We start from the raw sequence: 57,671 nt of genomic DNA on the forward strand, positions 1-57,671 counted from the left end.
GCCCTCGTCGCGATAGGCGTCCGCCTTCATCTCCACGGTTGCGCGCTGGGCCTGCCAGAATTGTTCGGAACTGGCGAAATAGCTGTCCTCGCCGAACAGGTCAGAGACGATCCCGCCGGTATAGGCATCGAGCGGGAACAGGGCGACGCTGGTGGGGATGGACGCCCCGCCAAAGAGCCATTCCTTGAGCCTGTGGCCGACCGGCGCATAGGCGTCTTCATCATCGAGCAGCTTGAGCCAGTCGCGCTGCTGCGCCTTTGACGCAAGGGTCAGATGGCGCACTGTGGTGACGTCGATATGGCCGCCCTTGTAGAGGGTACGAATGCGGGGCATCAGATTGCCGAGCGCAAGCGTCCGCTTCACCTGCAAGGCGGTGAGGCCAAAGGTGTTGGAGATATCCTCCGGCGTCCGCCCTTCCTTGACCAGCCGGGTGAAATTCTCCCACCGCGTCACCTCGTCCATCGCTTAGGTCATGTGTCAACTGTCCTTCGAAGCATTTTTTGGCAGATATCCGTCAGTTTCTGGTCTTGTTGTCGGGTGACACTGTCCTTCGAGCTTTGGTGGTCGCTGGCACGGCGCGGAGCGCCGTGTCACGCTCGGCGATCAGCCGAGCGTTGTGACGTTGGTGGCGGTGCGCTTCCGCTTCGGCTGTGAGGGCGCGCTGCAACAGCAGCGCGTTCTCGCTAACCAGGCGACGCTGCTCTTGCTTCATGGTGCGGATGAGGCCGTGCAGTTCGTCGAGCTTGTCCTGCCAGGTCGTCACCGGCTTGATGGGATCGCCGAGGATGGCGTGAAGGTCGTCGATGATATCACGATGGTTGGTGTAGATCGTGTTGCGCGCGACCCCGGATTCGCGCGCGAGGGTCGCGACGGTGAGCGTATAGCCGCGCTGATGCAGCGGGTGGACCGGGCATCCTTTGCGCAGCCGTTCGAACGCAGCGTTGAGCCGGACCTGGGTCTGCTGGCGACGCTGTTCATGACGATCGGGTTTCCTGGGCATTGGATCATCCCTCATCGAGCTGGGTGAGGATACGGTCGCATTCGGCGACCCTGGCCTCAGCAAGCGCACGACTGCCGGCATCGAGCACCGGCTGTTCGAGCAGTTTCAGATTGCGGGCACGGCGCATTTCCCACACGGACCGATGTCGGGGCGTGACCGCGAAGTTGGCGCAGGTCGAGCAAGTGGTCTCGGTCCTGAGCACCGGATTGGGGCCGGCCTCGCCGCCGAAGCACGCCGAGGTTTCGGGGCGATAGACGCAGTAACCCCAGTCGCACACGCCGAGCCGCAGGTCGGTTTCCGCCATGAGGAAGTCCACATATGCCTGCACGTCGCCATTCCGGGTGCAGCCGCGGAACCGGGATCGTGCCGCAATGACGCGCCCGGCCTTGCCGCCGAGCGCGGTTGCGGTCAGCATCTCCTCCAGCGCCGCTCGCGTTTCCTCTTGGGCATGACGGTCGATCAACTCGTCGAGCTGGAAGTCGGTGCCGACGTAGCCGCTGTCGGTCATCGCGCGCGTCACATGGCCAAGATGTGCCTGGAGCGCGGCGAGCCCGGTGCGGTCGCGCTTGCCGACGAACCGCGCGAACGTCTTGCGGCCCTGATGGGTGTTGAGGTGCCAGGGCTTGCCCTCGTGGAGCGGCAGGCCGATGAACGGTGCGAACAGCAGATTGAGACGACGGATGATCGTATAAGTGGCCGGCAGGTCGATCTCGACGGCAGGACCGATGAGGCCGGTGCTCGATGTGATCAGGAACAACTCCTCGCGTCGCGACCGGCGCCGCAGCCCATCGGTCAGCTTCTCCATCACTGCGACCGCACGCACGACCGGCTCGGGCGCGATCCAGCGGTGGACGTCACCATGATAGCCGCGTGAGGTCTTGAAGATGCGGCCCGTAAGATAGGCGAACCGCTCGTCACCCGTAGCGGAAGGGTGACGTTCGATGCATCCGGCTTCCAGCCCAAGGATCTCCGAGAGACGGGCGCCGACCAGCCAGGCGATCGTCACGAAGCAGGCATCGTAGAGCCGGTCGGCAAGGTAGCGCACGGTCTTGGTGCTCGTCACCGGCGCCCGATGCCAGGGGGCCTCCTCGCCAGGCAGCACCTGGAACCGGAACGGCGCGATCGCGTCGATGACGCGGAAGCCGGCCTTGGTGGGAGAGAGCCCGGATGCGAGCGCCGCATCATAGGCCGCCTGCGCCTCGCCTTGCAGGGCGAGGATATCATCGGCCGCCGGTCCGATCAGCCGCAGCGCCGACGACAGTAACGGCACCGCGATCGCGTCGGGGGTATAAGGCAGCCAACCTCGATCACTCCTTTTGAACATGCCTGTCGTGCCCGGGAACGGATCACCGATGGCGACCGTCGAGTAGCGCGCGCCTTGGAGATAGATCAGGATGAGCAGGCTGCGATAATGATGGAGTGTGCCCGTCTTGAGCAGTTCGCCCTTCGGGTTTCGGCGCTCGGCCATCGCCGCCATGAACCGCTCGCTTGCGCCGCGATCAAGGTCGGCGAACCGGCGATAGCCCTGATCTGCCATCCAGCGGATGAGGAGGCGAAGCCCCTTGAACAGTCTCATGAGCGTGCCATCATGAACGTGCCTTCGCCCCGGCGGGGGATCGACCTTCGCGCTCCACAACAGGGTCTTTGCCGCCGCCAGCCAGAGCAGTAGCTCAGGATCGGTGAACCGCCCTGTTGCGACCGTAAAACCCCAGTCGAGCGAGTAGTCGCCCCGACTACAACCGGGCCGGATGCCGTCCAGGTGCCATATGTCGTCGCTGAAGCGCGAGCGCGACGATATCGCGATGTCGGGCGCGAACGCCGCCGCCTGGGCGAGCAACAGGGTCATTCCAGCACCGGCAAGGCAGGCAGCCCCGCCATGATCGCCCGCGCGGCATCGTGCAACTCGCCGGGGAAGTCGGGGAGGATATCGCCCGTGAGGATGCGATGGCTCTCGGCGTAGATCAGTGCCCAGCGCGTCGGATCGATCCGTGTCCGTGCTTCCTCCAGTACTGCGATCGCCTGGAGGATGCGCGCCAGATGCTCGGCATCCAGCGGGATCACCAGGCCCGGACAGCGCAGACACGCCCCGAGCCGAGAACAGGGCCTGCCCTGCCTGTCGCCACCGAGCAGATTGAGGCAGTCATGCCCGAACGGCACGCTCGCGGGCATTGCCGCCGGCGGCGCTTGAGAGACGGTATTTTCCCCCATCACCCATCCGATCATCAGCGCCTGCGCGCGGGCGATCGTCTCAGCCTGGATGCGCGCCGCCTCCGGCCCACGCACATAGCGTTCGGTCGTGTCGATGCGCGCATGGTTGAGTAGCGCCTGCGCCGCGATCAGATCGCCTTGGCTCGCGGTATAGACCTGGGTCGCCGCGCTGCCGCGCAGGAACGCCGCCGCAAAGTCGGGAAGCGGTTCGCGCCATCGTTCGGGTGCGGCCCGGTTCCAGATCGCGATCCGGTCATTGGCGCGGTCGATAAACTTCTTGATGCCTTTGCCCAGCGTGCTCATCGATACGAGGCGCACCGTGCCGAGCTTCTCGCTCTTCATCAGGAACAACAAGTCACGCTCCTGCACGCGGGCCTGGCTTGCAAGCGTCGCGGTCATGGCGATCAGCCGATCGATCAGATTGGGCGCCGCATAGGGTCGCCGACGGTCGAACGAACGGCGCTGCGCCCGCTTCACCTTCGCACCAGCACGCGGCTTGCCCCAGTCGATCATCACCCGATGCTCGTCGAGCGGATGCGAGCTCTGGCAGTCGCGTCGCAGACGCCGCAATGGGTCGGGATTACCGGCGGTCTGAACCGCGAGCCCGAGGAAGAAGGCCGGAAGATACTCCAGTGTCAGATGGAGATAACCGGACAGATGCCGCAGCCCGCCACGCGTGCTCAGCGTGGAGACGCCATAGGGGACCTTGCTCGCTGCCGTCACCACGCCATTGCCGACGCGCGCTATTGTGCGCACGAACCGGCACGTTCGCGCATCAACACCGGGCACCGCGCCGCGCGTGGCGAGGATGCGTTGCCCGGTCTCGAACCGGTCCCAGGCTTCGTCGATCTCCTCATAAGCTGCCTGAAGGATGCTTTTGAGCACCGCCTCGCTGAGCTTGGGTCGCGGCGTCGGCGACCGATTGGGCCAGGGATTGTAAGGGAAGTCGATCCGGCTCGGCAGACGATCAGGCGCGTGCCGCTTGGTCCAGTCGACCAGATAGCGCAGCACCGCCAGCGCATTGGCTTTCGAAGGTGCGGTCCAGCCCTTGCCATCCGGGCCTGGCTGTCGGTTGAGCCAGTCCATATAGCGCCCGACCAGTGTGGAGGTGAGGTCGGCCGCGCCAGCCACCGCATCCTCCTCTCGCGCGAACGTCGCGAACAGGCGCAGCGCACGATAGCAGCCGCGCTGCGTATCCGGGCTCGATCCAGCGTGATGCCCCCGGAACGCTTCGGCCAGCAGCACCGTCACATCACCCGGAAGCCCGAGCCTTCCCAGATCGAACCGCTTGTCCACCTCGCCCCAGGCGTCGCGGAACAGGACGATGGTATCACTCGCCTCCCGCGTCACCATGCGCCGGTTGATCGGTGCCCGCCTAGCCATCGTCGATCAGCGCGCCGTAAAGCCAGGCGATGCTCTCCTCCAGTTCGGCACCATGCATTTCCACGCAGCGCAGATAGATGGCAGTGCTGGCGATCGACCTGTGTCCGAGCAGCACCTGGACCACCTTGAGCGGGTTGATTTCCGGTGTCATGCGCGCCTGCCGCTGGAGCTGCGCCAGCATCGTCATCGCATAGCAGTGCCGCAGCCAATGGCCGGTCCCGACCACGCCGGCCGCCTTGAACGCCGCGCTCATCGCAGCCGTGAACCGGACTGGACTGACCGGCTTGCCCCGGCTCGTCAGGAAAAGCGCCGAAGGTGCATGCCATGATGGATCAGCGCGGCGCAGCCGCCGGATCAGCGGGCCGCGCACCTCATCGATGTAGCGATGCGTGGCGTCGAGCAACCGGATCGGCGGATAGACCGTGCGCGGATAGCCGCCCTTGGTGATGCTGAGCCCGATCCCGACCAGCGGATGCTCATCGGCATCCAGGTGGGCGATCTCCGGCACCTGGAACAGCTCCAGCGCGCAAAGCTCCTTGCGGCGCATTCCCGTCACCAGCGCCCAGCTTGCCATCAGATCGTAAGGCGACGCCAGCGCACTGAACAGCCGGCGAAGCTGATCGGCGCGCAGGGCGCGCGGCAGCCGCTCGGCCTCCGGGACGGTCAGCACATTGGCCGCGACGATGCCGGGACGCGCATCGAGATGCGCGAGCATCGACTGCCGCCGATGCGACACACGCACGTCGATGTAATGGAACGGCAGCTCCACGATCCAGCTCCGCTGATGCGCCCAGCCATAAAAGCGGCAGACTGTGCGGACCCGATCGTTGATCGTCGAGCGCCCATAGGGCCGCTTCGTGTGCGGGCTCGGGCGTTCCAGCATCCGGTTGCGCCACGCCGCTATCTCGCGTTCGCCAACCGCGTCCCAGGCGATCCGGGATTGCTCCAGGCTATCGAGCCAGTCGTGTAGATGTTCGCTATAGGTGCGGATCGTCTCGGCCGCGTGGCTGCGGCCCGGGATGGTCGCCAGTTCGTGCAGATACGCGAACGCAGGCTCGATAATCGCCATCCCATCATCGACGATGACCGGGAAGTGCGCCGGGATGTCGCCATAGCCCGGCAACGCTCTGATGATACGCGCCATCTGTCCTCCGTGGCGCGTCGTGCGCGCCCGATAGCAGGACAGCCTATTGCCGTTCAGAGCCCATGATTACGCTCAAAAGGACAGTTTCTGCCCCATGCTTAAATGTGCGGCGCGCTCAGGCGCGCCGATAAACCCAAGGGCGTCCGTGTGACGGACTCGTCGCCCCCGATCGCAAGCGGGACAATACCACAACCGCCGCGCAAGTGCTTGTTCCAGGCCGCCCTCCGCCAGCTCTTCGGGTAAGCGCTGCGGGCGGCCTGGAACAAGCACACCATTCTCTTATTCTTTCTATCGAAGGACAATCTGGACACATGACCTAAGGGATCGAGCCGAGCGATATTCTCGATGATCGAGGCTTCGAGCGCTGCGGCGTCATCCCCTGCGGCCATGACCGCACAGGGCAGCGGATCGCTGATCCCGCCATTTTCTTCCGCGACGATGAGCGCGGCATGATAGCGCCGCTTGCCCGCGATGATCTCATAGGTTTCGGGCGAGCCCCCTTCGGCAGGCTCAGGACAGGATTCTCGCCGGACGATAAGCGGGACCAGCACCCCACGCGCCCGGACGGACGGCAGGATATTGGTGAGGTCGGGCGCCTTCTTCACGCCTCGCATATTGGTGGCGGAGACGGCGAGGTTGGCGATGTCGATATGCTTGAGTTCCATGTCTTCATTCCTTCTCTCTAACGCCACCGGCCCCGGCGAAAGCGGGGTGGGCGGCAAGAGCGAACCGGCAGGCCCGGCACCTGAGGCGGGCCGCATCCGAAGGACCGCAATGCCAATGGAGGAGCCGGCTTGCCGGCTTGCAGCCCGCCGCGACGGGCCTAAAGGGTAGCGACGCCCACACCGCTTTGGCCGCGGCCGCTTCAAACTGACGCCATCGCGCGCGAGCGCGATGCCCGATGCCGCATCAGGGATCGTCGCCCGAAGGGGCGAGACGGCCCTGAGGCCGGCTCGACGGAGCGGCACGCGAAGCAGAGCCCGGCCCCGCAAGGGGGACGCCCTGCCCGCGCTCACACCTTGGCTAAGCATGTGGAATTGCCCAGGATCGGGACATCGCTTTCTTACGACCCTTGTTGCGCGCAGGCTCTTCGACTTCTAGCCTCTCCCTTCCGATCGACCGACCTGGATATGGCTTTCGACATGACCGACGCGCCGCTGATATTCCTGAGCTATACGACCGCCGACCGTCCGCGCGTCGCGCCCTGGTATGAATTTCTCAAGCGGCAAGGGCATAATGCCTGGATCGACAAGGAGCATCTGATTGGCGGTCAGCAGTGGGACTATGAGATACGAAAGGCACTCAATGCCGCAGCCCTGATCGTCATCTTCGTCTCGAACAATTCGGTCAACCGGCGCGGCTATGTGCAGCGCGAAATCCGGCTTGCTTTGACCAAACTCGAAGAAAAGCTGGCGAGCGACATCTATATCGTTCCGGTCCTTCTCGACGCCGATGCGGCGCGACCCGACCTGCTTTCGGGCCTCCAGTTTCTTGACGCGACCGACGACGCATTCGGCGAACAGCTCATTCGATCCATTCAGCATCAGCTGACCGCCACGGAGCATCAAAGCGATCTCATCCTCGATGAATCCGGCATCGGCTGGAGCAAATCCGTCATCACAGAGGAGCATATCGGGACGCCGGGCTATGCGTTCACAGCGCAAATTCCGCATCTCACCTCTACCGACTACCGAAATCTGGGAGACTGCACGGACATCATCAAGGGGTGGGTAAAGTCGCGCCTATGCGACTATCGCTCGGGCCTTCTTTCGCAGGACAGCTGGTTCAGCTTCGGCCAGAGCCGGTCCCAACGGACCAATATCTGGGACGCATCCTGCGCGGATCCGATGGTCCATGGGCAGACAGTGAGCATTCGTTACAGCCTATACTGGTATGGCGCTGGCGCTGCCCACGGCAATGTGGGCTTCCAGACGTTCGCCTTCTTTCTCGAGCCTTTCTTCCAGATCGAAACGCTCCAGTCGATTTTCGAGAATGAAACGGATGCGCTGGCTGCAATGCAGGCGTGCATTCTCGAAGAACTTTCCGCCATTAAATGGCCGAAGAACGAGGATGACGAAGAGGAGCAACCTCTCCTGGACCCTGACGCCATTCGTGAGGGTACGAAGGATTGGGACGCGCTTGCGAACTTCGTCTTCACTGGCGCTGGCATAGAAATCGCCTTCGGCAGCTACCAGGTCGGCCCCTATGTGGTCGGCGCGCATGTCGCGACCGTTCCGTACCGCCGCATCGCAGCTTTCCTCAAACCAGTCTATCGTCAGGCACTGCGGGCTGACTTCGTCGACTTTGAGGTTCCCCACTTTGGCGAGGACGCGTTGACATCGGCCTCCGGGCATGAAGCCGCAAACGACCAGGCCATCACACCAGCAGCTTGAAAGGCTCTGTCGTCAGGAGCCGTTGTAGCTGGCCCAGCCAGCATCTGGAGGTGACGGCAGCAGGGAGCGTGAAGCGTCCTGCGCCCCCTCGACATTTTCCTACCGCGCAAATTCATTCGCCCTTTCAGGCGAAGCATTTTTCGAGCAGGACAAAAAGTGGCCGGATCGTCCGGAATTAAGCGGGAAGACAGGGGCTATGAGATCGATGTTCGCGCGCGCCGGAAGCCTGCTCGGCACGCCGATTGAAAGCGCATCCCGCCTGTCGGGCGGTGATTTGAGTTCCGTGACAAGGCTCGTCCTCCAGGGCGGCCAGACCATTATCGCAAAGCGCGGTCCCCTGGTTGAAGAGGAAGCGGCCATGCTGGCCGCCATCCGGGAAACCGGCACGCCCGCCCCGCACATATTGGCAGTGGAAAAAGGCCTTCTTCTGCTGGAAGATCTCCCTGCAACCGGCAGGATCACAAGATCCTGGGGCCATCTCGCCGAGATCCTCGATCATCTTCATGCACCGACGAAGCAAAGCTATGGTTGGGATCGGGACTATGGCTTTGGCCCGATCCCAATCGCCAATGCCCGATCCGACGACTGGGCCAGTTTCTGGGCGAATAATCGGCTGCGATGCCACCTCTCCCAGATCGAGCCGCATTTGGCGCATCGCGTCGAAAGGCTGGCCGACCACATTTCCGACCTCCTCCCCACCAGCCCCTCATCTACGCTGCTCCATGGCGATCTGTGGGGTGGCAATATCCTCATCGAGAAGGATCATGTGTCAGGGCTTATCGATCCGGCCTGCTATTATGGCGACCGCGAAGTCGATCTTGCGATGCTGAGCCTGTTCGACCAGCCGCCTGATGCTTTCTATGATGCCTGTGGCCTTGCCCAGGGCTGGCAGGAGAGGCAGCCGGTTTACCGGCTATGGCCCCTTCTTGTTCATGTCCGGCTTTTCGGCGGCGCCTATTTCCAGCAGGCGGGCGCCTGCCTGGATATGCTCGGCTATTAGCGCGACCGCCGTTCAGCATAAGCAAAGAGGCATCCCATCTGTCGCGACGCGGCGGGCACCGACCCGATAACCAACGGCGCACCAGTCTCTACCACTGGTACAAACACTGGTGGTTGCACCGATGGCATGTCCAAATATCCGGCGGCAAAGAACCGGGCCGTAGATGGCAGATGCGCCTATCCAAGGCTGCACTCTCCCACGCGGTGGGCTGAACAGGCTCACGATCAGTTCGCCCAAGACCCGCAACGGCGTCGAGAAAACTCCTTGTTCCGACGGCCAAATTGAGGAGGATCAGGGCGTGAAGGCCGGAAGATCGTCCACCATATGTTGTTCGCAGCCTGGCGATGGTATCGCGGTTCGTTCCGGCGCTGCGCAAAGGCCGGTGCAGCGCATAGGGAGGTGAAGATAGTCGATCGTCCGGAACCCCAGGCCGTAATGGCAAGTACGCCTGTCACCCCTCGGGCAAACGGCAACAGCACCCCGCCGCCGTCCGAGTTTCTGATCGAGCGCCTCGAAAATCTGCTGGCCGATGTCGAAACGCCCGACATCGCGCCCCTCATCGAGGCGCTGATGCGCCGCCGTGCCGCCATAGACGAGCAAAGGTCGAAGCCGCCCCTGGCGGATCCCTCCCTTTATCTCTTGCATCAATGGGGCATACTCTCCCTGCGCTGCTTCAACAGCCTGCGCCACATCTGCGGCCATGACCCGGAGGCCGATCTTCTCGATTACCCGAAGCTCAGCGACGCCGCACGGGTTCCGATCAGGAAACTCCTCGACTCCCCCAATTTCCACCGAGCCTCCCTGATGGAGCTTGCTTTGGCTGCCGATGATTATGGGCATGTCCTGCGGGAGCGCGGCGGCTTGTTCGAACCTTCCGCCAAAGACATGGAGGCAGCGCGCGACGCGCGGGCCGCCAGACTTCACAAAGATCAGCAACGCTGGCACATGCTTTCCCTCCTGCTACATGAGCGCGATGGCGAAAGACTGAGTTGGACAGAGCTGGCGCTGAGGCATGGCAGGTCGGCACGACCGCTACGAATCGCCCTCCAGGAACATCAGAAGCTGATGCTATTTCAAGCCAGTAACGCGCTACCTCCCGGCAGGTCGCGCGGATAGCCGCACAGACCGCGACGCAGCAGCATCAGGTCGCGGACACCGGCTTAAACCGCCGGCGGACCGCCGTTCAAGATGATCAGCGCCGATCGCAGATAGTGGGCGAGTTCCTCGTCATTCTCCATCAGCCGTTCGGCAAAATCCTTCATGTCGGCCAGATCAGAACCGGATCGAAACGGCCCTTCGGGTTGCCGCTCGATCACATGGATGCTCAGACATAGCGCCTTCTTCATCAGATGGAGATCGCGCAAGTCGAGTGTCGGCATGAGTCTGCTCCGCTACGAGAACGGCGCATTATGCGGCAGGTCCCCGACGCACGCTACCGCCTGGTAGAAGGCACAACGGCATGAAAGCATCCAACTCGGAGCCGTAACAACTCGCGGCAATCCTGCGCAGAGGTTACACCGAATCGAATGCGCTCGTCAGCGGGAGGATCAGATGCCCTATTATGCAGGTCTCAGAGGCAAGGATGAGGCAACGCGCGTCCGCATCGCGCAGGGGCTGACCCGTCTTCGGGCCGCGATCGCCGCGCAGAATATTCCGACCAAGACGATCGATGGCGATGTCCTGATCGCGAGCTGGAACATCCGCGAGTTCGAGAGCGCGAAGCTGGGCGGGCGCCTGGACGACGCCTATTATTATATCGCCGAGATCCTGAGCCACTTCGACATCATCGCCATCCAGGAAGTGCGTGACGACCTGAGCGCGCTCAAACGCGTGCAGGGACTGCTTGGTGGGTGGTGGAAATATATCGTGACCGACGTGACCGAAGGCCGGCCCGGAAATTATGAGCGGATGGCGTTCCTCTACGACAGCCGCAAGGTCACCTTCGGCGGCCTCGCCGGCGAAATCGTGCTACCTCGGCAGGTAGACAAAGAGGTTCTCCAGTTCGCCCGGACGCCCTTCGTATGCGGTTTCAAGGCTGGCTGGGCCAAGATCGATCTTTGCACGGTCCATATCTATTATGGGAAGCAGAAGGCGCTGGACGAGAAGCGCCTCGCCGAGATCAGGAACCTCGCGGATTTCCTGGCCAAACGGGCGAAGAAGGCCGCCCAGCCCCTCCCGGCAACGCCGGGCGAAGCGAAGGCCCGCCAGCCCGAACCGGACACGCTGGTGTTGCTTGGTGACTTCAACATCTTCGACCCCAAGGATGCGACGCTCACGGCAATCACGGATGCCGGGTTCAAAATTCCCGACGTCCTCACCAGGCGCGCCAGCGACGCCAAGGGCGGCTCCAATGTCGCGAAGGACAAATTTTACGATCAGATAGCCATCTGGCGCGGCAAGCGCTTCGACGAGACGCCCAGAGGCGGCGTTCTCGATTTCTTCGAGGCCGTCTACCGCATGGAGGACGAAGCGCTTTACGCGCCCGAGATAAAGCCCGGCAAGAAAGGTAATCTTCCCACCTACAAGGAATGGCGGACCTATCAGATGTCCGACCATCTGCTTCTCTGGTCCGCCTTCAAGGTCGACTTTGCGTCCGACTATCTGGAGGATCTGGCAAAGCCGCCATCCTGACCTTGAAGGCGCACGCAGGGCTAGGGCCATATCAGCACGTTCACCTGCCCTGCATCGGTCAAGCAAACAGGCGGTGAAGGCCCCAGCCAGATCCACTGTCGCATGTGGTTGCTCAAATCCCATTCTAACAGTGCCATCTTGCTATCCAGCGCCGATCTGGCAATCTCCTCTCCGGCGGGCAGACCCATGAAGGACCATGGATCATGCCAAAACTGACCGAACGTGAGCGCCTGGCCGAGCTTGAAGTGCGGCAGCGCAAACTGCTCGACGAAATCGATGCTGCACGTCTTTCCCTCCGATCACGCTACGCCGCCGCCATCCAGGAGCTACCGGTCGAAACACTGACGGAGCGGGAACTGCGCGACGTCGTGCAGCTCTCGATCCAGCTCGGCGGCGCGACCGCCATCGCCGCGCTCAAACCCTTGCTTCCGGCACATGCACCCGGGAGAAAGACGGCAACGTCGCGATAGCCGGCGTGCCCCCTCTCGACGGATCATCGCCAACTTGGCATCTGACCCGCCCGAATCATCAAATGGAAGAATTCCTATGACGCTGACCGATATCATCGCCTCGATCGCCGCTGACGAGGGCCTCGCAAAGACCGACGTCAAGAAGGTGGTGGACGCCCTGTTCGCGCAGGTTGCAGCAGCAGCCGAGAAGGATGAGGAAGTTTCCATCCCCGGCTTCGGTGAGTTCAAGGTGAAGCACATCGCCGCACGCGACGGCCGTAATCCTTCGACGGGTGAGGCGATCAGCATCGCCGCGTCCAAGAAACTCGGCTTCACGCCTGCCAAAGCGCTGAAGGACAAGCTGAACGGCTGATAATAACTCTGGTCCTCGGCTCACCGGTGGAGGACCATCAAAGTTCTCAAGGTCGCCACTAACCTGCCTCGGCCAAACCCTCCGCACGCGCAAGACATTCGTCCGCACGGTAAGAGGCTGTTGCGCGTCCGGCCATCCGCTCTGATCATGACAATTGCAGTCAGAGACATGGTCAACGCCCATTAACCAGGAAATGGGCTGGGCAGATGGATGTGAGCCGTTAAGTTGTCTGCGACGGGATTACGCCCCCCGAGCCCGTCGCCCTGCGGCCTCGCCATCTCTGGCGGGGCCGTTTCATTTCAGAACAAGCTCCAATCCGATGCTGTTGCATCAGTGCCACAGCCTTCATGACAAATTTGTGTAAACTCATTTCGGTTGCAAACCGACTTGGCGAGGCACGCGTGGCTGCTACGCTTTCGACATCCCGCTGAGCAACATGACCCCGACCCTCCTCATTGGACCGGGACAAGGCGACGGCCAGGCAGTGAGCGGGCCTAAGCGCGGCGTCCGAAATCCGGCGCCGACGGCACGCGACCTGGTCGCGGCGTCACTTTGGAGAGGTCGCCCAAAGGCCGGCCCTTATGAGGAGAACGGACATGTATATCTCACCGCGACTCGGCAAATTCGTGAACAGCTGCGGAGAAGTGCAGGACGAATTCGCACTCAAGGAATTGCTGGCCGAGGTCACGCCCTCGCTCGGCTTCGATCAGTTCGCGCTTGTCAGCCATGTGGATCTTGTCGGGCCGCCTCGCGATGCGATGGTGATCACCAGCTATCATGAAGGCTGGATCGAACGGTCGCTCCTTCGAAACTATTATGCGGATGACCCGGTCCATGCCGCCAGCACGAAGACGGTCACGGCTTTCCTGTGGAGCGTGATCCCGGCCATGATCCGGATGACGAAGAGGCAGCAGCAAATTCTGGAAGAGGCAAAGCCCTTTGGCCTGCGAGAAGGCCTCACCATCCCGGTGCAAGCGCCCGGTGAATATAGGGGCACATGTTCGTTCGGCGGGAAGAATTCCGTGACCCTCGACGCCGATCTACGTGGCGCCGCCCAACTCGTCGGCATGTTCGCCTTTGAAGCGGCGCGGAGGCTTCAGCGCGCACGTTGGGCGCCGGGCACACAGGTCCCGGAAATTCCGACGCTCAGCCAGCGGGAGCTGGACTGCATAGCGCTTGTCGCCTGTGGGAAGGGCAATTCCGAGATTGGCGGCATCCTCAAAATCTCGCCCAACACCGTGCGGCAATATATCGACGAAGCCATGCGGAAATATGATGTCTACAAGCGCACCGAACTGGTCGTCCGCGCGCTGTTTGACGGCCAGATTTGCTATCGGGCGCTGAACATCGACTGATGACCCCGCTCACGCCGCACGCCTCGGCGTGCGGCAGCATCGCGGCTGATCCTTCGCTCTGCCATCCCTCTTTTTAGAGGAATTGTTCGTCCCTCCCTGCTGCGCGACCCTCAAGGCGCAACAACACAGGGAGCCGACATGACGCAGGTCGTTCGAGGCGGAAGCCTTCAAGAAGACATTGTTCTTCGATCGATGTACGAGGCGCGAAAGCGCGTCTTCGTCGACCTTCTTGGCTGGGACGTCCCGGTCCTCGCCGGGCGGTACGAGATGGACCAGTTCGATGGCCCCTCGACCATCTATCTGATTGCCGCCGAACCGGATGGCACCCACCTCGGTTCAATGCGGCTGCTGCCGACGAGCGGCCCCTATCTTCTCGGCAACGTCTTCCCCGAACTTTGCGATCAGCCCATGCCCGCTACCGACAGCGTCTGGGAAATCTCGCGCTTCTGCCTGTCCCGCGATCTGCGAGCGGCCGAGCGCCGGCAGGTGCGCGACTATCTCGTCACCATGGCCGCCAGCTACGCGCTTACAAATGGCATCGAAGCCTATTGCTGCGTCGCCGACATGCCCTGGTTCAGCCAGATCCTATCCTTCGGCTGGGAATGCCGCCCGCTTGGCCTGCCCCGGACGCTCGCCTGCGGGATGTTGGGCGCGATGCAGATCATCATCACGGAAGACACGCCCGCGTTGATGCAGGCCGCCGGCGTCTGGCGCCCCTCCCCCGTCCAATTCGCCGCGGCTGCCGCCGCATAGGAGAAACGACCATGGCACATTTACCCGACGTTCCATGTGCAGATTTTTACGCCGATCAGCTGCTCGCTCAAGGCTATTACATCATTCCTAAAGCCATCGCGTCTGACGAGGTCGAGGCGCTAACCAGCGATCTGGCAGAGGATTTCGACGCCACCCACCTCTCGTCAGGGCCATTTTATGGCAACGACACCAGGAGGTTTGGCAGCCTGCTCAGCCGGTCCGATCGGACCAAGGCGTTCGTCCAGCATCCGACGATCCTCGCCATCATGCAGAAGATACTTGGCCCCTGGTGCGATCATTTCTCGCTGAACCTCACGCAGGCCATCGAGCTGATGCCCGGATCGATAGAACAGGTGCCGCATCGCGATCAGGATATGTGGCCATGCAGCCGGTTCGTGGATTCAGCGCTTCAGGTCGAATTTCTCGTCAATGTGATGTGGCCATTCACGCCCTATACGAAGGAAAATGGCGCGACCCAGGTATGGCCGGGCAGCCATCGGCGGCTGGACGAGATGCTGATAGACCCAACGCAAGCGATCGTCGCCGAAATCGAGCCCGGCTCGGCGCTCCTGTTCCTTGGATCGACCCTCCATGCCGGCGGCGCCAACCGTTCGGCCCTGCCACGGCGCGGCATGATCATCAGCTACACGCTGGGTTGGCTCAAACCCTATGAGCTTCAGTGGCTGGCTTATCCGCCCGAGGTCGCCCGTACCTTCGACGCGGATCTGACCGATCTGCTGGGATACCGCATCCATCGTCCGAACCTCGGAAATTATGAAGGGCGATGCCCGTCTCATCTGCTTCGCGAAACGGAGAGAAAGTCCGGCGCGATCGACATGCTGGCGCCTGAGCACCACGCGCTGATCGAAACCTTTCGGGCGGGCGGATTGCCCGAACCCGTGACCGGCTGATCGGACGAACACCATCATTCGCATGGATCGACAGGGGATGAAATGCGAGACGACAAAAACCAGGAAGACGCCGCTACCGAGCGGCGTCGCCACCGCCTCGGCACATGTCGGGCACTGATCGAGGAGCGAAGGCTCGTCGAGAAAAATCTGGGCGTCCAGCTATGCGCCAATCCCAACTGGGACATGCTCCTCCACCTTTACCAGGCCGAACTGAAAGGCTTCGCTGTCTACCAGTCCGCGCTTTGCACCGTCGCCAACATTCCTTCTTCCAGCGCCCATCGCTGGACCGCCAAGCTTGCCGTGCGGAAGATATTGACGCGCCGTCTCGACCCGCGCGACAAGCGCAGGATAACGGTCAGGCTTGCACCGCCTATCAGGGAGGCGCTGGATCACATCATGGACGGTGCATCCATCGCAGCGACCGAATTTGTCCGTCGTTGCGCCAGCGATCCAGATGGCATATGATGCGTGATGCTCAATGCTTGAGGATGATGCGATGCGGACGACCCTGGTGATCGATGATGATGTGATGGCGGCGGCGCGCGCGATCGCCGATCATCAGCACAGCTCGATTGGCCGTGTCCTCTCGGATCTGGCCCGCAAGGCGCTGCATGCGCCGGAAGCGGCTCGCACGCGCAACGGCATCAGCTTACTTCCGACCAAGCCGGGTGTGGTAGTGACGCAGGACATCGTCAATGCCCTTCGCGATGAGGCGCCATGACCTATCTTCTTGACGTCAATGTCCTGGTCGCGCTGATCGACCCCAATCATGTCGGGCATGAGGCGGCGCATCACTGGTTCGAGACCGAAGGCGGCAAGGCCTGGGCGACCTGCCCCATCACCGAGAATGGCGTGATCCGGATCGTCGGCAATGTCCGCTACCCTTCGACACCCGGCTCGCCGGCTGAGGTCGCGTCGATCATGGCGCAAATGTGCAAGCTTCCGGGTCACCGCTTCTGGGCCGAGGATATCAGCCTGCTGTCTGCCGAGCATGTCGACGCCAGCCATATCCTCACTTCCGCGCAGGTGACCGACACCTATCTCCTCGCCCTGGCCGTCGCTAATAAGGGCAAGCTTGCGACTTTCGACCGGCGGCTCACCCCAAAGGGGGTGACCGGCGGCAAGGACGCGATCCACCTCATCGGAAATCATTGATGCGTACCGATCTCGACCACCTTCCTGCGGCCAAGCAGCGCGAGCTTGAAGAGGTCGTCCGCATTCTGTTCGCCGAATTCCGTGAAGCGACCGAGAATGCGGCCGGCCGCAAGAAATCGGCTCGCATCCTCAAGATCATCCTGTTCGGATCATACGCCAGGGGCGACTGGGTCGACGCGCCCTTCGACGCCAACCAGTATAAGTCCGACATGGATATCCTCGTCATCGTCAACCAGAAGGAACTGGCTGACGTGGCGGCCTACTGGTCAGTGGCCGAGCAGCGGCTGATCGACGCCTATCTCATCGAGAAGCGCATTAACACGCCGGTGCATTTTATCGTCCATTCGCTCCAGCAGGTGAACCAGGGCCTAAGCCACGGCCGGGTCTTCTTCATGGAGATCGCTGAACAGGGCATCGCCCTCTATGAGGCAGACGATCGCGAACTCGCGAAGCCCAAACCCAAGACGCCGTCAGAGGCAGCGGCTGCTGCACAAGACTATTTCGACGAGTATTTCCCCGATGCCATGCGGCGCTTTGAAGGGGCGAAGTTTCACATTGAAAAGGGCCACACCAAGCAAGCGGCGTTCGACCTGCACCAGACAGCCGAGGGGCTATATCAAGCGATTCTGCTGACGCTCACATTTTATACCCCTTACGATCACAACATCGCCTTTCTGCGGCTTCAGGCTGAAGGCCGCGACGCGACGTTGTTTGATATATGGCCCCGTGGATCGCGCAAGGAGCGCGCGATGTTCCAAAAGCTCAAGGATGCCTACGTGAAGGCTCGCTATTCCAAGCATTATCACATCGACCTGGAAGAGCTCAATTGGCTGGCAGAACGGGTCGAAGCGCTGGGACGGGCGACACATACCATATGCACTGCCCACATAGCGAAGCTTGCAGAAAAGGCTCGCCACTGACTGCCTGAGCCGTCAATTCAAACGGCAGCCGCATGTCTTACAGTGGGACATTGTACTCGGTCCGCTTCGGAGCGATGACACCAGGATAGCGGACATCGCAGGCTTTGGGAGCCGACGTCGTTGCCGCCGACATTCCGGACGTTCAAGCTTCAGATCAACGTGACCGATTCCTGCCGTTCATTCATCAGGATATTGGAATAGCAGGAAGACTTGGTCTGGGACAAAACCGTCATTCCTAATTGCCAGAATGAACGGCGCTTTCGGGGAGGTCGGCCGCCCAAAGAGGCTTGTGCGGCCCTAAAATGATCATCAAATGATTTGCCGTGGACGAAAGGCGAAGAGATTTTGAACCGCAGGGCTGAAGAATTACTCAAGAGCGTGGTCTATTCGATTGCGCTTGAAAAGACGTGGCTCAAACCAGCCGAAAAGATTTACGCGCTGCAAAGTGCGGGATTGTGGGAAGCGGCACGAAGTCGGGACCAGGTTGACCTGATGATGGCAGCGGGCTGCTATGAAGAGGCAATTCCACTCTATGCAGCGTTTTCCCATTGGCGGAAGGTTGGCGATGCGCTCTTTGCTTTGGGACGCCTCGACGAGGCCAAATGCGAATATGAGAAAGGTCCCAACGAGACCGGCGGAGACTACAAGGCATTCCGCAATGGTCCCGATCGAGATCGCCTGATCGCGCTCGCCGCTGCACGAGGCGATTGGACTGAAGCGCTGAACCAAGTCAGGGCGGGTTCGCCAGAACCCGTCTTTGGCAAAGACGTCGTCTTCGGTGGATCGAGCAGGGCCAAAGCCCCCCTCATGAAACTCTTTGCACATGCTGCGGCCAAAGCCGGCGCTCAATCCGCAAGAAAAGAAATGCAGAAATTCTTTGGCCTTGCTCCGGACGAGGCGGACTTGTTTCTCGATCACGCCCGTGCAGATGCCTACGCCAAAGACGCTGCAAAGCTGGCCAAGCCTCCGCTGACGCGCATTCCAGTTCGATCATTGAACACGATGCTTGAGGACGGAAATACGGAGCGGTCGCGCGAAGCCGTCCTGCTTCTTTCAGATTTGGATGCCGAGTTAGCATCAGCAATTGTCGACATGAGCCGTTGGAAGTCAACGCGCTCGTCAGAAGCCCTTGATCGCATCGTGTACTGGCTGACGCGATCAGGGTCATACGAGATTTTCAAGAGCTGCCTGTTCGCGTTGCAATGCGAACATCCGACCCACGGCAGAGCAGAGGAATGGGAGGTTGAGTTTTACACCGCGCATCCGTGGCTGACTCGGGGTGGCATGCGCGAGTTGCTGAAGGCGCTAGTGGACTCCGATTCGTCGCCCAGCCCGCATGTCCTATTGTGTTGTGCTTTTCAGCATTCACATTCTCCGTTTGATTTCAGTAATATCGATGTGGAGTACACCGATCCACTTACCCAAATCCGCGCTCAGCCTGCCTGGGCGGAAGCGGTGATCGGCAAATGGCAGCTTGGTACGGACTTCTGGCAACAGTGGTCTGACTTCAGGGACGCGGGTCTCTCAGTCGGATACGGCGACTTGCGGCAAACCGCTCCATTCAAGACGATGGCATTATCGATGTCGGCTGCGCTACAGGCCGCTTGGAAACAGGATTTCGAGCAAATTCGGTGGAAGACTGAGCACGGCGCATTCCTCGCGCTCAATGCGTTGTTGCCTGATGTCAAGATTGTTCAGCACGCCAGCCCCATTTGGCTCGCACCACAGCACCTGGACATCTACCTGCCGAATCACAAGCTGGCGATCGAGTATCAAGGGGAACAGCATTACCGCCCGATCGAAATTTTCGGCGGCCCTGAGGCATTCGAAGCGACCGTCCGGAGAGATGAAACAAAGCGGCGACTGTGCGCTCTTGCCGGCGTGCGGCTCGAGTATATCCATTTCGAGGAAGATTTGGATGCTCGATTGCGGCAGATCGCCGAGGCCGTTGCGGCAAATGGCGGCTGACAGATGCGCGCTGTAGGGAACAAGGCCGCATGACTGGCAAGGTCTACATCGCTAATTTCGGCGAAGGCAACGCGCTGTGGCCGATAGCGAAGGCCAATCAAACGGTCATCACCATCGACAACGTGGCCGTGCATGGATTCTGGCAGGCGGGGGACCGCGATGGCTTCATTGAGGCTGCGCTGGAACACACTTTGACAGCGCTGGGGAACCGCCCAAGCAGACCGACTGCGGGGCGCTGGTACAATCTCGTCACCGAGATGCAGGAAACGGAAGGCGATATCTGGATCAGCCGACAGGGCGATGCGATCTGGTGGACGATATCGGAAGCGGGCGAACTGCGTCAGCAAATTCGGCCATCCACCAATCCCAACCGCGATGGCCCGGAAATCTGGCATATCGAGAAGCCTTGCCAGCCCTGGTCGGATCGAGATCGGCAAGGGCGTCCACTCCGGTGGGAGGGATTGCACGCCAAGGCGCGGGATTTCCTATCCACGGAGGCCACCTTCCAAACCATCGCTAATGATCGCGGCTATGCCGACTATGCCCGCGCGCTGGTGAATGGCGAACAGCTCGATCCGTGGCACTCCACCAACCCGTTCCGCGACAAGGCAGCGGTCTCCAGCAAGTCGCCAGTCAGAACCTTCTCACCACGCGAAATCGCGGCGGTGGACATGGCAAATGGAATTCTCAGCACGGTTTCCCAAGCCAACGGCCAGATGGCCGAACGCCGGGTGAAGAAAAAGAATACCGATCTGTCGCGTGTGGAACTGGAAGCCCTGTTGTTGCGCTTGATGGGTGAACAGGAAGATCGCTGCGCGCTTACCGGTTTGCCGCTCGGCTATGCTGGCGACTGTGACGACCCGCAAATGCGCGCCTCGCCCGACCGGATTGATAGCAGGGGCCATTACACGGCGGATAACATTCAACTCGTCTGCTGGTTCATCAATCGCTGGAAGGGAGCGGACGATAACCAATTGGTGCTGCGACTGATTGGAGCTCTGCGTCAGACGGGGTGATTGCATTGAAATGGCGCGACCAGAGATTCGAACGGCTGCTGTTGAATGGCATAAATCGCCGACATAGCGGTCTTTCTGTAAGATAGTGTTGAACCCCCAAAGCTGTCGGCTATTCATATGGCCAAAGTTTCAACTTAAATTGCCATCTAGCGTTGCCAGCTAGCTATCAAGCGGGGAACACGTGTGACGTACTTGGACGGACTGACCATCGCCGCGAACTGGGCGACATTCTCACTGCTGTGATTGCAACAATGGCGTTTGGGCGCTTTCTACGCGGGCAAAATGATAGACGGAAAGCGCTTGAGACGTATCTGCGGGAAGAGAAGCTGAGAGATCGCGATGAGGGCAGGCGAAGCGTCATCCACCTCATGGCGAACTTGGCGATGACTGAAGCTGAGATCCTTGCGGCAGCATTTCAGAGCAAACTCATCACGGCCATCCCTGGAATTGATGGAAACGGAAAGGCTAGTAGATTGCTCTTCGAATATGAGGGCGATGACATTCCGGCACCTCGAAAATTCTAGCCACCTGAGTGCGGGTTCGCCAACATAGCGGCCGTTCGGCGGTCGATTGCTACACCCTGCTAGCGGTCATCGGTTTATCGAAGCGCTGGGCCAATATCCGCCGTAAACTGTAGGAAGCATAGGCGGCGATCGCGTTGAGGCGGATGAGCGAGATCGGAGTCATCGCAGGTCAATCGGCCCAGGGCAGCACGGTCGTCTTCAGAAAGTCCTGGCGCTGCTCGATTAGGTCGGCGGACAAGGCCGCGAGGGGATCGACCACATCGGCGAGGAAGCTTTCTAAGGCCTGCTGCCGCACGAACGTCACCATGAATGATCCTGACAGTTTGCCGGATTTGAGCTCGCGCTGGAACGAGACGTGGTCGACACCGACCGGGGAGGGCTGATCGGCCGTGGCATCGATGAGGAACAGATCGCCCGAGGTCACGACTAGCGGGAAAAATAGCCAAGTGTAGCGCCACTCGTCCGGGCGCGAAGCCTTCGGCACCTCCTTGCGCCGCGCATTTAGCGCCTTTGCCATCGGATAGAAGATTGCATCGTAGAGGCCGCCATGATTGGCGTGCCAGCCACTGCCCTTGCGGTCGATCCGGCAGAACTGCACCGCCTTCCAGGGGCGAACGTGCGCTTTGAACACTTGATCGAAGCCGAGATGGTGGAAGGCTTTGACCTGCCGGGTCATGCCTTTGCCGGGCCCGAGATCTTTCTTCATCTCGTAGCGGTAGGGAAATAGGAACTCCTCGGGGGAATGGTGGCGGTCCGATGGGTTCTTGGGCCGGGCGATGAACACGAAGGGGTTCGCGCTGTTCTTGCACTCGACCAGGAGCTCGACATAGGCGGAAAGCTTGGCCGCCTCGTCGAAGGAGGTGCGCTTCACTGCGACGACGTCGATTTCGCGCGACTTGCTCTCGTCAGGGTCCTCGAAGGCGACATTGGTGCGCACGTGGAATCCGCGCTGCTCGAGCCGGGTCGCCACCTCCTGCTCCATGAGATAGCCGGACTCGTTGATCGCAGCCATGATTTCGTCGTTGCTTGGTCCCGCGGCCATGCCATCCCTTTGCCCTAATCGCCCGCGCTCGGCGGCAAGGCATCGTTCTGCCATGAGATCGCGCCCGCGTCATTCATCGATCGCACCGCTAATCACCATTGTCATAGCCGGCTCCAGCCGCCAACCGATCGGACATAATAGTGCGCAATTCGGCTTGTCGGAAGCGCTCGACCGTTCAGCATGCAATTCGGGCCAAAACTCAGGTTAGCCTGGGCCGCCTCCTCGCAGTCTGGTTCCAGGCGCAGCGCGCGCCCTCCTTGATCCCACAAGTAGCCTAAAAACTAATTTGCGATTGCGTCAGGATCGGGCGTCATGATCGGCCACGGCTTACCTGACGCAAGATCGGGGTGACGCGGTTCTGACATCGGAACGCCGCGTTCATCTCGGATGAGGTCAATAGCGGTCAGGCATCGCGCGGCGGCATCCGCAGAGCCGCCATCGACCGTCCGCGCGAGCAGCGCTTGCCGCAATTCGGCGGCGGGAACAGGCACGACGTTGTATGTATTGCTCCAGTTCTCGACGGGGACGTGTTTGGTGACAACGGCTTCAATCGTGCGCCAATTCAGCATGGGCCGCTTCTGTTTGCTCTCGATATCAACCAAGAGCAGTATCCCCTCGTCATCGGGATTCTCGGAGACGGCCCTTGCAAGTAGCATGAGGGCGGGGGAAGACGCGCCATCTTTCAGCAAGTCATAAACCTGTCTGCGCACTTCCGGGAACTTCTCGATCAGTGCGCCGATTTCGCGTGACGACCGCCAGTCATCGCCCGATTTGGGGTTAAACACGCCATTCGCTGTCAGTTCAATGAGACGGTGTGCGGATGACATTGTACCCCGTTTGAGTACCGCCGCTCGCCATTGATGATTCTTGTAAAATCGCGAGTCTTGTTCGGCAAGATCGAACATGGTTTCTTCCGCGCCCGACGAGGGCGTTACGGCGAATGCGTCAATCATTCCCTCCAGAAAGCGCGGCTCCCGTTGCGCATCCGGCATGCTGCGCACAACGTCGAGCGTCGCAGCGGGTTGATTAGTGAAAGGCAACAATCTCAGCCAGTCGCGCAGCTCATAGGCGTTGCTATCCATGAGTATCCATGGTTCTTTTTTTGCCGCCTCAAAAGTTTCGGCGATGCCCTCGGTAACGAGCTTGCTGTCGATTTCCGCGCCGGAGAGAGCCAAATTGAACAGCAATTTGGAACGCGCGCGCCGGGGTGTCAGAGAGATTAACTTCTCAATGGTGGCTTCGCGCTGGCCGTGTGGCAAACGTACAGCAACGATACCAAGTTCGGCCGCGAGCCGCATCTGGTCGACTGTTGCGCCATCCGTGACAAGCGTTTCGATCACAGAGAAAATGGCTTCCGCCGCGTCCGAGGTCGCGGCGGGATCGGCGGCGCGCGCCGCGCGCTTTTCCGCCACGCCGCTGAAATCCGGCCCGCCAAAGAAGCGATTATCTGGCGGCGGCTCGTTTGCGGCTCTCCAATGCTCCGCGAGCACACAGGCTGCGAGTTCGCCAAAGTTCGGATCGGCGAGATATTCACACATTAGCGCAGCCGTTTCCGACGATTTTATTGCCATGAACGCACGCATATATTCGTGCGTCATGGGCCAACTCGCTTCGTCCCGCGCCTTGCCTTGCCGCCAGCCTTCGGCAGCGGCTTCTTCCCGGACCGCACGATAGCGGCGCAGATTTTCATCCAGCATCCGTTTCAAGAGGGGAAGCAAGCCTACATCGGGCGCGCGGCGCGCAAGCGTAGCGATGCTCGCAATATTTCGCCGCTCCGCGTCGCCGGACGCCAAAAGGCGGTTGCCCCAGTCTTCAATGAGCGCACGGATAGCAGCAAGGCTTTCCGCATTGAAAGGACGTCCCCGGTCAATCTCATCGGGATGACGTGACAGCAATTCGGCTAATCGCTCTATCTGCGCATTGTCGGCCTCTCCAGAACGTGCCTGCGCGGCTGCGACCAGGCTAGCGCCCGGCACGTGCGCAATACGCGATTGGATGCAATGATACCGGTCGGCGGCCTTCTTGTCATATTTGCCATCCGCATCGCGCAGCCGCGTCGCCGCATCGAACAGCGCATCGATCATGCTCCCCACAGATTCAGGACCGAGAACTGAGGCAGCGGCTTCCGCCTGGTCATCCAGCCGTGCGGTTTCCGCCAGCGCGCGCCGCAGCAGATCATCGTTTTCAAGCCCGAAACCAGCGCCGGCGAGAATATCATCCGCCCCATGGAATAGATTGCGGCCCGCGCGCACCCGCACCAACAAGCCCTCGGCCACGGCCTGCGGATACCGGTTCCACGCCTCAAAAATGAGCCGCACCGCTGCATCCTGCCTGTCCCTAATCTCCATATCGCTGATAATGGTGGCGAGTTCGGCGCTCCGGTCCTGGGTATCATTGGTGAAAATGATCGGGTGCAGCCGGTCATAAGTTGACATGCCGCTTTCTTTGTACCGCTTGCGCGCAGCGATAATTCCCTGCTGGACAGCCTCATCGTTCACTTCGTCAACAAGGCTTTTTTGCGCTATCAAGTCGAAGGTTGCGCCTTTTGCGCCTTGCAGCAGTTCGGCGATGTGGCGGTCGGCGCGGCGGAATGAGAGCGCGTCAACGACGGAAGCCTGCACCTCCGGATCGGGATCGTCCTTCGCAACCGCTGTTGCGAGGTCGAGACCGTCCATGCCGCTGTGAAACGCCATTTCATGCAGGAGAACCGCGCGCGCCTGCGGCGGCAAAGCCTTGATGCGCTTTGCCGCATCTGGCCCCAGCAAGGACGGCCGAAAGCGCCTGCAATTGCGGAGCGCCCTGAGGCTTACCTGATCTTTTTCATTCGTAATGAGCGGCCAGATCCTATCAAGGAATTCCGGACGCCCCGAATTCATCATGAAGCGAAAGGCGCGGTCGCATTTGCCGGGTGTGTGCCAATGGCCGATACGTTCCTGGATTGTCACCGCGATGGAGGCCCAGACTTCATCCGTCGCGCGGTATATCATTTCGGCGCTGAGGATCGGATCGACCTCGAAGGCGGCGAGGATCGCCTTTCCACAGGCAGCCTTCTCGGATTCTGTTCCCCGCGCCATGCGTTCGACCGCAAAGAGGATAGATTCCTCCCATGCCGGAAGATTGAAGATTTCCGCTTTCAGCGCTTCGCGACCCTTGGGATCATCCACTTCGCTGATGATCCGGCGCCCGACCGTGTGCGACGCATACCATTCCTGCAACTGCTGGTGCTGGAATGAAACGCCGGGTGTATCACCGGCCCGCATAAGCACATGGCTGTTGACCAGCACGTCCAGCACGTCACCGGGGTCAGGTTGAGAATTCAACGTCAACTGCCCGTTCTGGATTAGCAGTGTTCCCGTTTCCGAGATCGACCATCGCGCATTGTTGTCCGCAATGGCGGTATTCGCGTTTCGCGAGGCGAAGACGGCAAGGCCATTGAGAAAATCTTCCTGAAAGCCTTTCGCCACGGCATGCAGCGCCTCGGCGTGGCTCGCCTCCTTTTCGTGTACGGCCACGAAGTGCCTCAATATTTCCTCTTTCGTGGTCGGAAACGGCACGTTCTCGGGAAGCGAAAGCAAGGCCGACAGGTAAAGCGGTATCGTGACAAGCTCGCGCACGCCCGATGTGCGCCAAGCCTGATCCACGATCTTAGCCCCCGCATCGCCGCGCAGGGCGACGGCGATCTGCATTTGCTGTTCCTCGCTGAGCGGCAAGAGATCGACGCGCGTTCCAGCGAACGGCACGTCAAGCGCTTGCCTGCGCGTCGAGACGATGAGCCCGAGTTCCGGCAACTCGGCTTTGAGAGTCTCGACCTGCACGCGCGCGCGCTTACGTGCTTCCGCGTCCAGTTCGTTCCAGCCATCCAGCAACACTACGATGCCGGGCTGGCTTGCCGCGACGCGGAAATCATCTTCCGAAATGCCCATGAAAGCCGGACGTTTAAGGATTGAGCCGAGAACCGTTGCGTCTTCCGTCGCCCAATCACCGAGCGGCACGATGAGTGGCGTGCCGCCGCCGTCCGTGAGCATGGCTTCGGCGATCTGGAAAAGCGTCGTCGTTTTCCCCATGCCGGGCGGTGCGACGAGAATTAAATCATCCAATGACACAATAGCGCGTGCAACTGCATTTGTCGTTGCAGGTTCGCCAAGCCCGTCCACTTCGAGCCTGAGCGGAACCGGCGCGGAGGGCCATTTCGCTGTGTTCCTGAACACCGCAAGAGCGGCTTCGGCGGCATTGCGAAGCCGCACATGCAAATCGTCATTGGGTTGCGGCGCGGATGGAGGCGCTTCATTTCGCAGGACGCGCCGCCAGGATTCCTTTTGTGCCAGTTCTTTCCACTCGCGCAGACGCTCGACGGTAAATTCCTTCACGTCTGAGTCAATGGCCTTGCCGTGATCGCGGCACATCCAAATCCCGTTTTCCGCAGAGGAGCGCTCTGCGGGCGTCATTCTCTCGTCATAGCGTGGGCCGCCGGGCGATGCCGCGCAGATATGGGCTGCCGTGCCGATATTGATTTCACCGTCGCCGTTCGCCGTCGCGCCGACCGTCAGCGTGCGGCACGACGGAAACGAACAAAGCCAGCCCGCGCGTTTCGCGATCTGGGTCACTGTCTTCTGTGAGAAATCGTCTCTATTTCTTGCCAATGCCGATACTCAAATATCTTCACTTATAAATAGTGTGTGGACCGGATATAGCACTCCGGGGCGCATGATAAACAACCTGACTATTGTGGTTTTTCACATATTGTTACGGCTTATCCTTTGGCGATCCGCGCCCTAGTCAGGCCATGCACGAGGGTGATCAGTTCTTGCATGTGTTGGTCGCCTTCCGCCGTAGACCATGGCGCAGCCATTTCGCCGTGCATGACCGAGTTGCGGAGCTTTTGCCATGTGCCGACATGCGCCGCATCGATTTTTCCGGCCTTGGCCATATCGCGCAGGAACGCCAGAACGCTGCGCTGCTTCACAAGGCCGAGGTTGGACAGCATCCGCCCGCGAAGCGCGTCATCACTGTCCCAGGCGCGGAGGTGCTTTTCCATTGCCGCCAAGGCATCATCGGAAAACTCCGACCGCTTGTCGCGCTCGCTCATGAGCGACTTTGCCAATGCCTCGACCGTACTAGCCAGCGTAAGTAGGATGCTCCAGCGGGAGCCGCGCTGCGCTTGCCAGAGTTCTTCATAAAGTCGCGTCACTTCGTGACTTTGCATGTCCATATCGTCTCCCGCCGCCACCATCGACAGGATGTCAGCGTAGAGCTGCCAGAACCGCTCGTCATGCGCGCGGTCGAGCCCCACAGGCTGCATCAGGCCGAAGGGCGACGGCGACACCTGCCGTGGCGCGGGCAGCAGGGTCACGAAAGCCGAACCGTCACCAAAGTTTCGGGCGGTGAGCCGGGGATAAATGACCGCGCCCATCAGGATGCGCAGCGGTTCCGACAGCCAGCGCTCCACATCGGGGTGACGGAGTTGATCGCTTGTATCGGCGGTCAGCCATAGCCCATCCCCTGACAGATCATTGGCAAACACCACCTGTGTGCCGAGCACGTCAATCACCTGTCGTCCCGGTCCCCGGCTTCCGCCAATCTCTTCCTCGCCCAGCTTTGTAGTGGTCGCCATCCATTCGTTCATCGGGAGGTAAAATGGCGGCAGGAACAGCAGTTCCACGCTACTGTTCTGCGCCACCCAGGGGCCGGTGACTTTCGTGCTCAGCCCCTGCAGTTCTCCGGCGAGCGGCCAGCCGTGCTTGTGATCTGTAAAGAAATTGACGGCAGTAAAGCCACCCGCCCATTCATTGCCTTCATAGTCGGTTGCAAAGAGGCGGAACTGCTCCAGGGCGTCATAGGGGTTGTCACGCGCCGAGATCATCTTGCGCCAGGCGGCACCGCCATCCGTGGCGCTGCCGTACATCGAGAAGCGGATGCTCGAGGAACCGTCGGTTTCAATTCGGCCAGGGCCGGAGAAAACGGTTCCCTCAAAATCCCTGCCGACCAGTCGCATGTCACTGCAATCCAGCGTGCAGGCATTACAAAAGAGTCGTTTCCAATGTGAAAGCGTTTGCATCATCACTGCCCCCAACGAATTCGCTACGCACCCGACTAAGATGGATTTTCGGCCACCTGAATGAAGGTCCGCTTACCTCAATCGTCGACCTAAACCAGACTTTCCGGATCGTCCAACAAAGCGGACATGCTGACCGGCCGGAGCGCGGCAATTGGACGTCCGCTGCTTGGGAGCGAAATTTAGCCGTTGAGCGGCAAGGAAGGGTCGACTTTGTTGGGCGGCTGCTGGGCTTTATTTGGCTTCATCCGGCCAAGCGCTGAACTTCTAGCTCGTGCCGAGACCGATCTCTCCTATGTAAAACAGACGCATCCTCAATGAAAATCGTGGCTTCGAATTTGGACCAGCTCGTCATCGCGTGTGCCTGAAGTTCCGTATGCTGGTGCCCCCAGCGTTCGCCCGCGCGGGAAATCAGGATCACGCGGATCAGGCCCACCGCCATGACTGGTCCCATCACCCCGCCCCGGAGCCACTGCGAAATTAACTCGCCCGATCGATCGCAGCATTTCGTCATGATCGGTGATCCGGTCGCAAATAATATGGATAACCTCGCCTTCCTTCTGCAGTCGCCCACGCATCGTGATCATAGACGCCGACATGACCTGTCGCCGATATATCTCGAACCGATCGGGCCAGAGAATGCCATTGGCTACGCCCGTTTCGTCCTCGATCGTGACGAACAGCACCCCCTTGGCTGAGCCGGGACGCTGGCGAACAAGAATGACCCCCGCCACCTCGATATTGCGCCCATCGCGGATTGACCGAAGGTCCCCGCAGCGTACGACTCTCATCGCGTCAAGCTGCGGCCGAAGAAAGCTGACCGGATGACCGCGCAGGGAAAGCTGAAGAGAGCGATAATCCTCCACCACCTCGCGCCCGTCGGTCATCGGCGCAAGCGCCACCTGCGGCTCCAGGCCTTCCGAAGAGAATTTCCCCTCGCGGGCGTCAACTGCTGCGAACAGCGGTAGCGGCGCCTCCCCCAGCCCTTTCACCTTCCAAAGTCCCTGCCGGCGATCTTGCGCAATACAGGCAAAGGCATCGGCTTCGGCCAGCCGCTCGATCGCCGCGCGCGGTACACCCGCGCGCCGCCAGACTTCCTCAATGCACTCAAAGGGCGCCGGCCCGCGCGCACCGGCAATCGCAGCGCCATGGACGTTCGCCAGTCCCCTCACCTGCCGGAAGCCAAGACGGACGGCTCGATATCGCCCTTTCGCAGGTTCGAGCGTGCAATCCCAGTGACTGTGATTGATGGAAACCGGCCGCACCTCAACGCCATGATTTCTAGCGTCGCGCACGATCTGGGCGGGCGCATAGAAGCCCATAGGTTGGGCATTCAACAACGCCGTGCAAAACACATCGGGATGATGATGCTTCATCCAACAGCTGGCATAGGCGATCTTCGCAAAGCTCGCCGCATGGCTCTCCGGAAAGCCGTAGGAGCCGAACCCCTCAATCTGCTTGAACGTCCGTTCGGCAAAATCCTTCGGATAACCGCGAGAGATCATTCCATTCACCAGCTTGTCGTAAAAATGGCTGACCCCGCCGGTCAGCTTGAACGTCGCCATGGCGCGGCGTAGCTGATCCGCCTCAGCCGGCGAGAAACCAGCACCGACGATAGCGACCTTCATCGCCTGCTCCTGGAACAACGGCACACCGAGCGTCTTCTCCAGCACGGCGCGCAGTTCGGGTTTGGGATATTCCGGCTTCTCCTTGCCCTCGCGGCGCCGGAGATAGGGATGCACCATATCGCCTTGGATCGGCCCAGGCCGCACGATCGCGACCTCAATCACGAGATCATAGAATTTGGCAGGCTTGATCCGCGGCAACATCGACATCTGCGCGCGGCTCTCGATCTGAAAGACGCCCAGCGTGTCGGCCTTCTGGATCATGGCGTAGACGCCCGGATCATCGTCCTGAAGATCGGCCATGCCGACCCTGATACCCTTATGTTCCGCCAGCAAGTTGAACGCCCGGTTCATGCAACCCAGCATGCCGAGGCCCAGCACGTCGACCTTCATGAACTTCAGGGCATCAATGTCATCTTTATCCCATTCGATAATCTGGCGGTCTTCCATCCGCGCCGGCTCGATCGGCACCAGATCGTCGAGCCTGTCCTGGGTCAGCACGAAACCGCCGGGATGTTGGGAGAGGTGGCGCGGGGTGCCGATCAGCTGCCGTGACAATTCCAGGGTGAGCTTGAGACGGTGATCGTCGGCATTGAGGTTGACACTCGCAATCTGCTCATCGGTGATCCCGTCCATGGACCAGCCCCAGACCAAGCCGGTGAGCATCTTGGTGAGATCGCGCGGTAGCCCCAAAGCCTTGCCCACCTCCGCCACCGCGCCGCGCGTGCGATAGCGGGTCACCACCGCGGTCAGCGCCGACCGGGTGCGGCCGTAAGTTTCGTAAATCCACTGGATGATTTCCTCGCGCCGCTCATGCTCGAAGTCGACGTCGATATCAGGCGGCTCCTTGCGTTCACCCGACACGAACCGCTCGAAAAGCAGCTCATGCTGGATCGGGTCTATCGAGGTGATGCCGAGCATATAGCAAACGCAGCTGTTCGCGGCCGACCCCCGTCCCTGGCACAGGATGCCACGGCGCCGACTTTCCTGAACGATCGAGTGAACCGTCAAAAAATAGGGCGCGTAATTGAGCTGGTCGATCAATCGCAGCTCATGAGCGATCTGCTGCCGGTAAGCTTTTGGCAGGCCGTCAGGGAACATCCGGCGCGCCGCTTCCAGCGTCAGCGCGGCCAGTGCTTCCTGCGCCGTGCGCCCCTCCATGACCTGCTCATAGGGATATTGATATTGGATTTCGCCAAGATCGAACCGGCACTGCTCGGCGATATCTGCACTCGCGTCGATCGCGTCGGGAAAGGCCGAAAACCGCCGCTCCATCTCCTCGGGCGATTTCAGGTTCCGATCCATGTAGCGCTCGCGCTTAAAGCCAAGGCCATCGATCGACGTCCGCTCGCGGATTGCGGTCATGATGTCCTGAAGAGGCCTTGATTCCGGCGAATGATAAAGAATGTCGCCTGTCGCCACCGCGCGCACTCCGACCTTCCGCGCCATCGCGTCCAGCTCATACAGGCGCGTCGCATCGTCCGGCCGCCTTCGTAGCGACAGCGCGAGATATCCCCGCGGGCCGAACAAGTCGCGCAGCTCCATGAGATTGGTCAGCGTTTCATTGTCAGCCAGGTCCGGCACCAGGATCGCGATCAGTCCCTCAGCATGATGGGCCAAGTCGGCCCAATCAAGGAGGCAGCGCCCCTTCCCTCCTCGCGCCTTTCCAACCGAAAGGAGCCGGGTCAGTCGAGACCAGGCGGGTCGATCGGTCGGATAGAGCAGCAGTGCCTTGCCATCGGAAAGATCGACGCGCGCGCCGGCGATCATCCGCACGCTCGTCGCCTTCTGTGCGTCCCAGCCTCGCACGACGCCAGCGACGCTTCCCCAGTCAACAAGCCCGAGCGCCTTATGACCAAGCAGCGCCGCCGCCGAGAAAAGCTGCTCAGGCGAGGAGGCTCCTCGCAGGAAGGAAAAGTGGCTCGTCACCTGCAGTTCGACATAACGAGCCATCAGCCGAACATGCCGTGCATATACCAACTCAGATCACCGGTCGGCGCGTCCACGCCATCGCCGCGGCGAAAGATCCAGAAGCGCTCGCCGCCGGCCGCTTCAACCCGGAAATAGTCTCGCACCGCCCACATCTCGCGGGCGCTGCGCCACCACTCACCATGGATGCGCTCCGGGCCGTCGCCTGTAACGACCCTGTAATCGGTGCCGCGCCATGTGAAGCGTCGCGGTGGATGATCGGGAAGCAGAGCGACGACATGCGAGAGGAGTTCGGGCCGTTTCAACATCCGCACCGGCCTCTTCCAGCGCGGCCAGCTTGTTGGCGTAGCCAGTGGCCCGATACGCCGGACGGCGCGCTCGGGCACGTCACTCTCATGGGCCGTCAGACGGAATGGCGCATCGGGTTCGATCCGTCCGGCAAGCTGGTCAACGAGAGGAGCAATGTCGAGGGGCCGTCCGCCTGCCTCCAAAACGGCTTCCAGGGTCTGGGCTTTGAGTTCCTCAAGCCGTGGTGCCGTGAGCGACATAACCTCGATCCCAAGGCCCGGATCGATCTTCTCGATCCGCATGGCCAGCATCCGCTTCAAATGGCTGCCATCGCGCGTGGCCCGCGCCGTACCAATCGCGACCCGCTGCTCGGTGCCATCGACGACAAGGCAGGTAAGAACCGCTGCGCGCAATCCCGCACCCCGCTCCTGCAACAGGATCACCAGGTCCTCCACCAGATCGCCGATCACCTGATTGATCGCCTCTGCTGTGCCAATGGGTTCCAGCAAGCGTCGCTCAACATGCGGCGCCTCAAACGCCACGACCGGCACGATCGGCTCAGCGACCATGCCGCGCGCCTGGTCGAGCCGCCTCACCGTTGCGAGCCCCAGCCGACGCGCGAGTGGCCCGCGCGGCATGGGATAGAGATCGGATATGCGCTCCAGGCCAAACCGCGCCGCCGATAGCAGCGCATTGGGTTCCAGACGAAGAGCGCTTAGCGGCAGGTCCGCGATGGCCTGTGTTTCCGTGCCCGACGGCAGAAGCGTGACGGCATCGCCGCTGTATCGCGCCATCGCATGCGCAGCGCCTGGCGTGCCGGCAATGGCAATGCTGCCCGTGAAGCCGAGGCGTTCGAGAAAGCGCAGCAGACGGCGACAGAAGCGTTCTTCGCCGCCGAAAAGATGGGTGGTGCCGGTAAGATCGAGCCATAGGCCATCTTCCCCCGAAATGCTGGCAGTCGGGGTCCAATGACCAAGAGCATGCAGCGCCAACCGATCGAGCCAGGCGCGATCAGCTTCCGGCTCGGCATCCCGCACCTCAAGATCACTCACCAAGGCACGAGCGTGCGCTGCGGCCATGCCGGGCCGCAAGCCCAGTTCAAGCGCTGAGGGACAGGCAGCCATGAGCACTTCACGCTGCCCAACGCGCTCGATCAGGACGGTCGGCTGTCCCCAAAGCCCGGCCCATGTGAGCTTGACACCGTTGGCGGTACCCGCATTTCCAGATCTCTGCCCCGCCTCGTCAACAGACAAGGCCCTGAACGGATGCTCGGCCGACTCGCTGCGTCGCCCCATCTCCCGCATGGTAGGTCGCTGGTGGATCGGTAACGCAGCAATGTCGGCGTCGCGGGGACGTACCCCAAGCGCTCCGTCACGCGCCCAGCGTGCGCCCGGCCGCCAGCCACTACCACGCGGGACCGAACAGGCGCCCGGATTGTCGTCGATCGGCGGGGCGAAGCGCGGGGCGATCAACGGTGCAGCAGGCTCAGGCCGCCTGATTGACCGCTCCAACTGCCGGAGCCGCTCGATTGGCAGCTGCGGCAGGTAGAGCGAGGCGACCCGTATCATCGCACGCATCCAGTTCGATCGAAAAAGGGTTGCCGTTCCGTTGGCGAACCAACTCCACAGACCAGCGCGAGCGCCCGACCCCGGCATGCGGCAGACGCCCGGATGGAACAGAGCCGATCCGCCAGCGCGTCATCGCCGATGACAAGCCACTAAGCGGGCAGCGCTCACGGGCGCGATGGTGACGATAGAGCAGCATCGGCGTCTGGCCATCGGATGCAGCCAGCTGAAGACGCCGGGTGGCAGTCTGGTCGGCTTGTCTGACCTCCGCGATAACGCATGCGAGCGAACCATCGCGCAAGGCATCCTCCGCCATAGCAAGCACGGCGCTATCCTTCTGACCTTGAGCATAGAAGACCTGATCAGGGCGAAGCCCTACCTGCTCCAGTCCCGGCGCATAGAGGTCGAAGCGCGTGAGTGCCCAGAACACGGAAAAACCGGGCTGGTCAGCGAAACGAGCTGCTATGCCCGCCGCAAAAAGTGTCGCCGCAGCGTCGTCACTCAATGTGGCGGACGCCGCCGCGATCTCATGAAGACCGCCCCCGGCCAGCCCATGATCGGCAAGGCGTTCGTCCAGCGTACGGATGCCAAATGCAAGCGATGGTCCACGCGCCGCGCGGGCATACGCCAGCTCTGCGCGAATAGCAGCAAGGTGATCGGCACGCGACCGATCAGGGAGGGAAGACAGGTTAGACGTGGGAACATGACGACTCAAATGTTCCCTTTATGTTCCTACCGCTCTGCAGATTCGTCAAGCGCGATGATCAACGCTCTGGCGCAAAGACCCCTAGCCACCGCTAACCCCTTAAGATTTGGAGCGTCATGGCATCCCGAATGCCAGCAAACCAGCGATCGAGCGCGGCGCTGAAAAGCGGCGAAGGAGCGGCTGCCTCAAAAAGCGTGAGTGACGACCGCAGTTTCATCGCATCGATGCTTCCCATGACCGCAACGGGATCATGCTGTGCAAGTGCCTGGAGTGCCTCCACGCATTCGATATAGCGATGGCCGAGCACATCATGTTTCAGATAGGCTCGCGCCTCTTCAATCGAGACGATGCCGTAATGATGCGCTGTCGGGCTCAACCCCAAGCCCCGCAGCTGTGGAAATATGAACCACATCCAATGCGATCGCTTCGCTCCGGCACGCAGCTCTGACAATGCCGTCTCATAGCAATTCGCTTGCGCCTCAACGAAGCGCTCCAGAGTGGCGTCGCTTGTCATCAGAGCAACGCCCCCTGAGCGGGCGGCCCACCATAGACCTGCGTGACCGGCAGGCTTCCCTTGGGCGACCAACGCAGCACCTCCTTGGCTGGAACGTTCGGATCCAGCCAGTCAGCCCATTGGTCACGGGCAAGCGGAATGATCTGTCGATGATGATAAGGAGCGACGTCCGGGCCGGCATCCATGGTGAGCATGGTAAAGGCCTCCCCCAAGGGACTTTCCCGCCAAATGCCCGCAATGCAGAACCAGTCATGATCCGCCATGGTGAAGAGCCATTTGTCGAGCCGCTTTTGCTTGGGATCGGTCGGGTCGGTAAATTCGTAGAATCCGTCGGCCAGGATGAGGCAGCGGTTCGAGATAAACTCGCGGCCCTCTGTCCGGAAATTATAGACCGGCCTGCCATTATGAGCGGGCCAGCTCCAGCGTCGGTTCACCAACTCACCGACACCGCGCTCTCCCTCGACGCTTCGGACGATCGGCGCCATGTCGGTCATCTTGATATCTTCGCGCGCCGGCACGTTCGGCGTTCCCTCCGGCATCTTGATCTTGATCTTCAACCCATCGAAATCCTCCGCGATCGATGCGATGTCGATCAGCAGGCGATAGTCATTACACATCCGGCCTCCTCGCGCGGGACCATAGCTTGCCCTCGCCCATCGTTCTCTGTATGTTCCTCTCATGGACTCGAAAGCAACACCCTTCGACTCCGAGGCGCTCGGAAGTCGCCGTGCCATCATCCGGCGCAACCCGGATGACGCGCAAGAGATTGAGATGATCGAAGCAGCCTGGGGTTCCAACCCGCGCTTCAGCGGCGGACTTTCGTTCGAGTTCATCCGCGCCGAGAGCCGCAATTTTCCGAGCGGCCGTTGCCTGGTGGCAGCGTCTGAATTCCATATCCGCAATGGCGAGAAAAAATTCCGGGCCTTTCGCGAGGACGGCAATTTCTTCTATTTGGCAGCCATCTGGGAGCCAGCCATGGCCGACTGGCCGGTTAGCTATCGAATCATTACGGTTGACGCGAACCCGGAGGTCATTCGTTATCAGGCGCGCCACGGCGCTCTGATCGAGCGGCGCGATGCGCAGAAATGGCTGGATTTCACCGTTCCCGAGGAAGACCTACTGCTGACCCCACCAGCAGGCATTTTCACGATTGAGGAAATCCTGACCAAGCCGGTGCAGACCAGCTTGGCCTTCTGAGCCCCTGTCTCGCCCCCTTGTCCTTCATTCCCGCCACGGACCTGTTTGACGAGCCTAAAGCGAGACACACGCCTCGACAAACGTTGGGACAAAACGGTCGTTCGCGAGCCGGGCCGGGAATGGCAGGTCCCCATCTAACACCTGCCATTCCTGAAGCCCTGATGATCGTTCCCGGGATGCGCGGGACTGGCCGAGAAGAGACTGGCAGGTTTGTGGCGGGCAGCCCAAGATGGTTGCCATCAGATGCGGCTGCTGGAAATCACCTCAGTCTGTCCGCAATTTGCATCGCTGCAACCGTGATTTTCTGGATCAATCAATGAAATCTGAGCCTAAATGTTGTGACGACGGACAAACATCCACATAGATCGGATTGCCAACAAGGAGCAGACGACCATCACTTGTGCGAACGTTTGCGCTGATCCAGTGTTGTGCGCCGTCGGACACCCAGTCAAACACATTTTCGCGACGATCCTGATTGACTCGAAGCTGATGTTTCTGACCATCGATAAGCAGATCGATGATGCCGGCCGATACGCCCTTAACAGAGATTACCAGCCTCACCGACGCTCCCCTGCAGGCAAACAATGTGCCGCCCATGGCGATCTTGTTGCTTTCGCTCTCCGCCCAAATATCGATCATCCGGTTGCGCGTCCCGTCAATGTCGACAAATGCCCTGCCGGATCGAATGCCGTCGATAAATCCCTGTGTCGACAGGTTGCGCATATAGATGACGGTGGTCGGCGTTCCGATGGCTCCAGGCTTATCGGCAGGAATGTCGGCATTGTGATTGTCGCTGCCACCGATCGCCGTGACGTGCTGGCCGCTGTCGAGCAGCTTGCGCCACAGGCCGAGCCCCTGCAGCGGACTTTCTGCCGATCCGGTTTCCGCCATCGTGCCGCCGTTCACCACCTCGACCGCCTGCACCGTGCCGGGGGGCAGGTCGGCGATGCGCCAGCCACAGCCCATGCAGATCTCGCCCGAGGGCGCGCCGGCATGGTTGAGCGAGACGATGCCGCCCTGCGCCTTCACCGCGTCCATCCATTTGGCCGCTTCGGCATAGGTGGATGCGAGCGTGCGGAAATCGAGAAAGTCGGTCGGGCCGAACACATTGCTATGGCCGAAGAAGGTCGTGACCTCCCGCCCCGGCAGCAGCAGCATCCTGTCGAACGCGCCCTGCAACCCGCGCAGGGCATCGAAATGCGCGGTTGTATTATGGTCGGTGAGCGCGATGAAATCGAGGCCGCGCGCTGCCGCTGCCTCGACCGTGCGATAGACCGGGCATGGTACCTTCTCGCCCTTTTGCGACAGGCATTTGCCGTCGCTGTTGCCGCTGTGCATGTGCAGATCGCCGCGATACCAGCCCGGCGCAGGGTTGAGCGGGGCGTCCTCGAACGCCGTCACCGCCGGAGCGCGATCGATGAAGATGCGGGCCTCGAACGGCGCCTGCGCGCCTTCACGGATATTTGGGACGCCAAGGATCAGGCTCCAGCGCCCGGCCGGCAACGGCCCCGGAAGATAGCCCGGCGTGGCATCCTCGGTACTCAAGGTCATATGGTCGCGCGACCCGCCGCTCCATCCGCGAAACCGCTCAGGGTCGGCAAGGCCCAGGTCGATGACCGATTTCTTGTCCTTGCCGCCATAGCTGAAACGGATGGTGACGCGCGTGACGCCCGCCGGCAGATCGAAGGGAACCTGCCGATACTGCTCATAGTCCGATCGGGTGATCGTGCCGGTGAGCGTCTGATAGGGGACCGCTTCCTTTGCCGCCTCGGCCGTGGCCGGTTCCGGCGCTCCGGCCCATGCAGGCACGGACAGCGACAGAGCAAGAGCGAAGGCGGCGAGCGATGCGATCCCCTTCCTCATGATCAGAACTTGTACATGAGGGCGGCGCGGAAGTTCCGGCCGATCAGCGGACGCGCGATGAAGGTGTTCGCGCCGGCATCGGCATTCTGCACTTCGCCCGCGCGCGGATTGCCTTCGGTCAGGCCCAGCGAGTTGGTGAGATTGTCGACATAGCCATAGAGCGACAGGCTTTCGGTCAGCTGCGCGCGGGCGCTGAGATTGATCGCGGAATAGCCCGGCAGGCGCACCGAGTTGGCCGTGTCGACGAAGCGCGGCCCCTGATATTCATAGGCGGCCTGGATGCGCAGCCGATCGTCGAGCAGGTTGACTGCGGGCACGACGCGCACGCTGACGGTCGGCACGCGGATCAGGCGGTTGCCGTCATAGTCGTTCACGCGCTGTGCCGAGTCCGTATAGACCAGCCCCTTATACTTCGGGTCCTGCAGGGTCAGCGTGGCCGACATGTCGAAGAAGCGCGCCGGACGCACCGTGCCTTCCAGTTCGACGCCGAAGGTCTGCGTATTGGCGAACAGTGCCTCGGTCCGCGACGCGCCGGTGTTGATGTCGAACCGGTAATTGGTGAAGCCGACATTGTTGTACTTGGTCCAGAAGCCGGTGGCATATACGTCGAAGAACCGGCTGTTATACTTCAGGCCAGCCTCGCCCAGGTGCATGGTCTGGGTGATCGGCGTCGCGGTCGGGCTGGTGATATAATTGCCGAGACCAGGCATGCGGTTGGCATAAGTGTAGCGCGCGAACATGCCGGCGCGATCGGTGAACTGATAGTTCGCGCCCGCCGTCGCCGTCGCATGCTTAAAGGTCCGGTCATAATTGGCGGTGAGGCCGCTGCCGGTGATGATCGACGAGGTCGAGGGCGTGCCCAGATTGACCGTCTGCTTGAGCGCCACGGATCCGCGTGCGTTCATGCTTTCCCAGCGGACGCCGCCGTCCAGCCGGAATTTCGGCGTGATCTGCCATTCGTCGGTGAGATAGAGGGCGTGCGTCGTCTGCTCGCCATGCGCGTCCTCCCACTCATAGCCATATTTGTAGATGCCGTTGGTGTCGGAGAAGCTGCGCACCACAGAGCCCGCCGCGTTGACCGCAACGAGGCTGAGCAGTCGGGCATTGTCCTGAACGTCGAGCAGCGCGGTGGAGGAATAGCGGCTGAAATACTGGTCGATCGTCGCGAAATAATAGCCGAAGGTGACGTCGTGCGTAGTCGATCCCATTTCGAAGCGATGGGCAATGCGCGTGTCGCTCATGAACTCCTTCACCGGCATTGTGATACCGCGCAGGCCGCCGTTGATGATCAGGCCGTTGCCGTTCTGGTTGGCAGTGTCGAAGACTTGGCCTCCATTGGTGTAGCGCAGCTGCAGCGCGGTCGCGCCGGGCGCCTGGGCCAGCAGGCCGGCATTGGCGGTCAGCAGGCTCGCGGCGCTCTGCAGGCTGTTGGGATACACGCCGTTGCGGCGCGTCGTCGTGTCGTTGTAGCGCGAGGTGTTGGTGATCTTCCAGCCGTCCATCGGCTCGATCTCGAAATTGGTGGTGATCTGCGTGCGCTTGATCTGCGTGCCGACGGTGTTGTCGAAATCATAGATGCTGCCATCGCCCTGACGCATCTTGATATGCGCCGTCTCCGGCCCGGCGACCGTGCCCTTGTGCCCGTCGAAACCGGGAACCGCGCGGATATCGCCATCAGGATAGGTCCGCATCGGAATGCCGGTGTAGAAGGCGACGATATCGTCCACGCGCTTCACGTCGACGCTGAACTTCGCATTCTCCCACTCGCGCGAGACGGTGGCGCGGATCTGGCCGCCCTTGTTCGCGGTGAAGCCGGGATCGCGCACACCGCCCTCCGAGCGGTAGAAGCCGCCGACCGCGACCTTCCAGTCGCCCACCGGCGCACCGATCCAGAAGTCGGCGCGATAGAGGCTGTCCGCGCCGAGCGTCACCTTGACAAGACCCTCGGCCCAGTCGCCGACCTTGCGCGGAATGAAGTTGATCGCGCCTGCGGGTGCGTTGGAATAGAAGAGCGAGGACGGGCCGCCGCGCACCACTTCGATGCGTTCGATCGTCTCGTCGATGCGGAATGCCTGGTCCGCGTTGAGATAGCCGAGCGCGGGATCATGCTGGACCGGGATGCCGTCTTCCAGAAGCTGGACCGAGCCGAAGCCGTCGACCGGTACGCCACGAGCGCGGACGTTGCCCGACGCTTCGCCGCCCGACGCCTCAACCCAGAAGCCGGGCACGGATTTCAGCGCTTCAGTAACGCTGGTCGGGGCTTGGAGGCGCAGATTTTCCTCGTTGATGTTGGTGACCGAATAGCTGGTTTCCGCCTTGGTCCGCACATCGGTGCCCGCGCGGCCGGTAACGATGATGTCGTCGATATTGCCGCCCTGCGTATCGACGGCATTGTCGGCGGGGGCCGGCTCCTGCGCCAATGCGGGCGTTGCGCCAGCGCACAATAAAGCGATGAGCGATGTGGTGATGCGCAAAGATTTCATGGTCGATGTCCCCTTCATGTCCGTTCCTGAAAGTCCCGGCGCAGGCGCAGCGGTCCCCGTTGCCGGAAGCGTGTCGCGCTGCCGGCATGGGCGAATGGCCATGCGTTGAACTGTCGGGGCGCAGACGGTGGAGGGGAGCACCGCCGCTACTCCACCCGAAAATATTTTTCCCGATGGCGGCGAATCGTCCTGCCCGGTCCAGTGTCAACCGAATGTAACAACCGCGCCCTAGGTGACGCGCTCCACCCGCCGATTCCGATGGAGCGCATCGAGAAATGTCCATGCTTCGCGACATCGACATCTGGTTTGCCGACCATGTCTTCGTCTTCCACCAGGAGCATCGCCGCTATGCGCTGAGCCTCGTGCGCCAGCAGGAGGAAGCGGAGGAACTGGTCCAGGAAGCCTATGCCCGGCTGTTCGCACTGGAAAAATGGGCGGCCATCGCCAGCCCGCACGCCTTCACCATACGCATCATCCGCAACCTGGCCATCGAGCGGTTCCGGCGCGCCGACGTGGTGCGGATCGACCAGGGCGCCGTGCTGCTGTCGCTGGAGATCGCGGATCAGGAGCCGACACCCGACGTGGTTGCGATGGATCGATCGGAACTGAACCATATCGCCCGGGTCATGCAGGACATGCCGCCCCGGATGCGTGAGGCGCTGTATCTGCGGAGAATTGAAGGACTTTCTCCGGCGCTTGTAGCGGAGAAGATGAATATTTCCGTCTCCACCGTGGAAACCCATCTGGTCAGAGCCCTCCGCCTGTTGGTAGAGCGGCGGAATCAGGCGGACAGACCGGCGAAGGCGGAGCAGGCATCTCAATGCGAGAGCAGGAACAGGTTGGAACAGGTCTGAGCGACGAGGCCATTCAATGGCTGATCGCGCTCGACTGTGGTTCCGCCGACACCGAAGCATTTGAAGCCTGGCGCAGCGCGGACCCGCGCCATGCAGCTGCCTTCGCGCAAGTTGCGGCGACGTGGCGGCGGACGACCGATCCGCGCCTGCCCGCGATGCTGGACCCAATCTCGCTGGAAGAGACAGAAGCGGAGGAAGAGATCGTGCCCGCACCCCCCGCGATGCTGTCGCGCCGCGCGGTCGCGGGCGGCGTCGCCGGGCTGCTGGCCGTGGGCGGAGCCGGAACCTTCCTCGCCTGGCCGCGCCGGGCCTATGCCGAAACGGCGGTGGGCGAGCGGCGCATCCTGCGCCTGCAGAATGGCAGTCAGGCGATGCTCAACACCGATACGCGCGTGGCGTGGCGGTTCGACGATGACAGGCGCGATTTCTGGATCGAGCGCGGGGAAGCGACCCTTCTGGTGAAGGACGCCGAAAAGCCCTTTCGCCTCTACAGCGATCCGATCGACGGGCGGCTGAGCGGCGGCAAGTTCAGCCTGCGGATCGATCCGGCGCTCGCGCGGCTGCTGGTGCTCTCGGGACAGGCGGCGACGATCACGCGCGGCACATCGGCTCAGACTGTGAATGCCGGCAGCATGCTCGCCGTCAGCAATGCCGACGTGCATGTCGAAGCGCTGTCGCCCGAAGCACTGTCGCGCGCGACGGCCTGGGAGCGGGGCGAGATCATGTTCCAGGGCATGGCGCTCGACCAGGCGATCAGCGAGTTCAACCGCTATCTCAAGGTCAAGCTGGTCGTGCAGGATCAGGGGCTGGGCGCGACACGCCTCGGCGGCACCTTCCGCACCGCCGATCCGCAATCCTTCCTCACAGCGCTGCAGGACGGCTTCGGCATCGGTCACCGCAGGGAAGGAGACAGGATGATGCTGTTCCGGACAGGCGGAAACCGGGGCGCTTTCCGCGCCTGACACGAAGCTGTCGCGTAGGAACGCCACTGGAGCGTGATGCGTCGGAGTCGCGGCCTTTTCTTTGTCATGGCGATGGTCATGGTCGCGCCCGCGCAGGCAGCGCCGCCGCCGGGTAGCCGATCCGCCACCCCGCAGCCCCGTTTCGACATTCCCGCGCAAAGCCTTGCCGATGCGCTCGACCGGTTTGCGCGTCAGGCAGGCGTGCAGATCCTCTATCCCTATGCGCGCGCCGCCGCGCTGCGCAGCCCGCTGGTGAAGGGCAGAATGCCGTCGCGGCGCGCGCTCGACCGGCTGCTGCGCGGCAGCGGCCTTGCGGTCGCGCGCTTCGGCGAAGGGATTGTCACGCTGCGGGCGGCGCAACCGGCTCCACCCGCCCGCGCCCGGCGCAGTCCGCAGCCTGCCCCCATCCCGTCGCCTGCCCCGCCGCCGGTTGCTGTTCCTGCCGAGATCGTCGTCACCGGCCGCGCGCTGCAGACGCCCGTCACCGCGACCCAGCTCAGCTATGCGCTGACCCGGATCGACCCCGAGACGCTGGCTCGCGCCGGACCGCTATCGACCGCCGACCTGTTCAAGCAGATCCCCGGTTTCTGGGTGGAAAGCACCGGCGGCGAAGCGAGCAACAATATCCGGTCGCGCGGCATCCCGACCGACGGCTATTCCTCCGTCGCGTTGCTGGAGGACGGGCTGCCGGTGCAATATGACGGCGGTCTCGGCTATCTCAACACCGACCAGATTTTCCGCAGCGACGCGACCATCGACCATATCGAAGCGGTGCGCGGCGGGCCTTCCGCCATCTTCGCCGGCAATGCGCCGGGCGGCAGCATCGATTTCCTGACCCGCAATCCGCTGCAGAAGCCGGGCGTGACGCTGGCGGCGACGGGCGGGAATTTCGGCTATGCGCGGATCGACGGCTATGCGGGGATGCGCCTGACGCCCGAACTCGGCATTGCGATCGGCGGCTTCTACCGCCGCGACGACGGCCTGCGCGATCCGGGCTATCCCGCCGACCGGGGCGGGCAGATTCGGGCCGGGGTCCAGTATGACGATGGGACGACGCGCCTGTCCTTCAACGTCAAGCATCTCGACGACCGCGTCATCCTTTACCTGCCGGTACCTTTGCAGGTGGACGGCGCCGGGCGGGTCAACGCCGTTCCCGGCTTCGATCCCCTGTACGACACGCTGGCAGGCCCCGATAATGCCAGCGTCGCGTTCAAGACGCCCTCAGGTTCTCGCCTTTTCGACCTGTCGAAGGGAACGCGCAGCCGCATCGATTTCTACACGCTGTTCGGGCGGCGGGCGCTTGGTGGAGGTGCCGCGCTGGAGGTGAAGGTGCGCCTGCGCACGGGCGACACCTCCCGCGACGGCCTGTTCCCGATCGGCCGCCCGCAATCGGGCGACAGCTATGTCTCGACCATTTGGCCCCAACTTGCGGCCGCCTTTCCCATGGCAACCAAAGTCGAGATACGCGACGCCGGGACCGGCCGCGCCTTCCTGCCCGACAGCAATGGCAACGGGCTGGTCGTGGGCGCGAACCTGCTGTCCGTCGCCTTGCCGATGCGCGAATTCATCGGCGACGCGCGCCTGACCGGGCAGGTCAGCCAGTGGGGACAGCATGATCTGGCGCTGGGCCTGACTTATGCCGACAGCCGCCTCGACTATGATCGCACGATGGGGACGGTGCTGCTCGACGTGCGGGGACAGGCGCGGCGGCTGGATGTCGTGGCGGTCGATGCGGATGGGCGGCGGGTCGGATCGCTGACTGACAACGGCTTCGTCCGCTATGGCTCGCTGTTCGACGACGTGACCCTGAAGACCGCCAATCTGGCCGTGTATGCGGCCGACGAATGGAAGCTGGGCGAGCATTGGCGCATCGACCTTGGCGGACGGTGGGAACGGACGCGGATCGGCGGCAGGATGGAACTGTCCTCGGCGGTCGATCTGGGCGATCCGACGACCCTGGCGGACGATAGCGTGCTGGCCGGCACGGGTCTTTTCCAACCTATCGATCGGCACTTCTCAGGCTTCAGCATGACGGCGGGCATCAATTTCAATCCCGATCCGGGGACCGGCCTGTTCCTGCGCGCCACCCGCATTTCCCGCCTGCCGAGCGCGTCGGAATTCTATGCCGACCCCGATCGCACGGACGAGGCCATCGTCCCGATCGTCATGGCGGAGGCCGGCCTGATCGTGCAGCGGCGCAACTGGAACTTCTCCGCCGTCCTTTTCCGGACCCATTTCAAGCGGCTGCCCTTCACCGACTATCGCTTCGATCCTGCCACCAGCATCTATGTCAGCCAGACCTCAATTGCCGACACAACCGCAACTGGCATGGAAGTTTCAGCCCATGCTCGGCTGATCGGCCCGCTCAGCATCGACATGCAGGCGACGGTGCAAGACTTACGCTATGGAGATTTTCGCTACAGCGAACTGTCGGGCGGCACGGTCGCGGTCCATGACGTGACGGGCAATCAGCTTATACGGGTGCCGCGCATCGCCCTGCGCGCAAGCCCTAGCGTCGATCTCATCTCGGGCCGCCTGCATCTCAGCGCTGATTTCACGCGTTATTCCGCGCGTTTCGCTGACATCGCGAACTCGCAGCGCCTGCCTCCCTTTTCGATGATCAATGTCGAGGTAAGCACACAGATCAGCGATCATGCGACGCTGACTTTGAATGGCACCAACCTGACCAACAGCCTTGGGCTGACCGAAGGCAATCCACGCATGGGTTCCTTTGATGCCGGGGGCATGAACGCGCGCTATTTCCTGGCTCGGCCAGAATTCGGGCGTACGGTTCGAGCGACATATCGTCTTTCTTATTGAAACATGCGCAAACTCTAGGGGGGCTCGCTGAGCGCGAGATCACGATTACGCACATGCTCCTCTCGCATATTCAGCGGGTTCCCGCGGTTAATCGAATCATCGAACGCGAGACCGGCTTTCGTCAGACTCTCACGGCAACGCCGGCCGACAGCCCGTTGCGCATGATCTGAATGTCCGCTCCTAGGCGTGGTGAAATCTCGGTTCTACGACTTGGACCGGGCGCGTAGCAGACCAGCCGTTGTCTCGCTTGAGAAAGACCGGTTTCGGTGTCAGCGGACACTCCAGCGACCTCATCTGAATGGCACGATTTGGTCGGCACAAGCCCCAAGCCATTCTCACCCCCGTCCTCGCCGGCAAGCGTTCTACAGATGGCCAATGTGGCCATAGGAGAATGATCATGGAGATGCCTGAAACTGAATTCGTCCCCACCAAACGCCCGGTCTGGAATGCCGGAAGGGCCGTGGGCGCAAAACGGGCTCTGAAACCTAAGCAGATCTGGGAAATCCGGTTCTACCTCAATCAACGCCGCCGCCTGCGGGATCGGGCGCTGTTCGATCTGGCGATCGACAGCAAGCTTCGGGGCTGCGACCTGGTGCAGATGAAGATAGGCGACCTTGTCAGCGGCGGGCAAATCCGAACGCGGGCAATCGTCATGCAGCAGAAAACGAGCCGACCTGTTCAGTTTGAACTGCTGCCAGATGCTCGAGCGAGCTTGCTGGCGTGGCTCGAACGCAGAGGTGGTACGGTGGACGATTATGTGTTCCCAAGCCGGGTCGATCATAATGGGCACCTGAGCACCCGCCAGTATGCTCGGCTTGTCGACGAATGGGTGACAGGGGTCGGTTTGATACGAAGCGAGTATGGCACCCATTCGCTTCGGCGGACGAAGGCATCGATAATCTATAGGGCGACCGGCAACCTGCGTGCCGTCCAAATCCTTCTCGGTCACAGCAAGATCGAGAATACGGTGCGGTATCTCGGGATCGACGTGGAGGACGCGCTTGCCCTTGCCGAAAACACCGAGATTTGAACCCTTGGCGCCCGTTTCCCGTGTGGAGCTGGACACGGGCGCTTGGGACTTTCCCGCCATTCGCGTATGTAGGGAGAACGTCGGCATTCGCTGACAGCGGCCATTCCCGACCTTGCAAATTACCGAACGGCATTCACACCCGTTAATGCCATTTGGCAACGCCGTCGTTACCTCCGTTGGAGATACGGTGTCCGACGCATTCGGCCATCGGCAAGCTCCTTTACGTGCACCCGCTATAACCCTCCGTAAGCAAATGTTGCTGTGCAGCATGCAAACCTTGTCGAAGTCTGGGGTTGTTTGATAATAGGCCGAACGTAAAAATCGGGGTGTAAGAAATTGGCTAGCGGGCAGTTTGGTTTGCGGCAAGCCGCCGCATGGGTGGGCGAGATCGTTGGCCCGGACAGGGGCTATGTCAATGTCGGCATCGTCTACACGCTCGCCATCACGCTTCTTTCCTTGGCGACGCCGATTTCTGTCCAGCTACTCATCAATTCGGTGGCACGTACGGCGCTGGTCGCACCGCTGTGGATACTGTCAGGCGTTGTGCTGGTGCTCCTGCTGCTGGTGGCGTGCCTCAGCGCGCTACGCCTCTACCTGCTGACCATGTTCGAACGCCGCCTGTTTGCGCGGGTGGTCGCTGAAGTCACGGTGCGGTCAGTCCATGCGCAGAACCCGTTCTTCGCCGATGAAAGCCGGGGCAGCCTGTTCAACCGCTACTTCGACATGGTTGTCGTCCAGAAATCGGTGCCAAGCCTTGTCATCGGCGCGTTCACCATCGTCCTCCAGGGTGCGGTGGGGCTGGTGGTTACGAGTTTTTACCACCCCTTCTTCCTTGCCTTCAACATCATTCTGGTGGTGACCTGCCTTTTGATCTGGATGCTGTGGCGCCACGGGGCAATCACGGGCGCCGTCGGGGTATCCCATGCCAAACATGAAGCCGCTCAATGGCTGGAGAGCGTCGGCGCATCCAACGGCTTCTACAAATCGGCCCGGCATCTGAACTTCGCGATGGATCGCTCGGAAGCGGTGACGGCGAACTATATCCGCGCCCATCGCCGTTATTTCCGCTATAGTTTTGCGCAGGCTCTGGCCTATTTCCTGGTCTATGCCTTTGCCGCTTCAGCCCTGCTGGCGCTCGGCGGGAACCTCATCCTCGCAGGACAGCTGTCAATCGGGCAACTTGTCGCGGCAGAGCTCATCCTGTCCGGGGTCTTCTATGGCATTGCCCAGCTTGGCTGGTATCTCGATACATTCTACGATCTGGTAGCCAGCTCGGAAGAACTGTCGCAAATCTTCGCGATCCCGCAGGAGCCTGTGGGTCTGAGCGGTCAAGCGCCACCCGACGGATCGGTCCGCTTCCGCAACGTTGAACTGGCCGGGTCGCGCTTCGACTTCGCGATCGACAGCGGAGAGCAGGCCGTCGTTGCGGCTGAACCGGGCGTCGAAAATCAGATTGCGCTACTGCTCAAGCGCCACGTCAATCCCGATCGCGGACTGCTAACGATCGGCGGCAGCGATCTTGGCAGCTTCGATATGTATCTGTTGCGGTCGGAGGTCGTGGTGCTCAACCGGCCCACCATCGTGGATGTCACTATTCGCGAATATCTGACCATGGCGGCTGGAGGCAATGCGGACAGCGCCATAACCATGAAGGTGCTGGATGTCGTGGGCCTGGCGACGCGCATTTCCAGTCTCTCTAGCGGCCTTGATACACGATTGGCAAGTTCAGGATCACCGCTCTCCATCGTCGAAGTCATGCAGCTTAAGGTCGCAGCCGCGCTGATCAGCCGTCCCAAGGTACTGCTGTTGTCCCAACTGTACGACATGATGCCCGCCGGCGCGCTCCACGCGACACTGCGGATGCTGCGTGAACGGGGGACGACGGTCCTGCTGTTCACCGGACGACCCGAGGCGACGGATCTCGACAGCTCATTATGGCTGGGCACGCAAACGCAGCGTCAGTTCGAGGACAAGGCGGCGCTGTCGCAGTTCCTTGCCGAGAGGGAGATTCAGCCGTGACGATCAACGCTACGCAACTGACGCACTTCCGCTCGCTTGCCGGGCTGAACCCGCCACGCGTCGTCATCGTGGTGGCCTGGCTCATTATAGTGGGGATTTTCCTAGCCGTCGCGATCCTTTTTGTACCCTGGCGGCAGACGGCGCAGGGCGGCGGCCAGGTCACGTCGCTTGATCCGAGCGACCGGCTGCAACAGGTGTCGTCGATGGTGGAGGGCCGTGTGGACCGTTTCTTCGTTCAGGACGGCCAGTTGGTGAAAGCGGGTGATCCGATCGTGAAGGTGGTCGATGTCGATCCGAATTTCCTAGAGCGTTTGGCCGCGGAAAAGGCGGAGGTGGAGGCGCAGATCGCGGCAATTGAACAGGCTCGCGCTGTTGCCTCGATCGACGTGGGTCGCACCTCGCAGCTCTTTGCGGAGGGGTTGGCCGCGCGGCGTGATTATGAGCAGACACAGATCAAGGTCGCCGATGCCAACGCCAAGCTGGCCGAAGCGCGCGCCAAGTTGAAGCAGATCGAGGTCAAACAGATGCGGCAGTCGGCGCAAGTGGTCACAGCGCCGCGTGACGGGCGTATCCAGGATCTCAATGCTGCTGCAGGTGGAGCCTTGATTTCCGCCGGCACTGTCCTCGCGACCGTCGCGCCCGAACGGATCGAGCGGGCGGTGGAACTGTTCGTTGACGGGCGGGATATCCCGCTGGTTGACAAGGGGCGTCCGGTGCGGCTGGAGTTTGAAGGCTTCCCAGCATTCCAGTTCAGCGGGTGGCCAGCTTTTGCCGTCGGCATCTATGATGGCCAGGTTCGTTCCGTGGACCCCACGCCGCGCGCCGACGGGCTGTTCCGCGTGCTGGTCGAACCGATGCCGGGCAAGCCCGCATGGCCCGCACGTCGCTTCGTGCGCCAAGGCGGCAAGGTATTGGGCTGGATCCAGGGCGACAATGTCACCGTCGGATATGAACTATGGCGCCAGCTCAACGATTTCCCATTGAACTTCGGGCAGGATCAGGTCGCTCATAAAGCACAGGATAAATCGGACAAAAGCTCGATCGAAAAGAAAAAGAAGTGACGATGCGGACCGTGATCAGCGTCGTTTTGCTGGCGAGCGCTCCCCCGGCCTTTACGGCTGAGGCGCAGGACGCTGTGTCGAACGCTTCTGCTCCAGCGATCAGCGGCACGCTGACGTTGCAGGAGGTGCTGCAATCTTCGGCCCGTGCCGCACCCGACATCATCGCGGCGCTGGCGCGCAACCGGCAAGCGGAGGCTCGAGCGCTGACCGCGCAGGGCGCGTTCGACACGGTCTTCGCCGTCGAAGGACGCAGCCGCGTACAGGGCTATTATGACGGCACCGAAATCGCGAGCAAGGCCGAGCAGCCGCTGAGCGACAATGGCGGCTATCTCTACGGCCAGTACCGGGCGTCGCGCGGCGATTTTCCCGTCTATGAAGACAAATCCTACACGAATCGCCTAGGCGAATTGAAGGTCGGGGCGCTCTATTCGCTGCTCCGCGACCGGTTGGTCGATGCGCGACGTTCGGAATTTCGGCTGGCGAGCAACGATATCGACATCGCCCGGTTCGAGGCCAAGGCGACGGGCATCGGCGTCCAGGCGCGCGCGGTGGAAGCTTATCAGAAGTGGGTCGGCGCCGGACTGAAGCTCAAAGCCTATGAGGCACTACTTGCGCTGGCAGATGGGCGCACCAACGGCATCGAGCGTCAGGTGCAGCTTGGGGCCAAACCCGATATCCTGCTTACCGAGAACGACGTGAATCTCGTCAGGCGACAGGCTTATGTCCTAGAAGCGCGGCAGGATTTTCGCGCCGCCGCCGTCAAACTGTCGCTCTATTATCGCAACGCGGAGGGCGCGCCGATCATCGTTGATGAAACGCGGCTGCCATCCGACATTACCGCGCTGGATGGGATTAGGACGGGGGCCGCCTTCAACTTGGAGGGCCGTCCCGACTTCGCCATCATGCTGGAGGAAATCGACAAGGCGACCGTTAAGCTTGCTCTTGCCCGCAACGACATGCTGCCGCGGCTCGACGTTGGGGGGGAGATCGCCAAGGACGTCGGCCCAACGGGTCTGGGCGGGCGGAGTCGCACGCCGCTTGAGATGATCGTCGGCGTGACCTTCAAGATACCGCTGCAAAACCGCAAGGCGAAGGGCAAGCTGGCCGAAACCCAGGCGAAGATCGACGAATTGACGGTTAAGCAGCGGTTTCTAGCTGAAAAGATCCGGGCTGAAGTCACCGCGATCGGTCTCGAGGTCGAAGCAGCAAACCAGTTGGTCGTAACCTCGGGGAAAGAATGGGCGCTGGCGCAGCGCTTGGCCGCAGCCGAACGTCGCCGTTTCGAGCTGGGATCGAGTGACTTCTTCCTCGTCAATCAGCGCGAGGAAAGCGCAACTAATGCCGAGATTAAGCTCATCGAGGCGCAGGCCCGCATTGCCGCTGCGAAAGCCGAGCTCGCCGCCGCAACGGCCGATGAAGACGCGCTCGGCCTCACCCCATCGTAATACCAGATTGATCTGGCCCCCTACTCAAGGCGTCAATTCTAATGTTCAAAAGGCAGCTTTTGTCGAGAGCGGCCGTCGGGACTCATTTAACGAACAGCGTTAGTTGGTCGCCTTCTGCCGGAAGCTCTTCGGACAATTCTCGAGATTCTGATCTCGCTACCGGCAATGGAATTCGGTTGAAACGGCCATTGGCGATCGCGGAAGTCCATAGCCAAGAAACGAATTATCTCGATATTGAAAACATCGCGTATCGCCCAGCTAAAGTTGGCTTCCGTTTACGCCGCCTCTCGATCGGTTGTCGCCGCCCCTTGAAATGGCGAGTCGATAGAGGCATCATGACCTGGCAGGGGGAAATTGCTGACAGTCTCGCTGTAGGATTATCCTGTCAGGCATAACTGACGCCCCTCTTCCTTTTGGGGCGGTCGAAGCGGCGGCACGCCATCGCTTGAGACACACCTAGCTCAATCACCCCGAGTTTCTCGGGGCGGATTCTGTCGGCCTGTTGGCCAGGTTTCTTGTGTCTCGCCCTCTCCCATTCGATGCGTCCCAAGCGGATGTCCGCCTGTCATTACCGGCGTCAGACGAGCTTCAGGGAATCGCGCTGTCCATTTCCAGCGAGGGGGCTTACTCGGCGCTCCTTCGCGACACTTATCGTGCCGAAGCCCCGGGCCTCGTCCGTTATTTTAAGCGACGCATGCGAGATGACGAAGATGCGAATGACCTCATGCAGGAAGCCTTCACACGGCTTGCAGCCCATATGCGCAATTCCCTACTCGTCCATCCGGCCTCCTACCTGCAAAGGATCGCCCGCAATCTCCTAGTGGACAGGATACGCAGCGCCAGGCGGATAGAAACGACCAACGCCTCAGCACTGGACGAAATGCCCGATATCGGCACTCCGGCGGAACAGGATCTCGTCATTCAAAGGCAGGATGCGATGCGGCTCTATCAAGCGGCTGTCGACGCTCTCCCCGAACAGACCCGTCAGGTCTTTATCATGCATCGCGTCGAAGAACTGACCTACAGGGAAATCGGCGAGCGGCTTGGAATAGCCGTGCCTACGGTCCAATATCATCTAGGCCGCGCACTTTCTCGTATCGCACAGGCTCTGGACGACTGACATGACCGATGAACAAGAGAAGCGCTCGGCTCTTCGCGAAGAGGCCGCGTCCTGGTTTGCCGCGATGCAAGGGCCAGATGCCAAACGACGCGAAGGCGAGTTCAAGACATGGCTTGCTGCAGATCCATCTCATCGGACGGCCTATGCGCGGATTGCCGAAATCTACAGCATGGGCAAATCACTGCTTTCAGCGCCTGCTGGCCAACCGAACAGACCAGCACCCCGCCGCAATACGGCCGCTCTGGCAGCTGTAGTCGCAGTGATCATCTGCGCCGCCTCCGTCTTCCTGTGGATGCCCGGTAACCATGAGGAACGCAGGTCTGCCACCCCGCAGCAGGCCCAGGTCGAAGATGAGGCGATCGTTTACAAAAGCCGTATCGGTGAAATTCGAAAGGTCCGGCTCGCGGATGGATCGGATATCATCCTCGACACAGACAGTATCGTATCCGCCCACTTCACCAGCGCCACAAGATTCTTGCGGCTCGAGCGCGGGAAAGCACGATTTGAGGTCGTCGTGAAAAGCGGCCCTTCATCGTCTCTGTGGGCGATGCACAGGTCACCGCCCACGGAACGATATTCGACGTCGGCTTCAGATCGGACCGAACCTACTTCGTCCGCCTCCTTCGCGGATCGGTGGATGTCGCTCAAAAGCTGCGCGGGCCGACAAATCGTCCAAGCCGCACGCCTCGGCTTCTCACCCCAGGACAAGTGGTCGAAGCCGGCTTATTCGGGGTGCGCGACCTACCCCCGTCCTTCGCGCCCGCCTCTGGCGAGAGCTGGACCTCCAAAATGCGGCAGTTCGACAATGTGCGGGTTGCGGACCTGATCGACGAGGCCAATCGTTATTCCAGAGTTCAGATCCGGCAGCCCATCGCGGAAGTCGCCAATTTACGCGCATCGGGAACATTCGCTATCGATGATCCAAGGCGGCTTGCGACCAATCTCAGCTTGCTCTTTGGCCTGAAAGTGACGGAAATGCCAGGCGAAGCCATAGCGCTCAGCCCCTCTGAAATAAAAATTTCACATAGCGAGGAGCAAACACCATAAATTCCGATCCGGGAACGTGGGGCCAGTCAGAGCATCGAAAAACGATGCAAAGACAAGGGGGCCCTCGTGCGGAACATCTCTCACAATCTTGCCAACATCATTGCACTCGCCACGGCAGTCGGCATTTCTGCCGCATCGCCGATCCTGCTGGCAGAAACGCAGACCGAGCAGACATTTCACATCGAGGCCCAGGATCTCGGTGATGCCTTGCGGGCCATCGGCGCCCAGCTTGGCCGCGAGGTCATGTTTCAGCCGGCCATGGTGGAAGGGCGTCTGTCGCCCAAGCTGGATGGCCGCTACGCCCCCGCGAAGGCGCTGCGCCTGCTTCTCAAGGGCACAGGCCTGCGTGCCATTGAGAATGGCGGAAGCTTCGTAATCGTCAGCAATTCGACCTCGCAGCGATCGGATGGAAGCGAAGACGCATCGGACACCATCCTTGTCACCGGCTCCCGGATCAGGGGTGCCAACATCGCGGCGCCGGTGATCGAAGTATCACAGAAGGAGATGCGTCAATCGGGCCAGAATGATCTCGGCGAAGTCATCCGCTCGCTGCCGCAAAGCTTCAGCGGCGGCCAGAACCCCTCAGTCGCGCCGGGCAATGTCGGGATCGCAAACCAGAATCTTTCAGGCGGGTCCACCGCGAACCTGCGTGGCCTGGGCGGCGACGCCACTCTCACCTTGCTCAACGGCCACCGCTTGTCCTACGGATCGGCAGTCCAGGCCGTGGACATCAGCGCGATCCCTGTTTCGGTCGTCAGCCGCATGGAGGTGATCCCCGACGGCGCCTCGGCGATCTATGGTTCGGACGCTGTGGGCGGCGTCGTCAACATCATCCTGAAGCGCGACTATGAGGGCTATTCCACGTCCGCCAGGCTGGGTGCCGCGACCGACGGCGGAGATGTAGAGCAGCAATATAACGCGACTGCCGGCTTTCGCTGGGGTTCCGGTGGATTGATTGTCGCCTATGATTTTCTCAAGGGCAGCGACATCACGGCGCGCGACCGCAGCTACACCAGCTATATGCCGGACACGGCCACATTGCTCCCCTCACGAAAAAATCACAGCCTCATCCTGAGCGGGCATCAGGCGATCGGCCCTGACCTCGAATTTGCCATCGACGCTCTTTTCAATCGCCGCGACATTTCGTCGATGCTCGCGCTGACCGAGAATAGCGGCTATCTCAATACGCCGGTGAACAAGAGCTTCGCGCTGGCGCCATCATTGGCGTGGAGGATCAATGCCGACTGGACGCTCAGCCTGAGCGGGCTCTATGGTCGTGATCGCACCGATTATGATCAGCGCTTTCTGTCGAACGGGACGGTCGCTAGCAGTGCCTATGGCTGCTACTGCAATGTCGCGCGATCGGTCGAACTGAGCGCAGAAGGCAAGCTCCTCGAGCTGCCAGCGGGCGACCTTCGTCTCGCGATCGGCGGTGGCTATCGATATAACAGCTTCGAGGACACGAACGCCTCTGGCAGCCAATCAAATGGCGGCGGCAGCATCGACAGCAGCTATGCCTTCGGCGAGCTCAATGTTCCCGTCATATCCCCCGAGCAGGATTTCAACTGGGCCTATCGGATCTCGATCAACGGGGCGCTACGCTATGAGCGTTACCCCGGCATTGATGAAGTGGCTACGCCCAAGCTGGGCCTCATATATTCCCCGACGCGAGATTTCGATCTCAAAGCGTCCTGGGGGAAGTCGTTCAAGGCCCCCACCCTCCTGCAACAATATCAGATGCGCTATGTGACCCTGCGCGCAGCGACCGCTTATGGGGGAACCGAATTTCCCGCCGGATCAGTCGCCATGATGAGCCAGGGCGGCAATCCGGACCTGAAGCCTGAAAGAGCCGAGGCCTGGACCTTCACCCTCGGCGCGCATCCGTCGGCAATCCCGGGGCTGCGACTCGACGCCTCCTATTTCAACATCCGCTATAAGAACCGGATCATTCAGCCGATCTCCGGGGTCAATCAATATTCCGCACTGAGTAATCCGATCTTCGCGGACTATGTGATTTACGCGCCTGACGCTGCCACGCAGGCCGCCCTCATCGCATCGACCAATGGTCAGCTGAACAATTACAGCGGCTCGGCCTATGATCCATCGACGGTCGTCGCCATCGCCTTCAACAATTTCATCAACGGGACAGAGCAGAAGATCGAGGGCTTCGATCTGAGCGGGCAGTATAGCTTCCCCATCGGCGCCTATGGCGAACTGAACATCGGCGGCAACGCTTCGTGGCTGAAATCGACCGAACAGATCAATGAGAATGCGCCGGTCAACGATCTCGCCGGCATCATCTACAATCCGCCGAAATTTCGCGGTCGGTTCAACATGAGCTGGACGAAGGGCGGCTTCACGCTGGCGGGCTATGCCAACTATTCAGGGCGGCTGCGGGATACGCGCTCCACGAGCCAGAGCGACGTCAAATCCCAAACCACCTTCGATCTGAACGCGCTGCTCAATCTCCCGGCGGACAGCCTGCTTGGAGCGTGGGACATCGCGCTCAGCGCGCGCAACCTGTTCAATGCGCGGCCACCCTATGCGGCGCCGAGCGGCGGCAACAGTTTTTATGTGAACTATGATTCGACCAACTACTCACCAATCGGCCGCTTCGTCAGCCTGAGCATCACGAAGCACTGGTGACATGATGACCAGTCGGTTCGCGAAAACGAAAAGGCCATATCCGTTCGATGTTGCTCGGGCTCTGATATTCGCCGCCATACCCTTGTCCATGGCGACGCATGTTCTGGCCCAACCCCGCAGCGGCATCGCGACGGAGGGAGAGAGCACCCCATGCTCTCTCCCAAACCCAGCGATCAGAAACAAGGAACTCAAAGATATCAGTGCAGAAGCGCTGATTGGCCTGCGGGATTTTGGAAGCCTTTCACTCGATGCCGCCCCGATGCAGCTTTCCCCGGACGGTCGCATAGTCGCGCTCCAGCTTCGACGCGCCGATCCGGTGACGAACCGCTATTGCTCTGCTCTCGTGCTGATCCCGACCGCCGGGCACAGCGACCCAAGGGTCGTCGATGATGCCGGGGAAATTGAACGAGCCAGCTTCGACAAATATGGTGTTGTCGGCATTCCACTCGGCATTCCCAAGCCCCCCCTCATTCGATGGGATCCGACTGGTCGATCCCTCGCCTATGTCAAACAGGTCGGCGGCAAGGCTGAAATCTGGATCGTTCATTCCGACGGTTCAAACCCTCACATGCTCTTCCGTTCCGATGTTGATGTGGAAGCGATGGAATGGTCCAGAACCAGCGACGCCCTCATTTTTCGCAATCGACCTGGCCTTGTAGCAGCCAGGCAAGAAATCGCCCGCGAGGGCTTGAACGGCTATCGGTATGACGAGCGCTTCTGGCCCCTTGGCAGCAACCGGCCCCTTCCCTCCGATCAGGTTCCAGCGTTTCTCCAGACAGTCGACATTGGAAGTGCCGCTGTTCGAATGGCAACACCGCAGGAGCAGGAACGGCTAGCCCCTACCGGTAGCGCGCGCCCGGTAGGGACGCGGGCCTATGCAAAGATCGATGGCAATCACGCAGCATGGTCGATTGCCGACGACCCCACAAAATTTCGCCAGCCTGCCCGGCTGCACGCCCGCATCGGCTCTGTGACATATGATTGTGCGAGCGCTGAATGCCAGAATGTCACGGACGTCTGGTGGTTCGGCGAGACGCTGCTCATCTTTGCGACGCGCGAAGGGGCGACGGATGAGAGGACCGGACTTTATGCCTGGAGTCCGGGGCGTGGTTCGCCCCGCAGGATCATGCTCACCAATGACGCGTTATTCGGGTGCGGGCCGGCAGGCAAACGGCTCATCTGCGCCCGCGAAACATCCCTGCGTCCACGTCATATCATTTCGATCAAAGTGGACACTGGCGCCGCCGACACCATTTTCGAACCCAATCCGGAATTTGCGCAGTACCGGCTTGGCACCGTCCAGCGCCTGATCTGGAAAAACAGCTTCGGGATCGAAAGCTTCGGTGATCTCGTCCTTCCAGCCGGCCGTCAGGCCAAGGGTCCACTTCCGCTGGTCATCGTCCAATATGAATCGCGGGGCTTCCTGCGCGGCGGCACGGCGGACGAATATCCGATCCAGCTGCTGGCCGCGCGCGGCTTCGCAGTGCTCAGCTTCAACAAACCGAAAGCTTTTGCGCTTCACGGCCCCGCTGTCACCTATGATGAATATCTGCAGGCAAACCAGAAAGGCTGGATCGATCGACGGAGTATATTGTCGGCGCTGGAGACCATAATAGACCGCCTCGCCCATGACGGTATCGTCGATCCTCGTCGAGTGGCGATCACCGGCCAAAGCGATGGCGCCACCACCGCGACATTCGCACTGATCCACTCGGAAAAATTCGCCGCCGCCGCGCTAAGCACCTGCTGCGAAGACCCGAGCATGATGATCGGCAACGGTGAGGGATATCAAAAATGGTATGAGAGCTTCGGCTACCCCTCACCCGGCGATCCAGCGAAGGATTTCTGGTCACAATCGTCCCTCGCGATGCATGCAATGAAGCGCCCTGTCCCTATCCTGATCCAGGCGTCAGAGGAGGAGTATCGAATGGCGCTCAACACATATGAAGTTCTCCGAGCCAGCAAATGGCCTATAGAGATGTACATATTTCCGTCAGAGGGGCATGTAAAATTCCAGCCCGCGCACCGTTTGGCGGTTTACCGCAGGGTGGTCGATTGGCTTCGGCGCATCTTTATCGAGCCGATGATCAATGGCAGCTTCGTGCCGCCAGCCACGCCTCCGCGTCCACGAAAATTGCTAGACGGCTGATAATCTCGGGACGCAGCTTTTCCGGGACGCTGAGGGCGTCGAGGCAAGCAGCACGATCGATCAGGCCATGC

At 61.2% G+C, this 57,671-nt stretch carries 45 protein-coding genes and 1 pseudogene (2 of these 46 cut by a window edge); 28 read left to right on the plus strand and 18 right to left on the minus strand.

The features are described from left to right. From E5554_RS16245 to E5554_RS23210, 6 genes and pseudogenes are all read right to left on the minus strand, one after another. Positions 1 to 462 carry the 5' end (the start) of a chromosome partitioning protein ParB gene (locus E5554_RS16245; RefSeq protein ID WP_136187455.1) on the minus strand. Its footprint begins 1,071 nt before the window's first position, so 462 of the gene's 1,533 nt are visible here — the first part of the coding sequence; it begins with the start codon at positions 460 to 462; the stop codon falls past the left edge of the window. A 52-nt stretch (positions 463 to 514) separates the two neighbouring features. Beyond that, positions 515 to 1,000: a hypothetical protein gene (locus tag E5554_RS16250; RefSeq protein WP_063976795.1), complete on the minus strand. Its 486-nt coding sequence runs from the start codon at positions 998 to 1,000 to the stop codon at positions 515 to 517. 4 nt (positions 1,001 to 1,004) lie between these two features. After that, positions 1,005 to 2,846 (minus strand): hypothetical protein, encoded by a 1,842-nt coding sequence (locus tag E5554_RS16255; RefSeq protein ID WP_063976796.1) that lies wholly within the window; start codon positions 2,844 to 2,846, stop codon positions 1,005 to 1,007. Continuing rightward, complete coding sequence (locus E5554_RS16260; protein ID WP_063976797.1) at positions 2,843 to 4,591, minus strand: hypothetical protein; 1,749 nt, start codon at positions 4,589 to 4,591, stop codon at positions 2,843 to 2,845. The genes E5554_RS16255 and E5554_RS16260 overlap by 4 nt, the downstream gene beginning before the upstream one ends. After that, positions 4,584 to 5,735 carry a tyrosine-type recombinase/integrase gene (locus E5554_RS16265; RefSeq protein WP_063976798.1) on the minus strand — a complete coding sequence of 384 codons (1,152 nt, stop codon included), beginning with the start codon at positions 5,733 to 5,735 and terminating at the stop codon, positions 4,584 to 4,586. Before E5554_RS16265 ends, E5554_RS16260 begins: the two co-directional genes overlap by 8 nt. A gap of 320 nt (positions 5,736 to 6,055) precedes the next feature. Then, positions 6,056 to 6,400: pseudogene (locus E5554_RS23210) on the minus strand (ParB N-terminal domain-containing protein); the annotation flags it as partial. 477 nt (positions 6,401 to 6,877) lie between these two features. Between E5554_RS23210 and E5554_RS16275 the strand changes: the two are divergent. The 3 genes from E5554_RS16275 to E5554_RS16285 all read left to right on the plus strand — a co-directional run bounded on the left by E5554_RS16275 (position 6,878) and on the right by E5554_RS16285 (position 10,244). Further along, on the plus strand, positions 6,878 to 8,128 hold the full coding sequence (locus tag E5554_RS16275; protein WP_159366132.1) for a TIR domain-containing protein: 1,251 nt from the start codon (positions 6,878 to 6,880) through the stop codon (positions 8,126 to 8,128). A 196-nt stretch (positions 8,129 to 8,324) separates the two neighbouring features. Further along, positions 8,325 to 9,128 (plus strand): fructosamine kinase family protein, encoded by an 804-nt coding sequence (locus E5554_RS16280; protein ID WP_037520620.1) that lies wholly within the window; start codon positions 8,325 to 8,327, stop codon positions 9,126 to 9,128. 324 nt (positions 9,129 to 9,452) lie between these two features. Beyond that, entirely contained in the window at positions 9,453 to 10,244 is a 792-nt protein-coding gene (locus tag E5554_RS16285; RefSeq protein WP_037520622.1) for a hypothetical protein, read from the plus strand. Between the two features lie 44 nt (positions 10,245 to 10,288). On the opposite strand, the gene E5554_RS16290 is transcribed toward E5554_RS16285, so the two are convergent. Further along, on the minus strand, positions 10,289 to 10,507 hold the full coding sequence (locus E5554_RS16290; RefSeq protein ID WP_037520624.1) for a hypothetical protein: 219 nt from the start codon (positions 10,505 to 10,507) through the stop codon (positions 10,289 to 10,291). A 172-nt stretch (positions 10,508 to 10,679) separates the two neighbouring features. Between E5554_RS16290 and E5554_RS16295 the strand changes: the two genes are divergently transcribed. The 12 genes from E5554_RS16295 to E5554_RS16350 all read left to right on the plus strand — a co-directional run bounded on the left by E5554_RS16295 (position 10,680) and on the right by E5554_RS16350 (position 20,659). After that, positions 10,680 to 11,759, plus strand: a complete 1,080-nt coding sequence (locus E5554_RS16295) for an endonuclease/exonuclease/phosphatase family protein (RefSeq protein WP_048937924.1) — start codon at positions 10,680 to 10,682, stop codon at positions 11,757 to 11,759. A gap of 203 nt (positions 11,760 to 11,962) precedes the next feature. After that, positions 11,963 to 12,229, plus strand: coding sequence for a hypothetical protein (locus E5554_RS16300; protein ID WP_037520626.1), 267 nt, complete (start codon positions 11,963 to 11,965; stop codon positions 12,227 to 12,229). Between the two features lie 76 nt (positions 12,230 to 12,305). Continuing rightward, the gene (locus E5554_RS16305; RefSeq protein ID WP_136187457.1) at positions 12,306 to 12,581 is read left to right on the plus strand and encodes an HU family DNA-binding protein; all 276 of its coding nucleotides are present in this window, start codon (positions 12,306 to 12,308) and stop codon (positions 12,579 to 12,581) included. 596 nt (positions 12,582 to 13,177) lie between these two features. Beyond that, complete coding sequence (locus E5554_RS16310) at positions 13,178 to 13,936, plus strand: LuxR family transcriptional regulator (RefSeq protein ID WP_037520629.1); 759 nt, start codon at positions 13,178 to 13,180, stop codon at positions 13,934 to 13,936. 138 nt (positions 13,937 to 14,074) lie between these two features. Next, positions 14,075 to 14,689 (plus strand): acyl-homoserine-lactone synthase, encoded by a 615-nt coding sequence (locus E5554_RS16315; protein WP_037520631.1) that lies wholly within the window; start codon positions 14,075 to 14,077, stop codon positions 14,687 to 14,689. A gap of 11 nt (positions 14,690 to 14,700) precedes the next feature. Further along, on the plus strand, positions 14,701 to 15,600 hold the full coding sequence (locus E5554_RS16320) for a phytanoyl-CoA dioxygenase family protein (protein WP_136187458.1): 900 nt from the start codon (positions 14,701 to 14,703) through the stop codon (positions 15,598 to 15,600). Positions 15,601 to 15,642: 42 nt separating this feature from the next. Further along, positions 15,643 to 16,065, plus strand: a complete 423-nt coding sequence (locus E5554_RS16325; RefSeq protein WP_136187459.1) for a MarR family winged helix-turn-helix transcriptional regulator — start codon at positions 15,643 to 15,645, stop codon at positions 16,063 to 16,065. Positions 16,066 to 16,096: 31 nt separating this feature from the next. Continuing rightward, on the plus strand, positions 16,097 to 16,321 hold the full coding sequence (locus E5554_RS16330; protein ID WP_196221871.1) for a CopG family transcriptional regulator: 225 nt from the start codon (positions 16,097 to 16,099) through the stop codon (positions 16,319 to 16,321). Next, positions 16,318 to 16,755 carry a TA system VapC family ribonuclease toxin gene (locus E5554_RS16335; RefSeq protein WP_037520637.1) on the plus strand — a complete coding sequence of 146 codons (438 nt, stop codon included), beginning with the start codon at positions 16,318 to 16,320 and terminating at the stop codon, positions 16,753 to 16,755. Before E5554_RS16330 ends, E5554_RS16335 begins: the two co-directional genes overlap by 4 nt. Beyond that, positions 16,755 to 17,675: a HEPN domain-containing protein gene (locus tag E5554_RS16340; protein ID WP_136187460.1), complete on the plus strand. Its 921-nt coding sequence runs from the start codon at positions 16,755 to 16,757 to the stop codon at positions 17,673 to 17,675. Before E5554_RS16335 ends, E5554_RS16340 begins: the two co-directional genes overlap by 1 nt. 318 nt (positions 17,676 to 17,993) lie before the next feature. Beyond that, positions 17,994 to 19,643, plus strand: a complete 1,650-nt coding sequence (locus tag E5554_RS16345; RefSeq protein ID WP_168708728.1) for a hypothetical protein — start codon at positions 17,994 to 17,996, stop codon at positions 19,641 to 19,643. Between the two features lie 29 nt (positions 19,644 to 19,672). Further along, the gene (locus E5554_RS16350; protein WP_136187462.1) at positions 19,673 to 20,659 is read left to right on the plus strand and encodes a hypothetical protein; all 987 of its coding nucleotides are present in this window, start codon (positions 19,673 to 19,675) and stop codon (positions 20,657 to 20,659) included. A gap of 693 nt (positions 20,660 to 21,352) precedes the next feature. Here the strand turns inward: E5554_RS16350 and E5554_RS16355 are convergent. From E5554_RS16355 to E5554_RS16390, 8 genes are all read right to left on the minus strand, one after another. Further along, positions 21,353 to 22,225, minus strand: coding sequence for an NERD domain-containing protein (locus E5554_RS16355; protein ID WP_168708729.1), 873 nt, complete (start codon positions 22,223 to 22,225; stop codon positions 21,353 to 21,355). A gap of 281 nt (positions 22,226 to 22,506) precedes the next feature. Then, positions 22,507 to 26,829 (minus strand): hypothetical protein, encoded by a 4,323-nt coding sequence (locus E5554_RS16360; RefSeq protein WP_210729759.1) that lies wholly within the window; start codon positions 26,827 to 26,829, stop codon positions 22,507 to 22,509. A 146-nt stretch (positions 26,830 to 26,975) separates the two neighbouring features. Continuing rightward, on the minus strand, positions 26,976 to 28,283 hold the full coding sequence (locus E5554_RS16365) for a hypothetical protein (protein ID WP_247594289.1): 1,308 nt from the start codon (positions 28,281 to 28,283) through the stop codon (positions 26,976 to 26,978). Between the two features lie 308 nt (positions 28,284 to 28,591). Beyond that, positions 28,592 to 31,855: an error-prone DNA polymerase gene (locus E5554_RS16370; RefSeq protein ID WP_136187465.1), complete on the minus strand. Its 3,264-nt coding sequence runs from the start codon at positions 31,853 to 31,855 to the stop codon at positions 28,592 to 28,594. Then, entirely contained in the window at positions 31,855 to 33,687 is a 1,833-nt protein-coding gene (locus tag E5554_RS16375; protein WP_080993594.1) for a DUF6504 family protein, read from the minus strand. The genes E5554_RS16370 and E5554_RS16375 overlap by 1 nt, the downstream gene beginning before the upstream one ends. Further along, the gene (locus E5554_RS16380; RefSeq protein ID WP_210729760.1) at positions 33,605 to 34,399 is read right to left on the minus strand and encodes a protein ImuA; all 795 of its coding nucleotides are present in this window, start codon (positions 34,397 to 34,399) and stop codon (positions 33,605 to 33,607) included. The genes E5554_RS16375 and E5554_RS16380 overlap by 83 nt, the downstream gene beginning before the upstream one ends. An 82-nt stretch (positions 34,400 to 34,481) precedes the next feature. Next, entirely contained in the window at positions 34,482 to 34,904 is a 423-nt protein-coding gene (locus E5554_RS16385; protein WP_037520652.1) for a DUF1810 domain-containing protein, read from the minus strand. After that, positions 34,904 to 35,461 (minus strand): SOS response-associated peptidase, encoded by a 558-nt coding sequence (locus E5554_RS16390; RefSeq protein ID WP_234415583.1) that lies wholly within the window; start codon positions 35,459 to 35,461, stop codon positions 34,904 to 34,906. The genes E5554_RS16385 and E5554_RS16390 overlap by 1 nt, the downstream gene beginning before the upstream one ends. Before the next feature lie 121 nt (positions 35,462 to 35,582). Here E5554_RS16390 and E5554_RS16395 point away from each other — a divergent pair, with 121 nt between their 5' ends. Next, positions 35,583 to 36,101, plus strand: a complete 519-nt coding sequence (locus E5554_RS16395; protein WP_037520657.1) for an SOS response-associated peptidase family protein — start codon at positions 35,583 to 35,585, stop codon at positions 36,099 to 36,101. 309 nt (positions 36,102 to 36,410) lie between these two features. Here the strand turns inward: E5554_RS16395 and E5554_RS16400 are convergent, their stop codons facing one another. Together E5554_RS16400 and E5554_RS16405 are read right to left on the minus strand one after the other, a co-directional pair. Beyond that, positions 36,411 to 37,964: a CehA/McbA family metallohydrolase gene (locus tag E5554_RS16400; protein ID WP_136187466.1), complete on the minus strand. Its 1,554-nt coding sequence runs from the start codon at positions 37,962 to 37,964 to the stop codon at positions 36,411 to 36,413. Between the two features lie 2 nt (positions 37,965 to 37,966). Then, positions 37,967 to 40,447, minus strand: a complete 2,481-nt coding sequence (locus E5554_RS16405) for a TonB-dependent receptor (protein ID WP_029547435.1) — start codon at positions 40,445 to 40,447, stop codon at positions 37,967 to 37,969. 275 nt (positions 40,448 to 40,722) lie between these two features. Between E5554_RS16405 and E5554_RS16410 the strand changes: the two genes are divergently transcribed. The 12 genes from E5554_RS16410 to E5554_RS16465 all read left to right on the plus strand — a co-directional run bounded on the left by E5554_RS16410 (position 40,723) and on the right by E5554_RS16465 (position 57,600). Next, positions 40,723 to 41,301: an RNA polymerase sigma factor gene (locus E5554_RS16410; RefSeq protein ID WP_037520673.1), complete on the plus strand. Its 579-nt coding sequence runs from the start codon at positions 40,723 to 40,725 to the stop codon at positions 41,299 to 41,301. Beyond that, complete coding sequence (locus E5554_RS16415) at positions 41,268 to 42,263, plus strand: DUF4880 domain-containing protein (RefSeq protein WP_051886791.1); 996 nt, start codon at positions 41,268 to 41,270, stop codon at positions 42,261 to 42,263. Before E5554_RS16410 ends, E5554_RS16415 begins: the two co-directional genes overlap by 34 nt. Positions 42,264 to 42,299: 36 nt before the next feature. Next, a complete protein-coding gene (locus E5554_RS16420) occupies positions 42,300 to 45,083 on the plus strand; it encodes a TonB-dependent receptor (RefSeq protein ID WP_066768143.1) in 2,784 nt (927 codons plus the stop codon). Positions 45,084 to 45,480: 397 nt separating this feature from the next. Further along, the gene (locus tag E5554_RS16425) at positions 45,481 to 46,113 is read left to right on the plus strand and encodes a tyrosine-type recombinase/integrase (protein WP_066768145.1); all 633 of its coding nucleotides are present in this window, start codon (positions 45,481 to 45,483) and stop codon (positions 46,111 to 46,113) included. Positions 46,114 to 46,449: 336 nt separating this feature from the next. Then, positions 46,450 to 48,132: an ABC transporter ATP-binding protein gene (locus tag E5554_RS16430; RefSeq protein ID WP_136187467.1), complete on the plus strand. Its 1,683-nt coding sequence runs from the start codon at positions 46,450 to 46,452 to the stop codon at positions 48,130 to 48,132. Then, complete coding sequence (locus E5554_RS16435) at positions 48,129 to 49,193, plus strand: HlyD family efflux transporter periplasmic adaptor subunit (RefSeq protein ID WP_136187468.1); 1,065 nt, start codon at positions 48,129 to 48,131, stop codon at positions 49,191 to 49,193. The genes E5554_RS16430 and E5554_RS16435 overlap by 4 nt, the downstream gene beginning before the upstream one ends. A 2-nt stretch (positions 49,194 to 49,195) precedes the next feature. Next, positions 49,196 to 50,638, plus strand: a complete 1,443-nt coding sequence (locus tag E5554_RS16440; RefSeq protein ID WP_037520671.1) for a TolC family protein — start codon at positions 49,196 to 49,198, stop codon at positions 50,636 to 50,638. Positions 50,639 to 51,332: 694 nt separating this feature from the next. After that, positions 51,333 to 51,758, plus strand: coding sequence for a sigma-70 family RNA polymerase sigma factor (locus E5554_RS16445; RefSeq protein ID WP_230461482.1), 426 nt, complete (start codon positions 51,333 to 51,335; stop codon positions 51,756 to 51,758). Between the two features lies 1 nt (position 51,759). After that, the gene (locus tag E5554_RS16450) at positions 51,760 to 52,584 is read left to right on the plus strand and encodes a DUF4880 domain-containing protein (protein ID WP_136187469.1); all 825 of its coding nucleotides are present in this window, start codon (positions 51,760 to 51,762) and stop codon (positions 52,582 to 52,584) included. Then, complete coding sequence (locus E5554_RS16455; RefSeq protein WP_136187470.1) at positions 52,548 to 52,805, plus strand: hypothetical protein; 258 nt, start codon at positions 52,548 to 52,550, stop codon at positions 52,803 to 52,805. Before E5554_RS16450 ends, E5554_RS16455 begins: the two co-directional genes overlap by 37 nt. Before the next feature lie 66 nt (positions 52,806 to 52,871). Continuing rightward, positions 52,872 to 55,451: a TonB-dependent receptor gene (locus tag E5554_RS16460; protein ID WP_053094335.1), complete on the plus strand. Its 2,580-nt coding sequence runs from the start codon at positions 52,872 to 52,874 to the stop codon at positions 55,449 to 55,451. Between the two features lies 1 nt (position 55,452). Then, positions 55,453 to 57,600: an Atxe2 family lasso peptide isopeptidase gene (locus tag E5554_RS16465; RefSeq protein ID WP_048937966.1), complete on the plus strand. Its 2,148-nt coding sequence runs from the start codon at positions 55,453 to 55,455 to the stop codon at positions 57,598 to 57,600. Here E5554_RS16465 and E5554_RS16470 read toward each other — a convergent pair. Then, on the minus strand, positions 57,539 to 57,671 hold the 3' portion of the coding sequence (locus E5554_RS16470) for an asparagine synthetase B family protein (protein WP_048937967.1). It continues 1,589 nt past the right edge of the window; only the last 133 of its 1,722 coding nucleotides appear in the window; its start codon lies off the right edge, out of view; the stop codon is at positions 57,539 to 57,541. The genes E5554_RS16465 and E5554_RS16470 overlap by 62 nt on opposite strands.

The sequence above is a fragment of the Sphingobium sp. PAMC28499 genome, from assembly GCF_004795815.1.
In the GTDB taxonomy this organism is placed as follows: Bacteria; Pseudomonadota; Alphaproteobacteria; order Sphingomonadales; family Sphingomonadaceae; genus Sphingobium; species Sphingobium yanoikuyae.

Coding starts and splice junctions, on each gene's coding strand:
- E5554_RS16305 (WP_136187457.1), top strand. CDS start 12,306: ATGACGCTGACCGATATCATCGCCTCGATCGCCGCTGACGAGGGCCTC.
- E5554_RS16420 (WP_066768143.1), top strand. CDS start 42,300: ATGCGTCGGAGTCGCGGCCTTTTCTTTGTCATGGCGATGGTCATGGTC.
- E5554_RS16385 (WP_037520652.1), bottom strand. CDS start 34,904: ATGACAAGCGACGCCACTCTGGAGCGCTTCGTTGAGGCGCAAGCGAAT.
- E5554_RS16280 (WP_037520620.1), top strand. CDS start 8,325: ATGAGATCGATGTTCGCGCGCGCCGGAAGCCTGCTCGGCACGCCGATT.
- E5554_RS16330 (WP_196221871.1), top strand. CDS start 16,097: ATGCGGACGACCCTGGTGATCGATGATGATGTGATGGCGGCGGCGCGC.
- E5554_RS16350 (WP_136187462.1), top strand. CDS start 19,673: ATGACTGGCAAGGTCTACATCGCTAATTTCGGCGAAGGCAACGCGCTG.
- E5554_RS16340 (WP_136187460.1), top strand. CDS start 16,755: ATGCGTACCGATCTCGACCACCTTCCTGCGGCCAAGCAGCGCGAGCTT.
- E5554_RS16405 (WP_029547435.1), bottom strand. CDS start 40,447: ATGAAATCTTTGCGCATCACCACATCGCTCATCGCTTTATTGTGCGCT.
- E5554_RS16295 (WP_048937924.1), top strand. CDS start 10,680: ATGCCCTATTATGCAGGTCTCAGAGGCAAGGATGAGGCAACGCGCGTC.
- E5554_RS16300 (WP_037520626.1), top strand. CDS start 11,963: ATGCCAAAACTGACCGAACGTGAGCGCCTGGCCGAGCTTGAAGTGCGG.
- E5554_RS16455 (WP_136187470.1), top strand. CDS start 52,548: ATGCGGCAGTTCGACAATGTGCGGGTTGCGGACCTGATCGACGAGGCC.
- E5554_RS16370 (WP_136187465.1), bottom strand. CDS start 31,855: ATGGCTCGTTATGTCGAACTGCAGGTGACGAGCCACTTTTCCTTCCTG.
- E5554_RS16265 (WP_063976798.1), bottom strand. CDS start 5,735: ATGGCGCGTATCATCAGAGCGTTGCCGGGCTATGGCGACATCCCGGCG.
- E5554_RS16255 (WP_063976796.1), bottom strand. CDS start 2,846: ATGACCCTGTTGCTCGCCCAGGCGGCGGCGTTCGCGCCCGACATCGCG.
- E5554_RS16395 (WP_037520657.1), top strand. CDS start 35,583: ATGGACTCGAAAGCAACACCCTTCGACTCCGAGGCGCTCGGAAGTCGC.
- E5554_RS16290 (WP_037520624.1), bottom strand. CDS start 10,507: ATGCCGACACTCGACTTGCGCGATCTCCATCTGATGAAGAAGGCGCTA.
- E5554_RS16275 (WP_159366132.1), top strand. CDS start 6,878: ATGACCGACGCGCCGCTGATATTCCTGAGCTATACGACCGCCGACCGT.
- E5554_RS16400 (WP_136187466.1), bottom strand. CDS start 37,964: ATGAGGAAGGGGATCGCATCGCTCGCCGCCTTCGCTCTTGCTCTGTCG.
- E5554_RS16365 (WP_247594289.1), bottom strand. CDS start 28,283: ATGATGCAAACGCTTTCACATTGGAAACGACTCTTTTGTAATGCCTGC.
- E5554_RS16285 (WP_037520622.1), top strand. CDS start 9,453: ATGTTGTTCGCAGCCTGGCGATGGTATCGCGGTTCGTTCCGGCGCTGC.
- E5554_RS16465 (WP_048937966.1), top strand. CDS start 55,453: ATGATGACCAGTCGGTTCGCGAAAACGAAAAGGCCATATCCGTTCGAT.
- E5554_RS16375 (WP_080993594.1), bottom strand. CDS start 33,687: ATGATACGGGTCGCCTCGCTCTACCTGCCGCAGCTGCCAATCGAGCGG.
- E5554_RS16315 (WP_037520631.1), top strand. CDS start 14,075: ATGACGCAGGTCGTTCGAGGCGGAAGCCTTCAAGAAGACATTGTTCTT.
- E5554_RS16310 (WP_037520629.1), top strand. CDS start 13,178: ATGTATATCTCACCGCGACTCGGCAAATTCGTGAACAGCTGCGGAGAA.
- E5554_RS16260 (WP_063976797.1), bottom strand. CDS start 4,591: ATGGCTAGGCGGGCACCGATCAACCGGCGCATGGTGACGCGGGAGGCG.
- E5554_RS16325 (WP_136187459.1), top strand. CDS start 15,643: ATGCGAGACGACAAAAACCAGGAAGACGCCGCTACCGAGCGGCGTCGC.
- E5554_RS16425 (WP_066768145.1), top strand. CDS start 45,481: ATGGAGATGCCTGAAACTGAATTCGTCCCCACCAAACGCCCGGTCTGG.
- E5554_RS16320 (WP_136187458.1), top strand. CDS start 14,701: ATGGCACATTTACCCGACGTTCCATGTGCAGATTTTTACGCCGATCAG.
- E5554_RS16355 (WP_168708729.1), bottom strand. CDS start 22,225: ATGGCCGCGGGACCAAGCAACGACGAAATCATGGCTGCGATCAACGAG.
- E5554_RS16415 (WP_051886791.1), top strand. CDS start 41,268: ATGCGAGAGCAGGAACAGGTTGGAACAGGTCTGAGCGACGAGGCCATT.
- E5554_RS16445 (WP_230461482.1), top strand. CDS start 51,333: ATGCGAGATGACGAAGATGCGAATGACCTCATGCAGGAAGCCTTCACA.
- E5554_RS16440 (WP_037520671.1), top strand. CDS start 49,196: ATGCGGACCGTGATCAGCGTCGTTTTGCTGGCGAGCGCTCCCCCGGCC.
- E5554_RS16250 (WP_063976795.1), bottom strand. CDS start 1,000: ATGCCCAGGAAACCCGATCGTCATGAACAGCGTCGCCAGCAGACCCAG.
- E5554_RS16335 (WP_037520637.1), top strand. CDS start 16,318: ATGACCTATCTTCTTGACGTCAATGTCCTGGTCGCGCTGATCGACCCC.
- E5554_RS16410 (WP_037520673.1), top strand. CDS start 40,723: ATGTCCATGCTTCGCGACATCGACATCTGGTTTGCCGACCATGTCTTC.
- E5554_RS16450 (WP_136187469.1), top strand. CDS start 51,760: ATGACCGATGAACAAGAGAAGCGCTCGGCTCTTCGCGAAGAGGCCGCG.